Raw genomic sequence first — 55574 nt, forward strand, 5'->3', positions numbered from 1 at the left:
TGCTCGGACTTCGCCCCAAGGATCCTGCTCCGGTCCCGGATGGATTCATCGTGGTCACGGAGATCGGCCGCCAGCGCTTCGGCCTGCTGGTCGATACGGTTTTCCAGACTGAAGAGATCGTGGTGAAGCCGCTCAACAAGAAGCTGCGACACCTGCGCTGCTTCTCCGGCAGTACGATCCTCGGCGATGGCAGTGTCATTCTCATCGTCGAGCCGGGTGGATTGGCCCGGATGCTCGATGCTTTTGCCGAAACCACCGTTCCGATTGTCGATGTTCATCCCGAACCCAAGCCCGAAACGGATGCGGAAGACGAGGAGGAGCCGGTGCCGCTCCTCGTCTTCCGTGCCGGAGGGGATGTGCCGAAAGCCGTGCCGCTGTCGCTGGTGACGCGGCTCGAGGAAATCGACATCGGTCGGATCGAGCAGTCCAGCGGCCGCCTTCTTCTGCAGTATCGCGGCCATCTCATGCCGCTCGTCCTCGCGCACGAAACGATGTCGCTGCAGGGTGAGGGGCGCCAGGCGATGGTGGTCTTTTCCGACGGCGAACGCTGGATGGGACTGTTGGTCGACGAGATTCTCGACATCGTCGAGGAGCCGCTTGCGATCGAACTCGCGGCGGACCACCCCGAACTCATCGGCTCGGCCGTCGTCAACGGCCGTGCGACCGAGATACTCAACGTGGCCCATTTCCTGCCGCTCGGTCACGGGGACTGGTTGAACCGGCAATCGTCGACGCAATCGGTCACGCGGACGGTTTTGCTCGTCGACGATTCCGAGTTCTTCCGCAGCATGCTCGCTCCGCTCCTGCGCGCATCGGGCTACCGGGTGCTCGTCGCAGAAAGCGCCGAACAGGCGCTCGCGATGCTCGCCTCGCCACGCCTCATCGACGTGGTGGTCACCGACATCGAGATGCCGGGCAAGAGCGGGTTCGACCTGGTGGAAAACTTGCGTAGCGACAGCCGCACCGCATCCATGCCGGTGATCGCCCTGTCCTCCTATGCGAGCCCGCCGGTGGTCGAACGCGCGAGGAAGCTCGGCATCGTCAATTTCGTGGCGAAGTTCGACCGTAGCGGCCTGGTGGAGGCGCTGACCGCCGTCTTGAACGCGCGCGATCGTGGGGTTGCCGCATGACGCCCGCCGTGGGACAGCATTACGGCGACAGGCGCGCTGTGCCGCCGGCCGCCGAGGATGCGGCCGCCGAGGGCCGTCTGCAATATGTCACGGCCTGGATCGGGGACCAGCTGTTCGGCATTCCGATCGAGGACGTGCGCGACGTCTTTGTCATTCAATCGCTGACGCCCGTTCCACTGGCGCCGCCCGAAATCCTGGGCCTTGCCAATCTGCGCGGCCGGGTTGTGACTGCGGTCAGCCTGCGCCAGCAGCTCGGGCTGCCCGCCTTGCCGGATCCCGGCCGCATGATCGCGATCGGCATCGGGGCGGGCTCCGAGTCCTTTGGCGTCATCGTCGACCGCATCGGGGAGGTGCTCGATCTCGCGCCTGAGACCGCCGCAGCCACGCCTTTCCATCTCGATCCGCGCTGGACGAGCCTTTCCAAGGGCGTTCATCGCCTCGACGATCGTTTGCTGATTGTTCTGAATGTGGATTCCGTTCTTTCCTTCTCGAATGATATCACTGTTTTTTGACGCGAATCGCCGCTTCGGAGCGCCCCTAACATGAAGCACTGCCTCATCGTCGACGACTCGGCGGTCATCCGGAAGGTGGCGCGACGCATTCTGGAGGCGCTGTCGTTCCGCATTTCCGAGGCCGAGAACGGAGCCAGGGCCCTTGTCATCTGCGAAGAAGACATGCCCGAAGCCATATTGCTCGACTGGAACATGCCGGTCATGGACGGCTACGAATTTCTGCGCCGGTTGCGCCAGATGCCGGGCGGCACAGCGCCAAAGGTCGTCTTCTGCACCACCGAGAACGACGTCGCCCATATCGCGCGGGCATTGCGCGCGGGGGCCGATGAATACATCATGAAGCCCTTCGACAAGGATATCGTCACGGCCAAGTTCCAGGAGGTTGGCTTGGTCTAGGCCTGGGGATGGCCGTGGCCCCCGAATGCGCTGCGGAGAGAGCGATGCCGGCGAGTCGTATCTCGTTGCAGCCGGGCGGCAGACGCCGTGTCCGGGTAATGATCGTCGAGGGGCGAGCCGAGCTCGACGCGGCATCCATTGTGGCGCGCGATTGCATCGGCGCCGTGGTCGTCGCGGAGGTGGCGACGGCGCAGGGCGCACTCGATCAACTGGACGAGGCCGATCCCGATCTGGTGCTCCTCGATCTGACCAAGCCCAGTTCCGCGGGCTTTGCCGTTCTGCCCCTCATTCTGGCCCGTAAACCCGCACTTGCCATCATCGTCATCGTGACCGCCGATGCGGCGGGCGCGGATCTCGCCTTGCGGTGCCTCTCGCTCGGTGCGGCCGACTACATCGCCTGGTCGGGCTCGGAAGGGGCCAATCAGGGCGGGAGCTGCGTAGATGACGGCTTCGCGGATGAACTCGCCCGAAAGATCGGAACCGTCGGGACCGAGCGCCGACGTCGCACGCGGGCGCTGGCTGAAGGGCGCCGGCCGGTTTCGGCTGTAGCACCGCCGCGCTGCATCCTGATCGGGGCCTCGACCGGGGGCCCCCAGGCGCTTGCGACGCTCTTGCAGGCGCTTGGACGCGACGTCATAGAGCGCATGCCTATCGTCGTGGTCCAGCACATGCCGCCGGCCTTCACGGTCGTTCTGGCGGAGCATCTCGCCTTGAGTTCCGGCTGCCCGGCGCATGAGCTGTCCGAGGGCGAGGCTATTCGATCCGGGATGATCCATGTGGCGCCGGGCGGGCGGCATTTGCGTCTCGGCTCGTCCGGTTATGAGATCGTCGCCCGGCTCGACGATAGCCCGCCCGTGAATTTCTGCCGGCCATCCGCCGATGTTCTGTTCAAGGACGCGGCGGCCGTGTTCGGTCCTGCCGTGCTCACCATCATTCTGACGGGGATGGGGCGTGATGGTCTTGATGGAGCGCGGGCGCTCGCCGCCGCCGGCGCGTCCATCCTCGTTCAGGACGAGAAAACGAGTACCGTCTGGGGCATGCCCGGCAGCGTGGCGCGCGCTGGCCTTGCCTCGGCGGTGCTGCCGCTTGAAGAAATCGCGACAGCGGTTCGTCATTTATTGCCGGAAAGCACTATTGAATGACCGAGGCCGATTACCAGTTCCTATGCGCTTTCCTGCAGGCTCGCTGCGGGATCGCGCTTCCGCATGATGGCCACTATCTGGCCGACAGCCGGCTTGCCGCCGTCTGTCAGCGCCACGGCCTGCCCGATCTCAGCGCCATCATCGGGGTTCTGCGCCGCGGCGGCGCCCCCGAGGTGGAGAGGGGCGTGCTCGAAGCCATGGCGACGCACGAGACCTTCTTCTTCCGCGACAAGCCGGCCTTCGAGCAGATCCGCACGACGGTTTTGCCGCAACTCATCGCATCACGCGCTGCGAGCCGGCGCCTGCGTATCTGGTGCGCTGCCGCCTCCACCGGGCAGGAGGCGTTCTCGCTGGCCATGCTGCTCGACGGCATGGCGCCGCGCCTTTCGGGCTGGGACATCAGAATCCTGGCGACCGACATGTCGCTATCGGCTCTTGAGCGCGCCCGGGGCGGGCTCTACACGCATTTCGAGGTCCAGCGTGGCCTGCCCATTCACCTGCTACTCAAATATTTCGAGCAGGCGGGCGACCTGTGGCAGATCGACAGCGAGCTTCGGGCGATGGTCGCCTTCGAGCCCGTCAATCTGATCGACGATTTCGCTTCACTCGGCATCTTCGACCTGATCCTGTGCCGCAATGTGCTCATCTATTTCGACGAGGTGACAAAGCGCGACGTTCTGGAGCGCATCGCCGACCGTCTCGCCCATGACGGCCGATTGATCCTCGGCGGCGTCGAGACGCCGGTTGGGCTCACGGAGGAGATCGTCGCAGACGAAGCCTTGCGCGGCGTCTATCGCCGCAACGCCCATCGCCATCTCGCGGTCGAGCCGCTCGGGGCCATGCTGTAGCCGCATGTGCATACGAAAAAGCCCCGCCGAAGCGGGGCCTTTCGAATTCTTGGGCTTTAGGCGGACGCGTCAGACGGCGACGCGTTCCTCGGCCTCGATCGGCTCGCGCAACACATAGCCGCGGCCCCAGACGGTCTCGATATAGTTCTTACCGCTCGATGCATTGGCGAGTTTCTTGCGAAGCTTGCAGATGAAGACGTCGATAATCTTCAGCTCCGGCTCGTCCATGCCGCCATAGAGATGGTTGAGGAACATCTCCTTGGTAAGCGTCGTGCCTTTGCGCAGGGAAAGGAGCTCCAGCATCTGGTACTCCTTGCCGGTCAAATGCACGCGGTTCGAGCCGACCTCCACCGTCTTGGTGTCGAGATTGACGACGAGGTCGCCGGTATTGATGACCGACTGCGCATGACCTTTCGAGCGGCGCACGATGGCGTGGATCCGCGCGACGAGCTCATCCTTGTGGAACGGCTTCGTCAGGTAATCGTCGGCGCCGAAGCCGAGGCCCTTGACCTTGTCCTCTATGCCGGCAAGGCCGGAAAGAATAAGGATCGGCGTCTTGACCTTCGCGACCCGCAGACTGCGAAGAACCTCATACCCGGACATGTCGGGCAGGTTGAGGTCCAGCAGAATGATGTCGTAGTCATACAGCTTTCCGAGATCGACGCCTTCTTCGCCGAGGTCGGTCGTGTAGACGTTGAAATTCTCAGACTTGAGCATCAATTCGATGCTCTGCGCCGTGGCGCTGTCATCTTCGATAAGCAGTACGCGCATTGTCAGATCCCCAACCTCGCTCCACCGCCCGCGCAGGCCACGCTCCGGTGCATGGACGCAGCTCTCGGAACAGGGCGGAGTGCACGCCCATTCTCCCACTTTAATCCGACTCGCGACGCTACCGGTAAATGGATAACAAAACCTGTTTCCATTGCGCAAGCACCATAAGCCGAAACTTCTATTAACCGACGCAAAACACTGATGTTCAGCTCGTTTCGGGCTTGCATCATCCTGGCGCCTTGGTTGAAGGATATCGGGCTAAGTGACTAAAGCTGCTGGCCCATCCAGCGCGCCGAATAGCGTCTGGAACGCCGGGATACTGTTAACGATCCAGGTAAATGAAACGTTGACGCGATCGGCCAAAACGCGAAATGGGCCCGATTGCGGCAAAAAAGGACGGGACAGCACGGAACATAGCCCACCAGGATCGCCTCCAGGAAGGGAGCGAGAAGATCTGGCTGCTGGCTGTGGCTCTTCTGCAACGCTTTTGAGCGCTGAGGTAACCATCGATCAACTTCCTTGGGGGATGCTGATGGTGGCCGTTTTGCGGCGCGCCTCTCTTTCCGGTGATGCCGCGTGCGCTAGTAAGGAGTTTTTCGGGCGATGAAACCGCGGGAAAGCCTAGTCCGTCTGAAGCGCTTCCAGCTCGACGAAAAGCGTCGGCGTGTTGCGCAGATCGAGACGATGATCGCCGAATTCATGCGCGTGGCCGCCGATCTGGAGCGGGAAATCGCCAACGAGGAGAAGCGCAGCGGCATCACCGACCAGAACCACTTCGCCTATCCGACCTATGCCAAGGCGGCGGCCCAGCGGCGCGACAATCTTCTGCGCTCCGCCGACGAGCTCCAGGGGCAGCTGGACGAAGCCAAGGCCGAGATGGACGAGGCGACCGCCGATCTCGCCAAGGCCGAGCACCTGGAGGATCGGGAGCAGATCCGGTTTCGCCCGGCCGAAGCGGCGCGTGATCAGGCGATCTTCGAAGCGAAACCCTTCGCGGTGAGCACGCGCCCGGCCTATTGAGGCCGCAACCGGCGTAGACCCCGTCGCACCGCCTGCGCGACGATCTGGCGCCTCGAGCGGCGGCAGCTCGGTTCGGCTCAAGACGGAATCCCTCCGATCAAAGGGTTTGCGCGCGTCCCAGGGCGCTGTCCCGCCGCGCGTTCTGATATGTAACGGCAGCCATTCCAGTCCCTCGCGCGCAAGAACAACTTGCGACGCCGCATCGGCTCGGGCAGAGATGCCGGGCCGCACGAACGAATACGGCCGTATCGAGAGAAGCGGGACGGGGAAGAAGGCTGCGCCTCATAATTCAATGAAGAAAGCGCTCGAGTATGTCTGGCCTGTCATTGGCCTCGCGGCGGTAGGCTTTTCGTTCTGGCTTCTCTACCGGGAGCTCAAGGGCATTTCGGCGAGCGAGGTGCTCGATAGCGTTGCGGCGATTTCGCTTCATCGCTGGCTTCTGGCGGTGGCTGCGACGATTGTCGCCTATGGCGCGCTCGCCTGGTACGACCGCATCGCGCTGCTGCATCTCGGCCGCAAGCTGTCCTGGCCGGTGATCTCGCTGGTGTCTTTCACGACCTATGCCCTGTCGCACAACATCGGCGCCTCCGTGCTGTCGGGCGCCATGGTGCGCTTCCGTGCCTACGGCACCATGGGCCTGTCTATCGCCGAGATCGGCGTGCTGATTGCCTTGTGCTCCTTCACCTTCGTGCTCGGCACGGTACTTCTCGGCGGGCTTATTCTGATCGGTGAGCCGGAGATCGTCCTGCGCCTCGTCGATGTGCCGATTTGGGGGACGCGGCTCGTCGGCGCCGGCATGCTTTTCCTCGTCGCCCTTTATGTGCTCGGTTCGTGGCGCGAGTTCAGACCTCTCAAGATCGGCCAGTTCTCGATTTATTATCCGCGCCTGCGGATCACCGCCCGTCAGCTCCTGGCCGCACCCTGCGAGATCATCGGCGCGGCCGGCATCATCTATTTCGCATTGCCGGAGGCGGGCAATCCCGGCTTCTTCGTGATTCTCGGGGTTTTCCTCGCGTCCTTCTCCGCCGCCCTCATCTCCCACGCGCCCGGCGGGCTCGGCGTGCTGGAATTCGTCTTCATGAGCGCCGTGCCGGAGCTCGACCAGTCGGACGTGCTCGCCGCGCTCCTCGTCTTCAGGCTGCTCTATCTGCTCGTGCCGCTCGCATTTTCGAGCGTCGTGGTCGTGCTGTTCGAACGCTCGCGTCTCGCCAAGACGATTCAGGAGCGGCTGGCACGCAACTCGTCCGATGCCGTCTGACCGGCCGTTGCGGGCGCGGCTTAGGCGGCTGTCCTTCGGCCTTCTGACGCTCACCGGGGTTGCCCGGCGCGGCTATTTCATCCCCAACCGTTATGCCCGGCCGGCGCGCGCCGGTTCCTATCAGGCGCTCGATCCAATCTTTGCCGCGGCCGTTTCGCGCTATGAAGCGCTGCTGGCCGACATCGACGCGCATAGCGAAGACCTCGCCGCCATCCCAGCGGATGGCGACGGGCTCCGCTGGAAGCAGACATGGTTTCCGCGCCTCGATGCAGCGGCTGCCTATGCCGTCGTCCGGCGCTTCCGGCCGCGGCACATCGTCGAGATCGGTTCCGGCCATTCGACCCGTTTTCTCGCGCGGGCCGTCGCCGATGGCGAACTCGCCACCACCATCGTTGCGATCGATCCCAACCCGCGTGCGGCTCTCGGCGGGCTCGAGGTGATCCATCACGCGGCGGTGGTCGAGGAGGTCGATGCAAGCCTGTTCGGCGATCTCGCGGCCGGCGATATCCTGTTCATCGACTCGAGCCATGTGGCGATGCCCGGCGGCGACGTCGACCGGCTCGTGCTCGACATTCTGCCGCGGCTCGCCCCCGGCGTGCTCGTCCACATCCACGACATTCTGCTGCCCGATGCCTATCCGCCCGAATGGGCGTGGCGCGGCTACAACGAGCAGCTCGTCGTGGGCGCCCTCCTGCAGGGCGGCGCCTATGCCGTCCTCTTCGCGAGCCACTATGTGGCGACCCGCATGGCGCAGCGACTGGCCGACGGCGTGTTGGCGCGCCTGCCGCTCGCGCCCGGTGCGCGGGAAACGAGTCTCTGGCTGGTGAAGTGCTGAACCGGCCGCGATCGGGCTTCTTTAGGTGCTCGCCCGCTCCTGACGGCTCACCTGCGGCGCCGGCACGGTGACCCCGGCGGCGCTGTAGCTCGTCAGCTTGTTGCGCAGGGAGCGCAGCGAGATGCCGAGGATCTTGGCGGCGGACGTGCGGTTGCCGTCGCAATGGTCGAGGGTCGAGAGGATGAGCGCCCGTTCCATCTCCGCGACAGTCGCGCCGACGAAGGCTTGCGCCCGCGTGCGGTCATCACACGGGCGAGCCGCGCCGTCCGGCTTGCCACGCGCGATGTCGCGGGAGCGTACTTTATTGTTCGATCGTGCCGACGAGAAAGCCACCGACGCCAACGCCACCCGATCCTCCAGATACAGCTTTGCTGCACGACAGTCGGACGTCATGGTTAGCGTTCGGTTAATACGGCTTATATGGTGAATTCTCGCGCCTGATGTGCGGTTGGCCTTGCGGTGGAATCTGCCATTCGGTATCCATTATGCGAATCAACACTGATTCGCCGGGCCGCATCAGGCGCCAAGCCCCGCGACGGTACAGCCGTCGGGTCGAGTTACTGGCGATAGTGCTGAATCCGGGTCGTGCGTAAGCCGGCAAGTCCGTGACGGTCGATGGACTGTTGCCAGCTCAGGAACTCTTCTACCGTCAGCGTGTAGCGCTGACAGGCCTCATCGAGGCTGAGCAAGCCTCCGCGCACGGCGGCAACGACCTCCGCTTTACGGCGGATGACCCACCGCTTCGTATTCGATGGCGGCAGGTCTGCGATCGTCAATGGACTACCGTCGGGCCCGATGACGTATTTCACCCTCGGGCGGTGGGGTTCGGTCATGATACGCTCACACTAACTGACTAAACCATATCAACCGCAGGCTACCGCGCCGCGCTTAAGATTTGCCTAAAGGCACAGCCTTGGCACGAACTTAGGCCAGATTTCGGCACTAGGCTACCCGATCCCATGTCAATTTGGAATGAGATCCTTTGACTCCATGCTCTGGAGTCGGATCCAACGCCGCCAAGTCGGGCCCAACCAAGCTGGCGTCGGCGGCGGTCGGCGATTATAGAGACGGCACCGGCGCAAGGATCGGCCGCCCGGCGCCACTGACGGGCACCGCCGCCACGGCTCACTCCCTTCGTCGGAACATTTGTCACTGCGCCGGTTTATCCGAACGGACGGAATGCAAGGGCTGTCGGGACCGTCGGCGCAAGGTGTGATAGGAGGTGATGCCGCAAGGAGTGCTCCTGCGGCCTCGCCTGAAGGCATGATATGGTGAATAGTCTCGACCTGTCCAAGAAGCCCGCCGACACCCGCGTCGTGGTGGCGATGTCGGGCGGGGTCGACTCCTCCGTCGTCGCCGCTCTGTTGAAGAGCGAAGGCTACGACGTCGTCGGCATCACGCTGCAGCTCTACGACCATGGCGAGGCCACCCATCGCCGCGGCGCCTGCTGCGCGGGCCAGGACATCCATGATGCCCGCCGCGTCGCCGAACGGCTCGATATTCCCCATTACGTGCTCGATTATGAGAGTCGTTTTCGTGACGAGGTGATGACGCGTTTCGCCGAAAGCTATCTCGCCGGCGAGACGCCGATCCCTTGCGTCGAATGCAATCGCTCCATCAAATTCGCCGAGCTCCTGGACACGGCGCGCGATCTCGGGGCGGATGTGCTCGCCACCGGCCATTACGTCGTTTCGAAGCCATTGCCGGGCGGGGGCAGGGGCCTCTATCGCGCTGCCGATCCGGACCGCGACCAGAGCTACTTCCTTTATGCGACCACCCAGGCGCAGCTCGATTTCCTGCGCTTCCCCCTCGGCCATATGCTGAAGCCCGACGTGCGGGCGCTGGCGCGGCGTTTCGGACTGGCGGTGGCGGAGAAGTCGGACAGCCAAGACATCTGCTTCGTCCCGAGTGGCCGCTATACCGAAGTCATCGAGCGGTTGAAGCCCGGCGCCGTGACGCCCGGTGACATCGTCGATCACAAGGGCCACGTGCTCGGACGCCACGACGGCATCATTCATTTCACGGTGGGCCAGCGGCGCGGCCTAGGCCTCGCGGTCGGTGAGCCGCTCTTTGTGGTGCGCCTCGATGCCGAGCGCGCCGAGGTCGTCGTCGGTCCGCGCGAGCTGCTGGCGACCCGCACCATCCAGCTCACCGACGTCAATTGGCTGGGCGACGGCCCGCTGGCGAGCGAGCCGCCGCGCGAAGTAGCGGCCCGCGTTCGCTCGACGCGCAAGCCGCGGCCGGCTCTTCTCACAGGGAGCGACGGCGGCGCCGAAGTCACTCTTCTCGATCCGGAAGAGGGCGTGGCGCCCGGCCAGGCCTGCGTTCTCTACGATGGGGCAGGTGAGGGCGCGCGCGTTCTCGGCGGCGGCACGATCCGTACGGCAGCCCGATCGGCCACGGGCGATCGGGGCCGGTCGGAGTTGGAGCCGCAGCGGGCAGCGACACCGGCGCGCTCCCTGTCATAAGAAAGACCAAGGGAAGAAAACGACCATGGCCGAGGTGCGCTACGTTCAGCCTGACATGACCGTCATGCGCAAGGCTTACGCGCGCTGGGCCCCGGTCTATGACCTCGTCTATGACGGCATCACCGCCCCGGCCCGCCGGGATGCGGTGACGGCCGCGCTCGCCTGCGGCCGCGAGATCCTGGAGGTCGGCGTCGGCACGGGGCTCTCGCTCGGCGACTATCCCGTCAATGCGCGGGTGACCGGTGTCGATCTTTCCGAGCATATGCTGCAGCGGGCGGTGGAAAAGGTCGAGCGCCACCACTGGAGCCAGGTGAAGCTGCTCGCCGTCATGGACGCCTGCCGCCTCGGTTTCGCCGATGCGACCTTTGACGCGGTGGTGGCGCAGTTTCTGATCACGCTGGTGCCGCATCCGGAAGCGGCGCTGGATGAAATGCTCCGGGTGCTGCGGCCGGGCGGCGAGATCGTGCTCGCCAATCACTTCGGCGCGGCGGAAGGGCCGATCGCCCGCGTCGAGGAGACGGTGGCGCCGCTCGCGAGCCGCCTCGGCTGGAGCTCGGATTTCAAGGCAAGCCGTGTCGAGAACTGGGCCAAGGACCGCGGCGACGTGGAGGTGCTGTCGCTCAGGCCGGCCTTCCCGCTCGGCTTCTTCAAGGTCCTGCGCCTGCGCAAGGCGCGCTGATCCTCAGGACGTCGGCGCGGTGGCGAAGCGACGCGCCAGAAATTCGAGAAGCTGCGGGTCGGCCAAATCGGGGGCGGTGAGAACCGCGCCATTGGCCGTCAGGACGGCGGGCGTGAGCGCCGTCGTCAGCCCGATGACATCGATACCGGCGGCCCTGGCCGCGGCGATCCCGGAGAGAGAATCCTCGATCACGATGGCATCGCCAGCCTCGATCCCGAGACCGTCAAGGGCAGCAAGATAGGGATCGGGATAGGGTTTGCCGCGCGGCAGCTCGTCGCCGATCACGACGATGTCGAGTCGGTCGGCAAGGCCGAGGACCTCGATCATCATCTCGGCATTGGTGCGCGGCGCATTCGTCACAAGGCCGACGGAAAGGCCCTGGGCGTGCGCCCAGGCGATGAGCTCGGCTGCGCCGCGGGTGGCGGGCACGCCGGCCTTGGCGAGCCGCCGGAAGGCGGTCTCCTTCTCATCCGCCAGGCGGCGGTGGTCGTCGAGGCCAAGTTCGGGAAAGAGAAAGCCCATGATCGCCGGATTGGCCTGACCCGAGATATGCAGCGTGAAAAGCTCCTCATCGATGCTGCGCCCGAAGGGCTCGAGCAGCACGTTGAAGGCCGCGAAATGCAGCGGCTCCGTCTGGACGAGGGTGCCGTCGAGGTCGAAGAGCAGGGCGGCGCGCCGCGCGCGCGGCGTGATGGATGACATCGCGATGGTCTCCGGGTCGTTTCGGTCGATGCTGGCGGGCATGTGAGCCGCACCAGCGCCCCCTTCGGCTGCACCCGCAGGACGGGCGCGAGAGGCTCTGTAGCGTGGGATGGCCGCGGAGGCGAGCCCTCTATGAAACGCCGCGCAGGCTCGCTCAGCGCGCCGCCATCGCCGGCTGCGGCGCTGCGGTGGGGGAGGCGATGCGCTGCCGAAAATGGCCGAGCAGTCGCAACGCGTTGAGCGTCACCAGCACCGTGCCGCCGGTATCGGCGACGATCGCCATCCAGAGCCCGGTCGCTCCGGTCACAGTGGTGACCAGGAAGATCGCTTTTAGGGCGAGCGCAATGCCGATGTTCTGGTGAATATTGGCCATGGTGGCCCGGGCAAGGCGGACGAGCGCCGCGACATCGCCGACATCGTTCTTGAGCAGCGCCGCATCGGCCGCTTCGAGCGCGACGTCCGTGCCCGAGCCCATGGCGATGCCGACATGGGCGGAGGCGAGCGCCGGCGCGTCGTTGATGCCGTCGCCGACCATGGCGATGGTCTTGATCGCCGCCATCTCCTTGACGGCCACCGCCTTATCGGCCGGCAGCATCTCGGCGCGAACCTCGATGCCGAGTAGGCGGGCAATGGCGCTGCCGGTGCGGGCATTGTCACCGGTCAGCATGACCGCACCGACGCCGAGCCCCTTCAGGGCGCCGATCCCTGCGGCGGCGTCGCGGCGGGGTTCGTCGCGCAGCGCAATCAGGCCGGCGGCTGCCCCATCCGCGACAACGACGGTAACCGTCTTGCCGTCGTCCTCGAGGCGGGCGATGGCCTCGATCGTCGCCGCGTCCAGGCTCGCCCGCTCGGCCGCAAAACGCGGGGCGCCGATGAAGATGCGCGTCTCGCCGATGAGGCCTTCCATGCCCTTGCCGGCCACCGCGCGGACCGCCGTTGCGGCGGTGCCGGCAGCACCGTCCCTGTCGGCACGCGCGACGATCGCCTTGGCCAGAGGATGGTTGGAATGCCGCTCGACGGCCGCCGCCATCGCGACGAGATCCGTCGCCCGTCCATCGGTGGCGATGACATCGGTCACCGCAGGCCTGCCCTCGGTCAGCGTCCCCGTCTTGTCGAAGGCGACCGCCTGGATGCGGGCGAGCGTCTCCAGGATCGCGCCGCCTTTCACGAGGAGACCGTGCCGTGCACCCGCTGCAAGGCCCGAGGCGATGGCCGCCGGCACGGAGATGACGAGCGCGCAGGGGCAGCCGATGAGGAGCAGCGTCAGCCCGCGATAGAGCCATTCGTTCCAGGCACCGCCGAATGCAAGCGGCGGAACGGCGGCAACGAGGATCGCGAGGCCTACGATGAAGGGCATGTAGAGCCGCGCGAAGCGGTCGATGAAGCGTTCCGTCGGGGCCTTAGCCTCCTGCGCTTCCTCGACGAGCGCGACGATGCGCGCGATCATATTGTCTTTGGCCGCGCGGGTGACGCGCAGCTTGAGCGCCGCATCCTGGTTGATCGAGCCGGCGAAGACCTCCGCACCCGGCGCCTTGCTCTTCGGCACGGATTCGCCGGTGATCGGCGACTCGTCGACGCTGGATGTGCCCTCTTCGACGGTGCCGTCAGCCGGCACGCGATCGCCTGGGCGCACGACGACGATGTCGCCGGGCGCGAGGCTGGCGGCCGGCACCTCTTTTAGGCCGCCGGCGTTCTCGACGAGCGCCGTCTGCGGAATAAGCGCGCCGAGCGCCTTGATGCCGGCGCGGGCACGATTGGCGGCGACGCCTTCGAGCACCTCGCCGATGCTGAACAGGAAAACGACGACCGCCGCCTCTTCCGCCGCGCCGATGACGAGCGCGCCGACGACGGCGATCGTCATGAGCATCTCGATGGTGAAGGGCGCGCCGGCGATGGCCGCCATGATTGCGCGGCGAGCAATCGGCACAGCGGCGATCAGCGAGGCTGCGACGAACACGCCATAGGCAGCCTGCGGCAGGAGGAGGCTCGCCGCATAGGCGACCGCGAGCAGAAGCCCGGCCGTGAGCGCGACCTGCATCTTGCGCTCGGACCACCAGCGGCGTGGCTTGTCCTGCGCGATCGGCTGCGCGACGGCCTTTGCCGCAACCCGCTCGGCTGTATAGCCGAGCTTGCCGATCTGCTGCTCGACGGTGGCCGCGGTCGTCCGGCTTTCGTCGAGGGCGAGGGTGAGCGTCTCGTTGGTGATGGAGATGTGGATGTCGCTGATGCCGGGCATGCGGCCGAGCGCGGTCGTGATCGTCGTGGCACAGCTGGCGCAGTCCATCCCGCCCACTTTCCAGACGGTCGCGCCGGGGGGCGGCGCGGCAATCTGCACCCGCCCGCCGTCCTCGCCATGGCAGGATGCGCCGTGGGCATGGGGGTGATCGTGCCCATGGGCATGATCATGTCCATCAGCATGCGCGCCGCAGCAATCGGCGGCGTGGCTGTGGCCGTCATCGGCCCGAAGGGTCTGCTGCGTCATGGCGACACCGAGCTTTGCATTTCGATCCGGCCATCACCATAATTCCTCTAGCAACTAGAGCTTCAAGCCCCTTTCGATCCGCGGAGCCTATGATGCCGAAGGCGCAATTGGAACGGAGCTATTCCATCGGCCGTGTCTCCGAGGCGACGGGCTGCAAGGTCGAGACGATTCGCTTCTATGAGCAGATCGGGCTCTTGCCGGAGCCGGAGCGCACGGAGGGTAACCAGCGCCGCTATCTCGCGCGCCATGTGGACCGACTGCGCTTCATCCTGCATGCGCGCGATCTCGGCTTCTCGGTGGAGGCGGTGCGCGAGCTCCTGAAACTCTCCGCCGATCCGAATGCGCCCTGCGCCGAGGCCGACCGCATCGCGCGCGAGCAATTGGAGGCGGTACGCGCCAAGATCGCGCGCCTCACCGATCTCGCCCAGGAACTCGAGCGCATTACCCAGGGTTGCCATGGTGTCATCGCCGATTGCCGGGTGATCGAGGTGCTTGCCGAGCATGGCGCTTGCAGCCACGGCCCGACGCGCACGAGCGGCGAGGTTTGAACGCCTATGGCCATTCGCACCGCGATCATGGTGCGTGGCACCTCTCCGCGCATGCGGGGGCAGGGAACGGTCGCACATGCTCGGATTGGCCCCTTGACCTTCCCATAGTGGGAAGCCTTATTGAAGAGCCATCGCATTTGAGAGGAACTCACGATGGCAAAAGACTCCACGAACAGCGCAGCTGCGCGGCGGATCGTCGTGCCGGTGAGCGGAATGACCTGCGCCTCCTGTGTCGGCCGGGTCGAGCGGGCCATCCGCGGGGTCGCGGGTGTCGAGGCGGCCGCCGTCAATCTGGCGACCGGCCGCGCCACCGTCGATCTCGACGCCACGGCCCAGGTTGAACCCGTCCTCGCCGCCATCCGCGACGCCGGCTATGAGCCCGGCGGGGACGAGGCCGAGCTTGCGGTCGAGGGCATGCACTGCGCCTCCTGCGTCGGGCGCGTCGAGCAGGCCCTGAAGGGCGTGCCCGGCGTCGCCGCCGCCTCCGTCAATCTCGCCACCGGGCGCGCCCATCTCGACTATATCGGCGGCGCCGAGACGCTGGAGTCTGCGCGCGCCGCGGTCGCCGCAGCCGGCTACAAGGCAGAGAGCGTCGCTTCCTCTGCCGAACAGGCCGATCGCGACGAAGAGGCGCGGGCCGCCGAGATTGCGCGCCTCAAGCGCAACCTGATCATCGCCGCTGTCGCCACCCTGCCGCTCGTCGTCATCGAAATGGGCGGCGAGCTCATTCCGAGCCTGCAGGCCGGCCTTGCCGCCGCCTTTGGCGGGCAGGCGGTCGCGCTGGCCGCATTCCTTCTGGCGACGCTCGTGCAGTTCGGGCCGGGGCGGCAGTTTTACGTCAAGGGCTTTCCGGCGCTGCTGCGCGGTGCGCCTGACATGAACTCGCTCGTCATGCTCGGCACGACCATGGCATACGCTTATTCGGTGGTGGCGAGCTTTCTGCCGGAGCTTCTGCCGCACGGATTGGCCCATACCTATTTCGAGGCGGGCGCCGTCATCGTCACATTGATCCTCGCCGGCCGCTATTTCGAGGCGGGCGCCAGGGGCCGGGCGGGCAGCGCCATTCGCCGCCTCGTGAACCTCAATGCGAAAACCGCGCGCGTCCGCCGCGGAGACAGCGAGGAGGACGTGCCCGTGGAGACCGTGCGCCCCGGCGACATCGTCGTGGTGCGCCCGGGTGAGCGTTTGGCTGTAGACGGCGAGGTGACGGCGGGCTCCTCCTATGTGGACGAATCCATGGTCACCGGCGAGCCTGTGCCGGTCGTCAAGGATGTGGGCGATGCGGTCATCGGCGGCACCGTGAACAAGACCGGCAGCTTCGCTTTCCGCGCCACCCGCGTCGGCAGCGAGACGCTGCTCGCCGAGATCGTCCGCACGGTCGAGGCCGCGCAGGCCGGCAAGCTGCCCATCCAGGCGCTCGTCGACAAGGTGACGCTGTGGTTCGTGCCGGCGGTGATCGCCGCGGCGCTCGTCACCTTCGGCCTGTGGCTTGTCTTCGGGCCGGAGCCGGCGCTCACCTTCGCCATCGTCAATGCGGTCGCGGTCCTCATCATCGCCTGCCCCTGCGCCATGGGGCTCGCGACGCCCACCTCGATCATGGTCGGCACGGGCAGGGCAGCGGAGATGGGCATTCTCTTCCGCCGCGGCGAGGCCTTGGAGGCCCTGCGCGATACCGCCGTCGTCGCCCTCGACAAGACGGGAACGCTGACTAAAGGCCGGCCGGAGCTCACGGATATCGTGACCGCGGACGGCTTCGCGGAGGACGATGTGCTCGCTCTCGTGGCGGCGGTCGAGGCGCGCTCCGAACATCCAATCGGCGCCGCGATCGTCGCTGAGGCCGAACGACGTGGCCTGGCACGCGCCGAGCCCAGCGCCTTTTCCGGCGAACCCGGCTTCGGCGTTACCGCCAAGGTCGCCGGCCGCGCGGTCGCCATCGGTGCCGACCGGCTGATGCGCAAGCACGGCCTCGATATCGAGAGCCTGGCCGCAACCGCCGAGCGCCTGACCGGCCAGGGCAAGACCCCGGTCTATGCGGCGATCGACGGCCGCCTTGCGGCGATCCTCGCCGTCGCCGATCCGCTGAAGGAGACGACGCCGGCAGCCCTTGCGGCGCTCAAGGCCGAAGGGCTACGCATCGTCATGGTGACCGGCGACAGCCGCCGCACGGCCGAGGCGATCGCTGCGGGTCTGCCCATTGACGAGATCGTCGCCGAGGTGCTGCCGACCGCCAAAGCGGATGTGGTGAAGCGCCTGCAGGCGGGGGGCGCCAAGGTCGCCTTCGTCGGTGACGGCATCAATGACGCGCCGGCCCTCGCGCAGGCGGATGTCGGGCTCGCCATCGGCACCGGCACGGATATTGCCATCGAAAGCGCCGATGTCGTATTGATGTCGGGTGATCTCGCCAATGTGCCGAATGCGGTGGCCGTCTCGCGCGCGACCATGCGCAACATCGCGCAGAACCTGTTCTGGGCCTTCGGCTACAATGTCGTCCTGATCCCGGTCGCGGCGGGTGCGCTCTATCCAGCTTTCGGCATTCTCCTGTCGCCCATGCTCGCGGGCCTCGCGATGGCGATGTCGAGCGTCAGCGTCGTCACAAATGCCCTGAGACTACGAAACTTGCAGCCGGAGATTGCACCCGCGACGCCGGTTCCGGCGCACCGGTTGCAACCGGCTGAATAACGGAGTGCTCCATGAATATCGGTGAAGCGGCCGCCGCCTCCGGCATCTCGGCCAAGATGCTGCGCTACTATGAGCGCATCGGCCTCGTCGGCCCCGCCAAGCGCACGGAGAGCGGCTACCGCGTCTATGACGAGGATGATGTGCATGTGCTGCGCTTCGTGCGCCGCGCGCGCAATCTCGGCTTCTCGATCGAGGAAACAGCCGGGCTCCTCACGCTCTGGCGCGACAAGAGCCGCGCCAGCGCCGACGTCAAGGCGTTGGCCTTGAAGCATGTTCGTGATCTCGAGGCGAAAATCGCCGAGCTCGAAGGCATGCGCCGGACGCTGCAGCATCTGGCGAGCCATTGCCATGGCGATGCCCGGCCCGACTGCCCCATTCTCGACGATATCGCGGGAGCGGGACCGGCGCGCCAACTGACGCCGGCACCGCATCGGCCTGCACTGGGCGAAGTGGGCGGCGGCGCAGGATGAGCGACCGCTTCTTCGTGATCACCGGCGGGCCGGGGTCGGGCAAGACGACCTTGATCGAGGCCCTCGCTGCTGCAGGTTTTGCGTCGGCGCCGGAGGCGGGCCGCGCCATCATCCAGGATCAGGTGATGATCGGCGGCCGCGCGCTGCCCTGGGCCGACCCCGGCCTCTTTGCGGAACTGATGCTCGCCGCCGACCTCAGGACCTACCGCGCCCAGCCGGCTGACGGCGTCGTTGTCTTCGATCGCGGCATTCCGGATGTAGCCGGCTATCTGACGCTGACCGGCCTGCCGGTGCCGGAGCATGTGGCGAAGGCGGCGCGGGTCTGCCGCTATAACCGCCGCGTCTTCATCTGCCCGCCCTGGCCCGAGATCTACACGGGCGACAGCGAGCGCAAGCAGTCACTGGAAGAGGCCGAGCGGACCTATGCCGCGATGGCCGCAATTTACAGGGATTATGATTACGAGTTGGTCGAGGCGCCGCGCCGGCCCGTGGTGGAGCGCGTTGCCTTTGTGAGGGCGGTGATCGAGGCCTAAAGGTTCTCGGTCATTCCGGGCGCGCGCGGGAGGCGCGAGCCCGGAATCCAGAGCCGATGGCGTTTCGAGAGCCCGCTGCACCGTAACTGCTTCTGGTCAGCTCACATCGATTCTGGATCCCGGGCTCCACGCTGCGCGTGGCCCCGGGATGACTGGGCGAGCAAGCCCGCGGGCCGTGCCAGCCAGCTTTGGTGAGCTAGCTCACCAAAGCCGCGTCGAGGGTGATATTGGCCTTGAACAGCTTCGACACCGGGCAGCCGAGCTTCGCCTTGTCGGCGAGTTCCCGGAATGTCGCCTCGTCGGTGCCGGGAATGCGGGCGCGCAGCGTCAGATGCACCTCTGTGATGGCGTAGCCGTCGCCGTCCTTGTCCAGCGTCACCTCGGCCTTGGTCTCCATATGCTCAGCCGTCAGATGGGCCTGGCCGAGGATGAGCGACAGCGCCATGGTGAAGCAACCCGCATGGGCCGCGCCGATCAATTCTTCGGGATTGGTGCCGGGTTTTCCCTCGAAACGGCTGCCGAAGCCATAAGGGTAGTCTTTCAGCGCGCCGCTTTGGGTCGAGATGGCACCTTTGCCGTCCTTGATGCCGCCTTGCCAAACGGCTGATCCGGTCGTTTTCATCGGGTCTACTCCTGAGAGAACTTACGGTCACGAGTTTACGACGGTTCCACCGTTCGGATGCAACACCTGTCCGGTCATATAGGAGGCTTCTTCGCTTGCCAGGAACACATGGCAGGAGGCGACCTCGTTGGGCTGGCCGGCGCGTTGCATCGGCGCGCTCGCCCCATGTTTGGCGACATGCTCCGGGTCGAAAGAGGCCGGGATGAGCGGCGTCCAGATGGGGCCCGGGGCGACTGCATTGACGCGGATCTTCTTGTCCACCAGCGCCTGCGACAGCGAGCGCGTGAAGGCGACGATCGCCCCGCGCGTCGAGGCATAATCGATCAGCATCTTGTTGCCCTTATAGGCGGTGATCGACGTCGTGTTGACGATCGCAGCCCCCTCCTTCATGTGCCGCAGGGCCATCTTCGTCAGGAAGAAATAGCCGAAGACATTGGTGCGGAAGGTGCGCTCCAGCTGCTCCTGCGAGATTTCGAGCGGCTCCTCCACCACATGCTGCTCGGCGGCGTTGTTGACGAGAATGTCGAGCCGGCCGAATTCGGCCATGACCTTCTCGACCGCCTCGCCGCAGAAGGCTTCCGAGCCGATGTCGCCCGCTATGCTTATGGCGCGCCGGCCCTCCTCTTCGACCAGTTTCACCGTCTTCTCGGCGTCCTTATGCTCGTTGAGATAGAGGATGGCGATATCAGCGCCCTCGCGCGCCATGCCGACCGCGACCGCACGGCCGATGCCGCTATCGCCGCCGGAAATGATCGCAACCTTGTCCTTGAGGCGCGAGGTGCCGGCAAAGCGGGGCATGAAATCGGGCTCGGGATGCATGGCATGCTCGTGGCCCGGCTGTTGGTCTTGGCGCTGCTCTGGCATCGTCTCGCTCATGGCATGCTCCTGCTCGCGAGAGAAAAAATTGGGGTGGGATAGGCTCGGAACCGCGGCGGGCCGCTTTCGTTCCTGCTGGTTGGAAGGCCCATGAAAAAAGCGCCCGCGGGGCGGGCGCTTTCTCGTCGATGCCTCACGCGGCCCTCACGCCACCTGGCGTCGCTCGTGGCGGCCTTCGCCGACCTCCTCGATGATCTTCGAGACGAAAGCCGGAAGATCGTCCGGCGAGCGGCTGGTGATGATGCCCTGGTCCACCACCACCTCATGGTCGACCCACTGCGCGCCGGCATTCTCGACATCCGTGCGGATCGACTTGTAGGAGGTGAGCTTGCGGCCCTTGACCGCCTTGGCTTCGACGAGAAGCCACGGCCCATGGCAGATAGCGGCAACCGGCTTGCCGCTCTCGACGAAGGTCTTCACGATCTTCATGGCGTCAGGATTGATCCTGAGAAGATCCGGATTGATCTGCCCGCCCGGCAGGACGAGCGCGTCATAGTCGTCGGGCTTGGCATCGGGGATCGCCTTGTCGGCCTCGACGGTGTCGCCCCAATCCTTCAACTTCCACGCGCGGATCGGCTTGCCGTCCGGTGTTGCGACATCAACTTTGGCGCCGGCCTTGCGCAGTTCGTCGCGCGGCACCGTCAATTCGTCCTGTTCGACGCCATTGGCGGAGAGAATGAGAATTCGCGCTTCGTGAATATTCGGCATGGCTTTCTCCTTCGAGATTGCTCGAGCGTTCTCTGGTTGGAAATGCCCGCCCATCAAATGCACCCCGCATGGTGAACGTGCGCCGCATGGGCCTGTTCCGCCCCGGCGGCGGCCTGTCGCATCGATTGCGGCCAAGTTCTTCGCGCGGCGGATCGCCGCCTCAACCAGCATATTTCGCGATGATGCGCGCGAGGATTTCGGCGCGGGTCGCCGGCGAGCGACGGTTTGACATATGGTCGGCGAAGCGCGTCAGCGCGCCGCTCTCGAAGGCGGAGAGCACGGCGCCATGCACATAGCTTTTGCGCGCCACTGCCGGTGTATTGGCGAGATCCTCGGCAACCGTTCGCAGCGCGGCGAGCACCTGCGAGCGGCGCGCGCGCTGGGTCGTCGCGGGCTCGGCGCCGGCGAGCGTCTCCAACGCGCCGATGGAGGCGACCAGCGTGCGGAAGTCCTTGAGCGATATGGGCCGGCCGGCGATCTCGCGCAGATAGGCATTGACGTCGCCCGCGCGGATGTAATGAACCTCACCCTCCTCGTCGCGATACTGGAAAAGGCGTCGTCCCGGCACCGCGAGAAGTCGCTCGATCGCGGCGGCAAGGCGAGGATGCGCCACCTCCTTGGTCACCTTCTTGCCGCCCTTGGCTTTGAAATTCAGCACCAGACGGCCTTCCGACACCTTCACATGCGATTTGAGCAGGGTCGTCGCGCCGCGCGTGCCGTTGTCGCGGGCATATTCCTCGCTGCCAGCGCGGATGGCGGTGACGGCGACGAGCTCGATCACCGTCGCAACGACGAAGCTGCGGTCGAGGACCCGGGCCGCCAGCACCCGTCCGATGCGTCGGCGGATGGCGGGCAGCGATTTGGCGAGATTGGCGAGCCGGCGCGCCTTGAGCATCTCGCGCACCCGCTCCCAGTCCGGATGGTAGCGATATTGCAGCCGCCCGGCGGCATCTTCGCCCACCGCCTGCAGATGCGCCCGCGGGTCGGCGGCATAGCGGACGTTGCGGTAGGCGGGCGGGACCGCAAGCGATTTGAACCGCGCGATCGTTTCCAGATCGCGGATCAGATTGCCCTCGGCATCGCGGAAGAAATAGCCGCGGCCTGCCTGATAGCGCTTGATGGTGAGATCTTCCGGCCCGACGAGATTGAGATCGACGTTTCGGGCCAACCGCTGAAGGCTTTGACGCTGCCGCTTGTTCACTGACCGACCGTATTGTTGGGGGCAACACCCCGAGGAAGCACCCCTGCGAAAACCGCTGTCGCGACGAGATGCCGGCAGGGAGAACGGGCAAGAGGGCCATCCCGTTCCAAGCCGCGACGCAGCGACCTCGATGCGAAAGCGGAACCATGGCGCGCCTGCGCGATTGCCCTGAGGGAACGGGCGCCCGTCGCCCGCAGCGTGAGCGCGCGCCATGGCAGCAAGACAGCCCAGGAAACCGGCACAGTCCAAGCGGTCGGCCAAGGATACGACCCAGGGGTCCGCGAAAGGGGCATCCAAGGAGCCGGCGAAGAGAACGGCAAAGCCGTCGCGGCAGGCATCGGCACGGTCGGCGCGATCCAGCCGGCCGACCAAGGCCGCGAGCAAGCAGGCTGCGCAGCCGGCCGCACGGTCCGAGGAGAAGTCCGGCGCTTCCCGGCCGTCCGGGCCGCGCGCCTTCTGGAAGGGCTATCTCAAGCTTTCGCTCGTCACCTGCCCGGTCGGCATGATGCCGGCGACCACCGAGTCGCAGCGCGTTCGCTTCCATACGCTGAACCGCAATACCGGCAACCGCGTGCAGTCCCGCTATGTCGACGCCGAGACGGGCAAACCCGTCGACGAGGACGACGAGGTGAAGGGCTACGAGAGCGGCACGGACGAATACGTCATCCTCGAAGACGAGGAACTCGATTCCGTCGCGCTGGAGAGCACGCGCACCATTGATATCGATATGTTCGTGCCGCGCGATTCCATCGAATGGGTCTGGTACGACCGCCCGCATTATCTCATGCCCGACGATCCCGTCGGCGAGGAGGCCTTCTGCGTCATCCGCGATGCCATGGAGGCAACGGGGATGGTCGGCATCGCCCGGCTCGTGCTCTATCGCCGGGAGCGCGCGGTGATGCTCGAGCCGCGCGATCGCGGCATCGTGCTGTGGACGCTCCGCTATGGCGACGAGATTCGCGATCCCGAGGACTACTTCGGCGAGATCGAGCCGGAGAAGCCCGATCCCGAGCTGCTATCGATGGTCGGCAAGCTCATCGAGGAGCGCGCCCGGCACTGGTCCGGCGACATGATCGTCGATCCGGTGCAGGAGAATCTAAAGGAGATCATCGCCTCCAAGGGTAAGGCCAAACGCCCGGCCAAAGCGCAGGAGCCGGAGCGGCCGAGCAATGTGGTGAATATCATGGAGGCTCTTCGCCGCAGCGTCTCGGCCGAGGGCGGACAGAAGAAATAGCCGGCTAAAGGTACGCGAAGGGCTTTGTCCCGCGATGCCTGGCAGCCTATAGCCGGCACGCTCGTTAGCACTGCGCCCGCTACTTTCCCCGCTTCTTCGCCGTCGGCAGCGGCACGGCCGCCTTGCGGAAGTCGGCCCAGGGATCGCGCGCCAGATTCGCGAGCCGGTTCGGTGCATTGTCGATGGTGAAATAAGCCGGCCCGATCGTCTCGCCCAAGCCTTCGCCGAGCTCGCTCCAGTCTATCGGCATGGACACGGCCGCGCCGGGGCGGGCACGCGTCGAATAGGGTGCGATGGCGGTCGCGCCGCGGCCGTTGCGGAGATAATCGACGAAGATCTTGCCGCCGCGCTTCGCCTTGGTGGCGGTCGCGATGAAGCGCTCGGGGCTGTCCGCGGTCATGGCGTCGGCCACGGCCTTGGCGAAGCCCTTCACCTCGTCCCAGCCAGCTTTCGGCGTGAGCGGCACGACCACATGCAGGCCCTTGCCGCCCGAGGTTTTCACGAAGCTCGGCAGGCCGACCGCATCGAGACGCTGGCGGACCTCGAAGGCGCCGGCGATGATATCCGTCCAGCCGAGGCCAGGTCCCGGATCGAGGTCGAAGATCATGGTGTCCGGCTTTTCCAGCGCGGCCAGCGTCGATCCCCAGGGATGAATTTCGAGCGTGCCGGCCTGAACCAGCGCGATCAGCCCGTCGAGATCCCCAACGGTCAGAAGATCCTCGCCATCCTTCGGGTCGGGCGTGACCTTGATGGCCCGGTTCATGCCGCGCCAGGCATGCTTCTGGAAGAAGCAGGATTGCACGATGCCGTCCGGACAGCGCACCAGGGCGAGGGGCCGCGCGGCGAGATGGGGCGCGATCTGCGGCCAGACCTCCGCATAGTAGTTGGCGAGACCTTCCTTGGTGACGCCGTCCTCCGGCCAATAGACGCGGTCGGGATGAGTGAGCTTGACGCCGATGCGCGGCCGTGACGCCTTGGCCGTGGGCTCGGCCTCCTGCACGACCTCATCGGCCGGCTTGTCCTCCCGCAGCCCGCGGAACGCGGCATGGCGGATGTTGCGGTCGCCCGTCCAGGCGCGGAACTCGACTTCCGCCACCAGCTTCGGCTCCACGAAACGGGCATCGCGCGCCGCCTCCGCCGGCAGCCGCTCGGCGAAGGGGCTTTTAGGGACGCGGATTTCTTCTAGGCGCCCGTAGAGATCTTCCGCCACGCGCATGGAGAAGCCCGTGCCGACCCGGCCGACATGGCGCAGCTTGCCGTCCTCGTAGACCCCGAGCACGAGCGAGCCGATCGCCTTGCGCGAGGTCGTCGAGGGCACATAGCCGGCGACGACGAATTCCTGCCGCTTGCTGCATTTCGACTTCAGCCAGTCCTTGCGCCGGCCGGAGCGGTAGGGCGCATCGCGCAGCTTCGAGACGAGGCCTTCGAGGCTGAGGCGGCAGGCATGGCGCAGCATGGTGCTGCCGTCCTCCTCGAAATGCTCGCTGTAGCGCAGGATGTCGGGCGCGCCTGCGAGCACGTCCTTGAGCGCCTCCTTGCGCGCGATCAGCGGCGCGCCGGTGAGGTCCATGCCGTCGCGATAGAGAAGATCGAAAGCGTAATAGATGAAGCGGTCGCTGCGCCCCTCGCTCAGATCGGACTGCAGCGACGAGAAATCGGACGCGCCGACGCTGTTCTCAACCACGAGCTCGCCGTCGATCATTGCGGTCTCCACGGGAAGAGCCGCCAAGGCCTCGTAGATCGCCTTGCCGAAACGTTCCGTCCAGTCGAGGCCCGTACGCGTCAGGAGCTTCACCTTGCCCTTCTCGATGCGCGCCTGCAAACGATAGCCGTCGAACTTGATCTCATGCACCCAGCGATCGCCGGACGGCGTCTTGGGCACGAGCGTGGCGAGCAGTGGCTCGACGAAATCGGGCATGGGTTTGCGCTTCGTGCCCGTGACCGCCGCGTCTTTGGCCTTGCCGTCCGGCTTGGCCGCGGCCTCGGCTTTCGCCGCGTTGGAGGCTCGCTTTCGCGACGCTGGCGCCGCCTTTGCCGCGGCGCGTCGCTCGATCTTGCCGGTCTTCGACGACCAGCCCGGCGCTTCGCCCGCGATCTCCTCGACGACCCGCCCGGTCTTCACCGATTCCGGCCGCTCCTCCAGGATGTCGGGCGCGTCCTCCGCGCGGGCCACCTCGTCGTCGCCCTTGATGAGCAACCAGTTCTCGCGCTTCTCCCGCGGCCTGCCGTGCATCCGCACCAGATGCCAGCGGCCTTTGAGCTTCTCGCCACGGAGCTCGAATTCAAGATGTCCTTTTTTCAGGGCCTTGTGCGGATCGCCGATCGGGCTCCAGCTGCCGCGATCCCAGAGCAGCACCGTACCGCCGCCATATTCGCCTTTGGGGATCGTTCCTTCGAAATCGCCATAGGCGAGGGGATGGTCCTCCACATGAACGGCGAGCCGCTTCTCGCCGGGCACGAGGCTCGGGCCCCGCGTCACCGCCCAGCTTTTCAGCACGCCGTCGAGCTCAAGCCGCAGATCGTAATGGAGACGCCGGGCGTCGTGCTTCTGAATGAGATAGGAATAGCCCTGGCTCGCGGCTTCCTCGCCGGCCGGCTCGCTTGTCTTGGTGAAGTCGCGCTTGGCGCGATAGACCTCGAGCGCCATGGCTCAGCTCGCCTTGCGCCGCGGCGCCGCGCCGGCGCTCTTGCGTGATCCTTTGCCGCTTGCCGCTGCCGTCTTGCGGCCCTCGGGCGCCGGCTTGCCGGCGTCACCCGCGCTTTGGCGCAGCGCCTCCATGAGGTCGATGACCTTGCCGCGTTGCGGCTGCTTCACCGGCTTGATTTCCCGGCCTTCCATCTTGGCGCGCACGAGCTCGGTGAGCGCCGCCTCGTAGCGGTCGTCGAAGGCGCTCGGGTCGAAGCGCCCTTCCTTGGTGCCGATGATATGCTTGGCGAGATCGAGCATTTCGCCGGTGATCTTCATGTCGGGAATGTCGCTGAAGGCTTCGGCCGCCGAGCGCACTTCGTAGTCGAAATTGAGCGTCGTCGCGACGAGCCCGGAATCATAGGCGCGGATGAGGACGGTGCGCACGCGGCGGAAGAGGACGGTGGAGGCCAGACCCGCGACCTTGTTCTGCCGCATGCCCTCGCGCAGCACGGTAAAGGCTTTCTCGGCGATTTCGCCATCGGGCCTCAAGTAATACGGCCGATCGAAATAGACGTCGTCGATCTCGTGGCAGGGGATGAAAGCCGAGACGGCGAGCGTCTTGTCGCTTTGCGGCACCGCGGAGGCGACTTCGTCCGGCTCCAGCACGATATATTGGCCAGAGCCCGCATCGAACCCTTTCACCTGGTCGTCCCGCTCCACCTCCTCGCCCGTCTCCTGATCGACGAACTGGCGATGCACGCGGTGGCCGGTTTTGCGGTTGAGCGTGTGGAAGGCGATGCGCTCGGAGGTCGAGGCGGCGGTATAGAGCGCCACCGGGCAGACGAGCTCCGCGACCTTCAGGCTCCCCTTCCAGTTCGCGCGCGGTGCCAATGGCCTGCTCCAGAGCTGTCGGACAAGAATGCGCCCGGCGGGCATCGTGCCCACCGGACCTGCATCTTTGTCAACGCCCTTGCCCGGTAAGGGTTCCGGAGCATCGCGTGGCCCTTGTCTGGCTATGCTGCGGGCGGCCAGGTCAGTCCGAAGCGCTGGGCAAAGCCCGCAAAAGCCACGTCGCTCGCCGGATCGATCGGGATGCCCTCGACCGCGCGGCGCTCTGCCTCCGCCCATTCGCGGTCGCCTGGCGCCATCACCGTGCCGTTCGCTGCCGGCCGCGAACCGCGCAGCGTCGCGAGATAGCGGCGCATGCCCGCCTCATAGACGGCCTTGTCGACGAAGGCATCGGGCCGGATCGCCAGAGCGCAGGCGCCGAGGCCGCGTGGCGTCGTCATGTCCGGCCCGTTCATGGGCAGGAGATCGAAGCTCAGCTTCATTCCGGTGACGACGGCGCTCAAGATCTCGACGAGGCCGGCGACGGCCGCCCCCTTGAAGCCGAAGGCCCCGCCGAGCGGCGCGAGCATGGCGACGAGATCGGCATCCTCGGTGTCCGTGCCGTCCTCGGTGGAAGCGACCCCGGGCGGCAGGGCGCGGCCGAGGCTGCGGTAGAGCAGCACGCGATTGAAGGGCACTGCGCTCGTCGCCATGTCGAGGAGCCACGGCCGTTCGCTGCCATTGGGCGCCGCGACTGCGATCGGATTGGTGCCGTGGAAGCGCTCGGCGCCCTCGTGCAGGCGCACGAAGCTATCCGAATTGCACACGGCAAGACCGATGCAGCCAGCCTCGGCGGCTGCGAGCGCATAGGCGCCCGCCGGCCCGAAATGCGAGCTGTTCTGGATGGCGACCGCGCCGATGCCCATCTTGCCTGCGAGCTCGACCGCCCGCTCCATGGCCGTATAGGTCGCGAGCGCGCCATGGGCATGATCGGCGTCCAGCGTCGCAACCGCGCCGAACGCGCCGAGGAAGCGCAGATTGGGATGCTTGTTGAGCCGCCCTGTCTCGAACACCGACATGTAGTGGGTCAGAAGGCGTATGCCGTGGCTGTCCACACCGAGGCGCGAGCCGTGCATCATCGCCCGCGTCGCGGCATCGGCCGTGGCCTGGTCGGCACCGACGGCCGTCAGCACGGCGCGGCAGAAGCCTTCCAGCGCTGCAGCGTCGACCCTGAGGCTCGGCCGTGCCTGTACGTCCTCGTCCTTACTCACCTCGATCAATCTCCATCCGCGCGTCGCTTACTCATGAAACCGCCGTTGCCGATAGGACAACAGGCGCTAATTGCGCCTTCGCCGTGCAGGGATCAATCGGCTTTGACGCATGACCCGCGCTCATGACTGAGAGGCAGGCCGAACCTGTACCGTTTGCCCCGCCTATGGTGGGCGGCCCTTCGTTTGTATATCTCGGGAGTGTCCCGCGTCAGCCGAGGAGCGTCCGTGATCACCTTGAATGCCGATGAGGCGCGCGCTGCGCTCGATCTGCCCTCCGTGATCGAGGCGCTGCGCGCCATGTTCCGTGATGGCTGCGAAGCACCGGTGCGCCACCACCACGCGATTGCCGCCGAGGGTCAGCCGACGGCGACCATGCTGCTGATGCCGGCCTGGCTTGCTGGCCGCTATCTCGGCGTCAAGCTGGTCAATGTCTTTCCCGGCAACGGCGCGCGCGGATTGCCGGCAGTGCAAGGCGTTTATCTGCTCTTTTCGGGCGAAACGGGCGAGCTTATCGCCAGCATCGAGGGCAACGAGCTGACCGCCCGCCGCACGGTCGCCGCCTCGGCGCTCGCCGCGTCCTATCTCGCGCGCGAGGACGCCGCGACGCTCCTCGTCGTCGGCACCGGCCGGCTCGCCCATCTCATGCCGCATGCGCATGCGGCCGTCCGGCCCGTCCGCAAGGTGCTGGTGTGGGGGCGCGACCAGGCGAAGGCCGCTGCCTTGGCGCGGGATCTCGCAGGCCAAGGCTTCGCCGCTTCGGCTGCCGCTGATCTGCCGGCCGCCGTGGCCGAAGCCGACATCGTGAGCTCGGTCACCTTGAGCCGCGAGCCGCTGGTTCGCGGTGCCTGGCTGAAGCCCGGCGCCCATCTCGATCTCGTCGGCGGCTTCACGCCGGAGATGCGCGAGGCCGATGACGATGCCCTGCGCCGCGCGAGCGTCTTCATCGACACGCCCGGTGCCCTGCAGGAGGCGGGCGACATCGTCGTGCCGCTCACAACAGGCGTGTTGCGCAAGGAAGAGATCCGCGCCGATCTCGCCGCGCTCACGCGCGGCGAGCACCCCGGCCGCACGCGCCCCGACGAGATCACCTTCTTCAAATCCGTCGGGGCGGCGGCGGAGGACCTTGCCGCCGCCATGCTCGCCTATCAGCGGGCCAGAGCGGCGACGGCTCGGCCGACCCCATGACGACACGAGACGTGAAGGCGCGGGCTCGCTTGCATTCCGCCCCGCGCTCGCTATAGAAGCGCTTCGCGCTGCGCGGGATGGCTTCAGGCCGCTGCGGGGCCTGCGACGGCGATGACCCCGGCCACACTCCGGGATGCACTGCCGGCGCTCGTCCTGAGTTCTGCAGAGCGTTGGAGAGGTGGCCGAGTGGTTGAAGGCGCACGCCTGGAACGCGTGTATACGGGCAACCGTATCGAGGGTTCGAATCCCTCTCTCTCCGCCAATGCGCCTAACATATGATTTTCTTAACGTTATTTCTTGTGGGGGTGTTGACGTCCTAGTTCCGAGCCTAGTCGGCGAGCGGTACTTTGGCGGACGTCGGCGGCACCGGTCGCCTTTGAGGCCGAATGCGTTTCCGTGCCCATCGCGAAGCTCCTGCCCGTCCCATCGAGAGATACATCAAGATGGGCGCTCGTTTCATCCTCTCGGGAAGCGACTTCGGGTTCCTGTATGCCGGCGCCAAGAGCAGGGCCGACTTTCTGTCCGGAATTGGCCTCGACGAGCGAAAATTCACCCTGGACGATCCTCAGAGATTCGGCCGCGCGGCAACGTCAGCCGCTGCCCTGAGCCATCTGTTGCCAGCCCCAACGCAGAAGCGAGGGATCATCGCTGTCGATGCCATGGGTTTGCAGCACGCGATGCACATCCCCGAGGTGCTTCATCGTCTCCGGACCGCGTTTTAGGCCGATCACCACCGTCAGCATTTCGATCACGAGAAGCTGGACGATTGTGGCATCCGTGCCGACGTGCATCGTCGCGTCTTTGGGAACATCGGTGCTGAGCAGAATATCCGCGAGCTCGGCAAGCGGAGTATTGCTTCGCGTAACGGCGACAATGGTGGCCCCTCTTGCTTTGCCCAGCTTGACGGACTGGAGCAAGGTCGGCATTCGCCCGACGAAAGAGATCGCGACCAGCGCATCCCGGGATGTGAGGGTGGCGGCGGCCACGAGCTGAAGATGCGCATCGGAAAATGCATTCGCAGTGAGACCGAGGCGGAAAAGCCGCGCCTGGAGCTCCTGAGCGAGGAAATGGGAGGTGACACCGGTGCCGTAACAGTCCGTTCGCCGGGCACGATGGGCCGCCTCGGCCGCACGTTCAAGCGCGTGGGGATCGAGCTGCCGCTGCCATTCGGCGGCGACGGAAGTGACGCTGCCGACAATGTTGCGCACGATATCGGCCGCTGCGTCATCTGGACGGACGCTGCGGTGCAGATAGGGCGTGCCGAGGGCCAGCGCGCCGGCGAGCTTGATCTTGAAATCCTTGAGGCCAGCGCAGCCCGTTGCGCGCGCGAAGCGCACGATGGTCGGCGCACTCACGCGAGCCCGGCTCGCGAGTTCTTCCACATTGGCCTGCACCGCCCAGGCGGGATCATCAAGGATGATGTTGGCGATCGTCCGTTGCCCCGGCGAGAAGCTGTCCATCTGCGCGTGAATAGTGCGGAGAATGTCGGGCGGAGACGCCGAGCTGTCCACAGCCGGCGAGATGGAAAGTGCCTTGCGAGCCATCAAGAATTCCCTGCGTCCTCACGGCACGTCAATACATCGCCATTCCGCCGTTCACGTCGAGCGTGGCGCCTGTCATGTAGGATGCGTCGTCAGAAGCCACGAAGGCGACGACGCGCGCCACTTCCTCGGGCAGCCCGGCTCGTTGCATGGGCACGAGCGTCTTGAGCCACTCCTGGCGTTGAGCCGGCGCCGTGTGCCGATCGTGAAAAGGCGTGGCAATGATGCCGGGCGCGACCGTGTTGACAGTGGCGGAATAGGGAGCGAGCTCCTTGGCCAAGCCCTTCGTGAGCGCCATGAGGGCGGCTTTTGCAGCGTGGTAGGGAATAGAGCCGGGTCCGCCACCGGTGCGACCACCGACCGACGAAATATTGATCACCCGCCCCCATCGCTGCGCGATCATCGGCGCGATAGCCCGCTGGCAGCAGAAGAAGGCGCTCGACAGGTTGAGATCGATCGCCTCCCGCCAGATCTCTTCCGGCGTATCCGCGGTCGGGATGCGCTTGACCATGTCGCCTGCATTGTTGACGAGGATGTCGAGCTGTCCGAACCGGTTGAGGTGATCTGCGAACAGGCGGTCGATATCGGCGGGCGAACGCACGTCCGCCTGAACGGCGAGGGCCTCGCCGCCACCTTTCTCAATGATCTCGCGCAGCTCCGCCGCTCCGGCTTCGTTGCGGAAATAGTTGATGGTCACGCTCGCACCTTGGCACGCGAGTTCCCGCGCGATCGCAGCACCGATACCGCTGCTCGCGCCAGTCACGAGCGCGGTCCGTCCCTTGAGCCTCATAGATCTAGCGCTCCTTTTCACGCGCGCTCCGCCCAGCCGATAATCGTGTCCGCCAGAGCCTGATGGGTGTCTGCGAAATAATGGTCGGCGCCGTCGAGGAACACGACCTCGATCGCAGCCTCGCGCGCGGCGTCGACCAGTTCGGCGGCCCGAGGCTCACCCTCGATCAGTGGGTCGACCGCTCCCTGCACGACGAGCGCCTTGCCGCGCAGAGCCGGTGCGCAAGCGAGCACCTTGTCCCAGATATCCGGACGATAGGCTTTGACCGAACCGAGGGTGGTTAGAATGTAATGCTCGACACGATGGTCGCCGGACAGGGCGGGATAGCAGACCGCTTTGTTACAGCCGTAGCCATGCGCAAGCAGAATGATCGTTTCGCCGCCCTCGGCTGCCAAAAAGTCGATGCCCGCCTTGATATCGTGATGCGACTGTTCGAATTCGACCGGCTCCGCCAGGTCGTGATCGCGCATGTTGAGCGACAGGCAGAGATGGCCGGCCATTGTCAACAGCGGCGGCAGCCAACGGCTCGGCCCGCGGTAGAAATTCCAGGTGAGGCCGTGAACCACGAGGACACCGACCTTCGGCCTTTCGCCCTCGGGTCGGTAAAGGGCGCCGTCCAGCTCCTTGTGGTCGGCGGTCGTGACCGTAATCAGCTCCAATGGCATTGTATTCTCCGCTCCCGAGAAGAAACCATCTCCGGTCACCCCTTGACGGCGCCGGACAACATTCCGCGCATGACTGCACCTCGGAAGACGAAGGCGAGGATCGCCGGCACGAGCGCCGCCACGAGCCCTGCACTGTTGAGCAGGCCCCAGCTCGGCTCGGTGATGGGATTGAGAGCTTGCGCCAATGCAACCGAAAGAGGCCAAGCCTCGCCCGAGGTCGTCAGCGTAAGGCCGACGATAAAGTCGGACCATACCGAAATGAAGACGAAGGCACCGGCCGCAAAGAGCCCGTTCTTCGACAGCGGCAGGACCACGCGAAAGAAAGTGCCGACCGGACTGCACCCATCGAGCGCTGCCGCTTCCTCCAATTCCCGCGGGAAATCGCGATAGTATCCCTCAAGAATCCAGATAACGAAGGGAAGCAGAAGCCCCGTATAGACGATGACGAGTCCCGTCAGCGTGTTGAGCAGCCCGATCACCTGCAGCGCGAAGTAGATCGGGATGATAATCGCGGCGACCGGCACCATGCGCGAGGCCAGCAGCCCGAGAAGCACCCATTTGCGGATGCGCGGCCGCACGAAACGGGCGAGCGAATAGGCCGAGACCGCGCCGAAGATGGTCGCGATCAGCACCGTGCTCGTCGCAATGACGAGGCTGTTGAGGAATGAACGCGGAAAGGCCGTGATCTGCGGATTGCTCGCGAGCTCGGCCGGATCGGCGCCGGGCAGCTGCAGAAGCGTGGCATAATGGCCGAGCGTCGGGGCGGTCGGGACCCAGTGCGGCGGGCGGGCGTGCAGCTCGAGATCCGGCGAGAGGCTCGAAATAAGCATCCAGACGGGCGGCGCGAGCAGGTAGAACAGGCTGAGGGTGAGAAGCACCAGGAGTGCTGCCGCCTTGCCCCGCGGCATTTCGCGCCGTGACTCGCGCGACATCCGGCTCATTGATCCTCGCTCCCCTTGGGAAGCACCCGGATGTAGAGGCAGGTGAGCGCGAAGGTCAGCAACGCGAGAAGGCACGCAACCGCGGTGGCGGCACCGAGATCGCCGAAATCGAAGGCCTTCGAAAACACGAGATAGCTGAGAACGGTGGTGGCTTCCCCTGGGCCGCCCTTCGTCAGTAGATAAACGATATCGAAGGCGCGCATGGACCAGACGACGCAGAAGAGCACGGCCACGACCAGGGACGGCGCGAGCAGCGGCAGCGTGACGAAACGAAATTGCGCCATCGCTCCCGCGCCGTCGATCTCCGCCGATTCATAGAGCTCGGCCGGGATGGACCTGAGGCCGGCGTAAAGGATGATGATCACGAAGGGCACGAGCTTCCACGAATAGGCGAAGACGACGGCGTGCATCGCGGATAGTGGTGTGCTGAGCCACGCTTGGTAATCCTTGATAAAGCCGAATTCTGTGAGCAAGCCGTTGAGCGCGCCATAGCTTGGATTGTAGATCCACTGCCACATCAGCGCGTTGACGATCTCCGGAATGGCCCATGGCAAGACGGTTGCGATGACGAGCCAGCCCGCGCCCTTGACATCGCTGTCGAGCAGGAGCGCGATGCCCAGCCCGACAAAGGCGGCGATGGCGACCGACAGAACCGAGAAGTAAAGCGTATTCCAAAAGGCGGTGATGACAGACGGGTCGCCCAGAACAAAGCGATAGTTGTCGAGCCCGGCGAAAGCACCCGCGCCCGCGCCGAAGCGCAGATCCTGCAGGCTGAGATAAGCGACATAGGCGAGCGGCAGAACGCTGAAGGCGATCACGAAAGCGATCGTGGGCAGATTGAGAATCCGCAGGACCCCGCCTGCGCGGCCGGGGCCTGACGGAAAAAGGTGCTGAGCGCCCATCAAGGCTTGCAAACTCCAGCGAGGGGCTTGAGATCGGTGGCTGTCCGGGGGAGACGGGGCCGCCCGTCCGTCCCGTGGACGACGAGACGGCCGCGGAACAGTTACGAGGCGGCCAGAACAGCCCCGGATCGCGCTTCGTCATTTGTAACGGGCGGCCAGAGCTTTCGCCCGGGTCGACCAGAGCTGCGCTCCCTGGTCCGGTGCGGTGCGGCCGCTCAAAACATCCTGCAGCACACCATTGGCGTATTGCTCCCATTCCGCATACCACACCGACTGGAAGGGCACGACGCCGCTCATATGGATGGCATTGGCGAGACTGGTCGCGACTGAATTCGGATCCGCCCGCCAGGACTGCAGGGAAGCGGCAATCACCTCGTCCTTTTCGAGCCCCTTGTAGCCCCAGGTCAAAGTGCCGCTTTCCACCCATTGCTTGGGCGTTACATAGTCGCCGTTCTCGCCGGCGCCGCCAAGGAACTTCAAAAGGCGCCAGGCCTCGGCCTTGTGCGTGCTCGCGGCGTTCATCGCATACATGCGGGCGAAGCCTACGGTGGCGCCCGTCTGCGGCATGGGGCCGAGTTCCGCCTCGCCCGCAATCTTGGAATCGCCGGCTTTGTTGGCCCATTGCGGGCCAGCGAAGAAGTTGCCGGTGAGCAGCGTATAATAGTCGCCGCTCATGAAGGCTCGGGCGGAATCGTTCGGGTCGAGCTCGATACTCTTGGGATCGGAGAGGCCGTCGCGATAAGTCGAGGCCCACCATTTCAGGGCATCGAGCGCGACCGGCGTGACATTGAGGTCGTCGTCCAGGAGTTTGCCGCCACGGGATGCGATCATGGCGTTCAGCACCCACATGCCCCCCCAGCCGGTATATTTCACCGGCCAAAGCAGCGGCGTCTTGCTGAGACCCTTATCCTTGATCGTCTTCGCCTGCTGCAGCCACTCGTCATAGGTTTGCGGCGGACCGGAAAAACCGGCCTTCTTCATCATGGCTTCGTTGTAAATGACGCCGAAATAGCTGGTGTAGTAGGGCAAGCCGTAGAGCTTGCCCTCGTAAGTCATCGACTGCTCGGCAAGGGGCAGCATGGCGGCTTTGAGCTGCTCGGCTCCCGGGTAGCCGTCGAGCGGCTCGAGCCAGGACGACCACTGCGACAAGACGTGATCGAAGACGTAGAGAACATCGAACGGCGTGTTCGCGTTCTTCATGAGCATCACTTTGGCGACATACTGTGCCGAAGGAATGAACTCGACGTCGACTTTGACATCCGGATTCTGAGCCTCAAAGTTCTCGATGAACTGCTTGACGGTATCGACCTGGTAATTCCAGGCGATCATTTTGAGACGGGTCTCCGCTTTCGCCTCGCTCCAAGGCAGCGTTCCGCTCGCCGACACGAGGAGGGCCGTTGCGAAAGCGCCCAATAGGCGCCGCCGTAGGTTTCCGTGGCGTTTCATGAGAGTTCTCCTCTGAGGCTCTGGACATCGGCGGTGCCTGTTTGCATCGGGCCGCTCGCTTTTGAATTATGTAATTTTATTATTATCAAGCCGACGCCTGTCAAGTGAAAATGGTCCGATGTTGCTGCAGTGGGGAGGCTATGGCCTCATCTTATGTAACTTTATTGCGATCCATCGCCTCTACGACACGCCCGGCGTTCAGGTTCAGCCGTCCCATAGGTGGCGGCGGCCATGGCCGCCCGTCCAAATCGATCAGCTTCGCACCGCAAGGCATATCGCGGTGTCGGCGGCGCTTGCTCGGAACGGCTGGGTCCCGTACCGGGCGATCCCACGAGAGATACTCCACCAACTGCCTGGACAGTGTTATCGCCGGACAGGCCAGTATCGGCGACGATCGGGGCGCTTGCGCCGTCGAAACGGTCGATCAAAAGCCCATCGAAAATATACTTCCTCCGGAGGGACTCGGATCTTTTGTCCACGACAGAATCGCTCAAAAAAGACGGCCAGTTCGCAAAGTAACGACGAAGTCTCCGCGAGCTTCCTCGGCATGGTCCGACTCGCCTCAGCGCGCCGGTGACTCCGCGCTTACGAGTCTAAGGCCTGGCATTGCTCAGACGAGCGGCGAATGCCGTGATCCCGCTCGCAAAGCATTGGCGGAGGAGGTTCTGTCTGTCCTCAGCGCGCAGTGACGCTCTCGCCGTGGATCTTCGCCTGAGCTTCGATGAGCGAGGGGATGAAGCGCTCGCCGAAACCGAGGGCTGATGCCTGCGCGAAGAGCTGATGCACGACCTCACCCATGAAGCTAGCCACGCCTGCGGTCTCGGTCAGGTGAGTGTAATAGCGCAGATCCTTCTGTCCGTTTGACAGTTGGAATTTAACGCCGTCGAATTCCCCCGCTCGGGCCTTGGGCAGGATGTTTTGCAGCAAGGGACTAGCCAGCGCGCCGGCGCTGACGACCTCGTAGAGCTTGTCGAGGTCGACCCCCGTGCGCAGCGCAGTGACAATGGCTTCGGCTATCAGGGCAACATTGCCCATCACCAGGAAATTATTGATCAGCTTGAGCCGATGACCGCTCCCGAGGCCGCCGGCGTGGAAGATGTTCTCGCAATAGGCCGAGAAGATCGGCTCGAGCTGAGCGAAGACCTCCGGCTCCGCACCGACGATGGTGTTGAGCCGCCCGGCTTCGGCCTCGGCGGGGGTGCGGGTGAGCGGAGCATCGACCAGGACGCCGCCGCGCGCAGCGAGTTCCTCTGCGAGACGCAGCGTCGATGCCGGCTCGCTCGTCGAGCAATCGACCACGACGAGACCTTTGCGGGCCGCTGCCAGGATGCCGTTCGGCCCATCGAAAAGCGCCTCGACCTGCGGCGAACCCGTGACACAGACGAGCACCACGTCCGAACGCCGGGCGAGATCGGCCGCATCCTGCGCCTCGGTCGCGCCACGCGCCACCAGGTCGTCTACCGGGGGGCGGTTGCGATGGCCGAGAACGGTGAGATGAAAACCCTTTTCGATGAGGTTCTTGCCGATTCCGTGTCCCATCAGGCCAACGCCGACGAGACCCACTTTCATTTGACTGAGCGACATGAGCTGATCCTTTGGGCTCCGTCCTTCGAGGCGGTCCATGTCTATTGCTTTGCACAACTTCGCGGCAAAGTTTTCGTTGACAGGCCCGACGCGAATGCCCAATCTACGCGCTACAATACAAGCATGCAAGCATGTCAGCGATGCCGCCGCACGAGGAAACCCCGCTTGAACTGACGATCGACCGACGCCAGCCGCGCGCGGCGCAGCTCTATGACGGCTTGCGCTCCGCCATCCTCGATTTGCGGCTCAAGCCCGGCACCCCGATCAGCGAAAATCGGATCTGCCAGCTGACCAACGTATCCCGCACCCCGGCTCGGGAGGCCATTATTCGCCTTGCGCAGGAAGGGCTGATCGATGTCTTCCCACAGCACGGCAGCTTCGTGGCGCCGATCCGGCTGAAGAAGGTGATCGAAGGTCATTTCGTTCGCGAAGCTCTGGAAATTGCGCTGCTCAAACGCGCGGCCGAGCGTTGGCAGGCGCGCGATGCTGCCGCGGTCGAGGCCATCATCGCGGCGCAGCGCGCCCTAGCCGCCGCCGGCGACCACCGCGCCTTCTACGCCGAGGATGAGCGATTCCATCGCAGCTTTGCAAAGATCGCCGACATGGAAGGCGTTTCGAGCATCATCAATGACGCCAATACCCATCTCGCACGCGTGCGCCAGCTCGCGAATCCGCTGAGCGGGCATATGGAGGCTGCGATCGCAGATCACGAAGCGGTCCTCGATGCATTGAAGGCGAATGACGTCGAAGGCGCCGCCAGGGCGATGTGCCGCCACCTCGATCAGGTGTTCGACACTGTCAAGCGGCTCGTGCGCCACCACCGCGACTTCTTTGACGACGCCCTTCAGTCGGAAATGGTGCGCTTTGCCGCGCACCCGTGATGAAATCGAGCATTGCCATGGAGCGCGATTGGTGAAATCGGCTTTGCTGAAATGCCGCAGTCACCTGAAGATCGAAACAACTCGAGAACGGCATCTACAGCCGGCAATAACGATGGATAGGAGAGGAACATGTTCAAGCGTAGCCTCATTGCCCTTACTCTGATGATCTCCCCTATGCTGACCGCGGCCCACGCCGCGGATATGGCAATCTGCTACAGTTGCCCCGAGGAATGGGCGGACTGGGGCAGCGAGCTGCGCGCGGTGAAGAAGGAACTCGGCATCACCGTGCCCTTCGATGCGAAGAATTCCGGTCAGGCTCTGTCGCAGATCGTGGCCGAGAAGAACAATCCTGTCGCCGACATGGCCAATCTCGGCATCACCTTCGCAATCCAGGCCCAAAAGCTCGGCGTGACCGAGGCCTACAAGCCCGCGCATTTCGACGACATCCCTGCCGATCTGAAGGATCCGGATGGCCATTGGTTCACGGTCTACAGCGGCGCGGTCGGCTTTTTCATAAATAAGGATGCGCTCGGCGACCGGCCGGTGCCCACCTCATGGAAGGATCTGCTGAAGCCGGAATACCGCGGCCTGATCGGCTATTACGATCCGACCAGCGCATTCATCGGCTATATCGCCGGGATGGCGGCCAATGTCTCGCTCGGCGGGTCGCTCGATAACTTTGATCCGGGCATGAATTTCTACAAAGAGCTCAAGAAGAACGAGCCTATCGTGGTCAATCAGACGTCCTATGCCCGTGTGCTCTCGGGCGAGATCCCAATCCTCGTCGATGCCGACTTCAATGCGCTGCGCGGTAAGTACAAGGATCAGGCGAATGTCGAATTCGTGCTGCCGCAGGAGGGCTCCCTGCCGGTCCCCTATGTGATGGCCCTCGTCAAAGGCGCTCCGCATGCAGAAGCCACCAAGAAAGTCTTCGACTTCCTTCTTTCCGACCAGGGACAGACGATTTGGGCCAAGGCTTATCTGCGGCCGGTCCGCATCGATGCGCTGCCGAAGGACGCAACCGACAAGCTTCTGCCGGCGAGCGAATATGCCCGCGTCAAGACGCTTGATTTCAACAAAGTCGCGGCCGCCCAGAAGTCCTTTCAGGACCGCTATCTGGCTGACGTGCGCTGATCCCGCCGGGGCAAGGCCATCATGTCTGTCCGTCACATGTCCCGCAACGAGAACGGCGCTCTGCTGTTGTTGGTCGCTCCGGCAGCGGCGCTGTTTGCCGCCTTCTGGATCCTGCCCATGGCGCGGCTCGTCTTTGTCTCGGGCAGCGGCGGCGGCTTGGCCACCTATGTGCAGGTGCTCGGCAATGCGCGCTACCTGACGAGCCTCTTCATGACGACGGCGCTTGCCGCCGCCGTCACCCTGGCCACACTGGCTATCTGCGTCGCGAGCGGGCTGTTCCTCGTCCGCAACCGTTTCATCGGGCGCAATCTGCTGGTGGCCATTCTCACGCTGCCGCTCGCCTTCCCCGGTGTAGTGATCGGCTTCATGGTCATCATGCTGGGCGGCCGGCAGGGCCTCGTCGGTACCGTCACACAAGAACTAATAGGGTCGAAGACCGTTTTTGCTTACAGCGTCACCGGACTTTTCATCGGCTATATCTATTTCTCCATCCCGCGGGTCATCCTGACGGTGATGGCGGCCGCGGAGAAGCTCGATCCGCAGCTCGAGGAGGCAGCGCGTTCGCTCGGCGCCGGCCGCTGGCTGGTGGTGCGGGACGTCATCCTGCCGGGTCTGCTGCCGGCGCTGATTTCCTCGGGAGCGATCTGCTTCGCCACCTCCATGGGCGCCTTCGGCACGGCTTTCACGCTCAACGCCGGCATCGATGTCTTGCCTATGCTGATCTACAACGAGTTCACGCTCGATGCGAACATCCCGGTGGCGGCGGCCCTCAGCGTCGTGCTCGGAATAATCACCTGGGCCGTTCTCGTCCTGGCCCGCACCGCCGCCGGATCTGGCGTCGCAGCAGCCGGGTGAAGCCATGCGCAGGGATCTCGCCTTCGGCCTTCAGCTCGCTTTCACTCTCCTGGTCTCGGCCTTTCTCATCCTGCCGATCGGCCTTTCCATCCTCACCGGCTTCACCGCCAATTTCATCCGCGGTCCCCTCGACGGTCTGACGCTCAGGTGGGTGCTGGAGGTTTGGTCGCGTTATGGCGACACCATTCTCCTCTCACTCGGCCTCGCCGTTGCCTGCCTGGTTGTCGACCTTCTCGTCGGCGTGCCCGCCGCCTATGTGCTTGCAAAACGCCGCAACTGGCTGACGCGGATTTTCGAGGAGATGATCGTGCTGCCGGTGGCCGTTCCGGGTCTTGCGACGGCGCTCGCGCTGGTGCTGCTCTACGGCCGATTTGGCGAATTCCGCACGAGCTGGCTGTTCTTGCTCATCGGGCACGTGCTCTATACGCTGCCCTTCATGGTGCGCGCAGTGCTCGCGGTCCTTTCTTCGATCGACCTGAAGTTGCTCGAGGAGGGTGCGGCGAGCCTCGGCGCCGGCTGCTGGACGCGGCTTCGCACGGTCGTGCTGCCGAACATCACCTCCGGCGTGCTCGCCGGCGCCTTGACGGTGCTGACGCTCTCCATCGGTGAGTTCAACGTGACGCTGCTGCTCAGTACGCCGACGACCCAGACGATGCCGGTCGGGCTTGCCGTTGCCTATACGAACGCACGCATCGAACTCGGCAGCGCCTATACGATCCTGTTCTTCGTGATGATCGTTCCACTTCTCATCGCGATGCAAGCCTGGGGCGATCCGACGCGCGTCGCCGCCCGCCGAAAGCCCACTCTCAAGGACACGGAAGAGGCATGATCGGCAAACTTGCACCGAGCTCCATTCGCCTGCGCCGCTGCAGCAAGACCTTCGGGAAAGGGCCGACGAGCGTCGGCCCGATCGATATCGAGATCGCAGCCGGGGAGACCGTGGTCATCCTGGGGCCGTCCGGCTGCGGCAAGACGACGACGCTCCGCATGATCGCGGGGCTCGAGGCACCGGATGTCGGCGGCACGATCCTGTTCGGCAACGATGACGTGACGCCGCTGCCGATCGAGCGCCGCAATATCGGCATGGTCTTTCAGAGCTATGCCCTGTTCCCCAATCTCGACGTCATCGGCAACATCAGCTACGGCCTCCGAGTACGTGGCGTGCCGCGGGAAGCGCGCGAGGGCCGGGCGCGGGAGCTCATCGCAATGATGCGGCTCGAGCCTTTCGCCGAGCGGCGCATCGACCAGCTCTCAGGTGGCCAGAAACAACGGGTGGCGCTTGCCCGCGCGCTCGCCGTCGAACCGCGGGCGATGCTGCTCGACGAAGCGTTGACCGCGCTCGACGCGAAGCTGCGGGAGACCTTGCGCGTGGAGATCGACACGCTGCTGCGGCGGCTCGGGATCACTACGGTCTATGTCACGCACGACCAGGCCGAGGCCATGTCGGTGGGCGACCGCATCGTCGTCATGGACCACGGGCGCATCGCCCAGGTCGGGACACCGCGGGAGATCTACCATCGACCGGCGACCCGCTTCGTCGCGGAATTCATTGGCACCACGAATCGCGTGCCGGGCGAGATGAAGGACGGAGTCTTCCTTTGCCGCGCGGGCCGAATTCCCGCCCCGGCGCTTCCGCTGGATTGCCGCGAGATCCTCTTCCGTCCAGAACATGTGGTGCTCGTCGAAGATGGCAGCGAGGGACTGCCCGGTCGGATCGCCACGAGCTTCTTCCTAGGTGACCGGACGAGGCTCCTGGTCGACGGCTTCGGACCTGAGCCGATTACCGTCGAAACGGCCAGCCGGCGCGAATTCGCGTCGGGTGAGAGCGTCCTTGTCCGCATCCGAACCGACGCGCTGATGGCGCTCTGAGCCCCGATAGACCGGACAAACAGCCGGCCCTCGTGGCCGATGAGGAAGGAGATGCCCATGGCGGCCGAAGGCTTATCCCGACGAGGCGAGACGGACGTGGCCGGCGTGTCGCTCTTCAATCTCGGCACGCTTCTCAACGACCGCTCGATGATGGTCTACCGGCGCGATCCCGGCGAGATTGTTGAGGTGCCGGTCACAGGCGGCTTCATCGAGATGTGCGATGGCGAGCACATCCTCTTCGATACGGGGATGCTACCGCTCGATCTCGACGACGGGCGGACTGTCACTCAGGCCCGTTTTCGCGGGCTGATCGCGCGCTACGCGCCCGAGGACGACATACGCGCACGGCTCGCCGCGATCGGGCGCACGCCCGAGGATGTGCGCATCGTCATCAACAGCCACCTGCATTGGGACCATGCGGGCGGCAACCGCCTCTTTTCCCACGCCCGCTTCCTCGTGCAGGAGAACGAGCATCGTTTCGCCTGTTGCCCCGACCCCTTCATCGCCCGGCCCTACGCCAGGCCCTATTTCGAATGCGGCGTCGCTTACGAACTCCTGCGCGGCGACACGGTGATAAAGCCCGGCGTCGCGACACTCGCAACGCCCGGCCACACACCTGGGCATCAATCGCTCATGGTTCGGCTGCCCTCGGGCCGCAGCCTGATCTTCACGGGGGATGCCATGCTCTGTCCCGCCAATCTCGATCCGGCCCTGCCGCCCGGCAATGCGCATCGCACCGAGGATGCGGTCGCCTCGATCGCGCGGCTCAAGATGCTCGCCGAATTTTTGGACGGCGAGCTTGTGATCTGCCACGATCCGGACTTCTGGAAGACATGGGAGCCCGCCCCCCATCGCTACCGCTGATGGCGAGCCTCAGCCGGCAGCGCGAGACACCGTGAATATCTCGGCGACGAGCGCCATCGCTCGCCCACAACGACATCAGCTTTTGTGAACCTCGCCAGACGCGCACGAGGGCATCGTCGGGTCGGCCGAGAGCCTCGGCCCCAGCAGCCCGATCTATGGACGCGCTGCTGCACTCATGAGGTTTCACGCTGCCAACTGACCTTCTGCCAGCGCGCCGTCTTGAGCATGGCCTTGGCGGTGATCGACCTGGTGTCGGGGATATGGAGTTGGCGTGGACGTCCATGCCCTGCGACAGGGAAGATCATGGCGACGTCGCTGGGATAAACCTTCTGCTCGTAGGGGATGCCGACCGTCCAGGAGAGGCGTCGATCGCTCACGCCCTGACGTAATGGCGCAGAAAGTCCGTAGCCGGCATCGGCCAGCACGCAGCCAAAACGCACGCCTGCTGCGCGAACCCGGTCGATCTCCTCAAGCGCGATCTCGGGCTTGGCGCGATAGGCGCGGCGTCCGTCCGGGACGCGGCGCGGTCAAGCCGCTGCGGATCACCCGTCCAGCTCTCGGACAGGAACAACCGCAAGCCGGCCATCACAGGCACTTCTTTCGAGGCCAGCGTCACCGACACCATCGTCTGGCAGTTGGCGTTCTTGCCCAGCGCCGAGGCATATTGCGGGGCAACGCCCCCCGAATGCGAAGCCTTCTTGGGTGGGACGTGTCATCGATGATCAGCCAGGCATCGTCTTCGGGTGATTAGCAGGTGCGCCTCCGGGATCCGCATCACGGCTGAATAATGCTGCAATGGGGGATGAGCTTAAGGTCCGCGAGAAAGGGCGTCAGGCGGCCCGCTCCTCGATCGCGTCCACGCGGTCGGGGTAAAAGGCGAGGTGGTCCTTGAGGACCGCGACGGCCTCGTAAGGCGCCTCGTAGCTCCAAACGGAATTCACCGAGCGCTCGCCACCGACCGGAATGCTGAAATAGGAGCACTCGCCTTTGTAGGGGCAGTATGTGGTGTGCTCCGTCCGCGTGAGCAACGCCATGTCGACATCCTTGCGCGGAATGTACTGAACCTCCGGATAATCGGCCTCTTTCAATGTGAGCGCGTCGCGTGTGTCGGCGATCACCTTGCCAGCGAGGATCACCACCACGCGATCGGGGTGGTGGTCGATGCTAATGGGATGATCCGGCCCCGGGATCTTCACGGGCTTCTCGATAGCAGGCTTACGGGTCATAAGCTTTGCCTCGCTGTGTCGCGCGTCACTCGGGCGCCCGGCGGGTAATGCTGTCGTCGCCACTATGTGGGCGCGGCTCGATGAACCGTCGGTTATCGCTGCCGCTTCGTCCGGGGTCCGTCGGCTTGCCCAGTCAGTGCGGCTCCATCTCCGTCCATTGGGCGTCAGTCAACACGAATCGTTCCATCCAAAGCTTGAATCATAAACAAGCCTCGGCGGGTATCCCAAATCTCAACAGGCCTAATTCGCCGGGACTGTAACTGCCGCAAGTTCGATTCTGAAGGTCGGCTCTGAAGAGGACAAGTGCCCATCAGAGCCGAAAAGGTCTTTGAGTTGCCTACTGTCTCCAAGGATCTCCTCTAATCGAGAACAGCCGCTGCTTCGATTTCAACGAGCCAATCCACATTGGCAAGTCCTGACACCACAACTGCGGTGGCGGCGGGGAACGGATCCTTGAAATGCTTGCTCCGAACCTCCATCACCGTCGGCAGATATTCGCGGGCGGTGAGATAGATGGTGAGGCGGCAGACGTCCGCGAGGGAGCCGCCCTCGGCCTCGACGATGGCCTTGATGTTCTGGATCACCTGCTCAGCCTGAGCCCGCACGTCCCCGAGCCCGACATTCGCGCCCGCCGCGTCCTGGGGGACCTGCCCGGAAATATGGAGGAGGACGCCGCCCTCGGAACGGGTGGCGAGCGAGAACGGTGCGGTAGGGGACTTGAACACGCCCTGGGGCCGGATTTCCTTGAATGCCATGGTCTCACTCCTTCTTGGTTTCGGGAAAACGCGATCGACGGACGGTCCGAGCGCGCCGCTCACGGCAGTAGGCGGCGCGCGGACAGGTTCTGCATGAGCTTTCGGGTGCCGAAATTGCAGCGCGGACACGCGTCCGAGGGGCGAACCGTGTTCCTGAGTTCACCCAGCAGCGGATCGGAGATCGTGACCACGTCACCCCAGTGGTGCGTGAGGCCCTGTCCGGCCTCGCCCCTGTCCTGGACCGGCGTGAAAAGGGTGCCGAGGAAGACCATGAAGCCGTCGGACGGAAGAGACAGTGTAAAGCTCAAGGCAAGCCTCCATTGCCACCAGCAGTGTCTCGGTCAACGCTCGCACTCCGGGAGACGGCCTCATCGGTCCGTGTAGGCGACGAACCGATTTTGTTGGACATTAGTTCTGGTTTAGGGGTTAAGGGTATTTGGCGCAGTGTCAATCTGAAATGTTGGACAAATGGATCGAGCTGGAGCGAAAGCCGTGAGCGGCGGAAGCAAGGGGAAGCTGGCCGGTCAGGCCGAGAGCGAGGTGGCTTCCGGCTCCGCCGTGGATCAGATCATCGACGCGATCCAGCGGCTCATTGATGGGCGGGGCCTGACGGTTGGAGACGCGCTGCCCGGTGAAATCGAACTTGCCAGGCTGTTCGGCTCCAGCCGCAACACGGTACGCGAGGCCATGCGGACCTTGCGCGCTTATGGCATTGTTGAAGCGCGCCAAAAGAGCGGCGCGATCCTGATCGACGACCGCCACGCGGCCGCCATGCGGCTTTTCTCTTTCGGCTTCCGGCTGTCGGCCGACATCTTCACCGACATTCAGGAGTTCCGGCGGCTGGTGGAGGAGGGGATCCGCGAACGCGTCTTCTCCAATGTGACCCCGCAGGATCTCGAAACCCTGGAGGCGCTCACCTGGAAGATGGAAGAGGCCGCTTCCGTGACTGAGGCGGCGGAGTTCGACTATGCCTTCCACAGCCATATCGTGAGAATGTCCAACAATAAAACGACCGAAGACGTCTATCTCATCATGCGCGCGGTCATCCAGAAGCTCATGGAGAGCGGCAAGCGAGAGCGCACGCAGCGGCGGGACATCGCCGCCGAGCACCGCGCCATCATCGACTCCATCCGGCAGAAGGACGGCGCGGCCTATACCTATTGGGTGGGCTTCCACTTGAAGTCGGGCCTGAAATTCATCCCCGAGGCCGGCGCCAAGGCAAAGGAGGCGCAGCCCGGAGGATGAAGGCGGCATGCCGCCGCCCTAGGGCATGAACTGCCCGCCGTTCACATCGATGATCTGGCCGGTGATGTAGCCCGACATCTCCTGCGAGGCGAGGAAGGCGAAGATCCAGGCGCAATCCTCGGCGGTGCCGAGGCGGCCCATGGGGATGGTCTTGCGCACCGCCTCCTGCATGTCCGCGGGGGTCGCGGCGTGAAAGGGCGTGGTGATGAAGCCGGGGGCCACGGCGTTCACGCGGATCCCGTCCTTTGCGAACTCCTTGGCCATGGAGCGCGTCAGGCTGTGAACCGCAGCCTTCGCGGCGGCATAGAGGCCAGAGCCGGGAGCACCGCCGTTGCGGCCTGCGATTGATCCCACATTGACGATGGCCGCATGTGTGCTGCGGCTCAGCGTGGGGTGGGCCGCCCGGGCCGTCTCGAGCACCGCGCGGACGTTGACCGCTGTCACCTTCTCCCAGATGTTGTCGTCGAAGGCGTCCAGCGGGGTGCGTCCCACCAGGGAGCCGGCATTGTTGACGAGCACGTCGAGGCCGCCCAGCTTTTCCACCGCGCTGGAGATAATGCCGGGGATCGCACCCGGCACCGCGAGGTCTCCGCCCACGATCTCCACCGCGCCGCCGGCACGGGCGATGTCCTCGGCAAGCGTCTCCGCACCCTGCCGGTTGGCGTTGTAGTGCAGGCAGACGCGGGCGCCACAGGACGTGAGAACGCGGGCAGCCGCCGCGCCGATGCCCGAGCTCGAGCCGAGGAGCAGGACGCGGTAATCGGTCAAATCGATTTGCGAGGTCATTCGGATCTCCTCTTGCGTCCGGCGGCGCAGGCGGACGCCCGCGCTGCCATCTCGGATGGGCCTCAGACGGGGGGAAGGGCAGGGTCCTCGTGGGCGAGGGTGATCATGACGCCGCGCAGCTCTGCGAGACCCTTCAGGCGCCCGATGCAGCTGTAGCCGGGGTTCACTTTCTTCCCCATGTCGTCCACCAGCACATGGCCGTGGTCGGGGCGCATGGCGATCTGCCAGTCCGCGCGCCCCGTGGCCTTCCGCTTTGCTTCCTCCTCCAGGAGGGCGCGGATGGCGGCCACCATGTCCACACTGCCGTCGAGATGGTCGGACTCGTGGAACGACCCATCCCCCTCCCGGCGAACGTTGCGCAGATGGACGAAATTGATGCGCGGCCCGAACTCGCGGACCATGGCGACGATGTCGTTGTCGGCCCGCACGCCATAGGAGCCGGTGCAGATGACGATGCCGTTGGCGGGGCTGTCCACGGCGCCGAGGATGTGCCGCAGATTCTCCGCAGTTGAAACGACGCGGGGAAGGCCGAAAAGGGAGAAGGGCGGGTCGTCCGGGTGGATGACCAGCTTGACGCCGACCTCTTCGGCAACAGGCACTACCTCCTTGAGGAAGTGCACGAGGTTCGTCCGCAGCTTCTCCGGCGTCACGTCCCGGTAGAGGTCCAGTTCGCGCAGGATGCCCGCGCGGTCGTATCGCCCCTCACCGCCGGGCAAGCCGCAGATGATGTTGTCCTCCACCCGCCGGATGTCCTCCGGGCTCCAGGCCGCATGGCGCTGCCGGGCCTTCGAGACGATGCCCGGATCGTAGAAGCCGGCGGCGGCGTCGCCGCGCAGCACGCAGACGTCGTAGGCGACGAAGTCGATCATGTCGAAGCGGAGCGCGAGGCCCGTGCTCGGCATCTCATATTCGAGGTCGGTGCGGGTCCAGTCCACCACGGGCATGAAGTTGAAGCAGACCACCGGGATGCCGCCCGCGGCGAGGCTGCGCAGGCTGGTCTTCCAGTTCTCGATGGCGCGCTGGGCACCCGGGGCGCCGATCTTCACCTCTGTCAACACCGGGATGCTCTCGCAGACAGCCCAGACGAGGCCCTCCTCCTCGATGAGCGCCTTGTGCGCGAGCACGTCGTCCAGGGACCACGGCTCGCCATTGTACTTGTGGTGCAGCGCCGTCACGACGCCCTTGGCGCCCGCCTGGCGGATATGTCGGAGCGTGACCGGGTCTTTCGGGCCGTACCAGCGCCAAGCCTGCAGCATCGCCATTGCCTCATGTTGGACATTTAAATCACTTTTGAGGGTAACTAGGCAGACAAGTTCCTCTCGTCAATTAAAATGTTGGACAAAAGAAATGCCGTCGGATAATTGACATAGGCCGATCGTGGGAAAGTCACAAATTATCGATTTTCGATTGACGATTTGTGAGGCCAAATCCTAGGATCGAGAAAAGTGAGGAAACGCCAATGAGCACACCGCTGACGGACACTGGTCTGCGCTTTCCCTCACGGGAGCAGATGGCGCGTGGCCTGAATGCCGGTGATGTCAAGGACCTCATGGTCGGCGGCATCGACGTGCACATTCACACCAATCCGCACGTCTTCCCGATGAGCCATTCCCAGGACGTGATCGCCTTGGCGCAGGATGCCCATGCCGCCGGCATGCGCGCACTGGTCATCAAGGACATCGGCCCGTCGACCACCGGAACCGCCTATGTGGCGAGCCGCCTCGGGCCGGGCATCCCGATCTATGGGGCGCATGTGATGAATCTGGCCAGCGGCGGCGTGAACCCGCGCGCCGTCTGGGTGGCGCTAACCCATGGCGACGGGGCGAGGGTGGTGCATTTCCCCACCGGCGACAGCCGCAATCACTACGAATACCGCCAGCGCTACTATGCGGGCGTGAATCTGCCGCTCGGCGAGGAGGAGGCGATCACCGTCCTGCGTGACGGAAAGCTCATCCCCGAAGTCCGCGAGGTGATCAGCCTCGTCAAGGAATACGACGCCTGCCTCGCCACCTGTCATCTCTCGGCGGAGGAGAGCCACCACGTGGTGCGCGAGGCCAAGGACCAGGGCCTCAAGCGGATCATCGTCAGCCACTCGCAATGGGCGATGACGCGCCTCACGCACACGGACCTGAAGGAATTCGCGGCCCTGGGCTGCCTGATTGAGTTCGATTTCGGCCTGATGATGCCATTCATGCACTTCGTCCACGGCGAGCCCACCAAGAACCCGCAGGACGTCGCCGCCGCCATGAAGGACATCGGCATCGAGCATTGCTTCATGAGCTCAGATCTCGGACAGCTCTATTCGCCCGTTCCGGTGGAAGGCATGCGCTCCTATATCGCCATCCTTCTGAAAGTCGGGATTTCCCCGGACGAGATCCGCACGATGTTCCACCACAACCCCGCCCGCATCATCGGGCTGGAAGCGTGGTGATGGCGCGGCGGCCGATTGAAATCCACTGGCAGAGGACGTCCGCGAAGCCATGACTTCTTCGACATCGCCCCTGGGCCAGCAACTGACCCTTCAAGGCGGCGCCCCTAGAGGGCGCAGGCGCATCTTCCGCAATGAGAATTACAAGGGCTATCTGTTCGTCGCCCCGGCGGTGCTTCTGCTTCTTCTCTTCGCGGCATATCCGCTGGTCTCATCTCTGTGGCTGAGCCTCAACAGCGTCGAGGTCCTGAGCACCGAGCGTGAGTTCGTCGGGCTGGAGAATTACCGAGAGCTGTTCTCCACCCCGGATTTCTGGAACGGGCTCTGGAACGGCCTCGTCTTCAGCTTCTTCACCGTGATGCTGCAGCTTTTCGCCGGCATCGCCACGGCCCTGCTGCTGAACAACGCCTTCTGCGGCCGGGCTTTGGTGCGGGGCCTCATCCTGTTTCCCTTCGTGGCGCCGACCATCGTGGCGGTGCTGGTGTGGAAATGGATCCTCAATGACCTTTACGGCGTCGCCAACCTGGCGCTGATGGATCTCGGCATCATCAGCGAGGGCATCGCCTGGCTCGGCTCGCCAGAATTCGCCATGCCGAGCGTCATTCTTATCAATGTCTGGATGTTTTTCCCCTTCATCACCATCCAGGTGCTGGCGCGCCTCCAGGTCATTCCGGGCGAGCTCTACGAGGCGGCGCGGGTGGACGGGGCAGGGCCCCTGCAGCGCTTCTGGTACGTCACGCTTCCCGAGCTTCGCTCCACCATCCTGCTGGTGGTCTTCATCCGCGGCCTTTGGATGTTCAACAAGTTCGACACGGTCTGGCTGCTGACCCAGGGCGGACCTATCGGCAAGACCGAGACCCTGCCGATCCTGGCCTATATCCAGGCGTTCCAGGAATACCAGCTCGGCGCGGGGGCCACGACTTCGGCCTGCATCTTCATGCTGCTGGCGCTGTTCGGCTTCTGGTACGCGCGCAAGCTCAAGCCGGAGACCGGACGATGATCACGGCATCCCGCGTCCTGCTCTGGGCGCTCATCATCCTCACTGTCTGCATCGTGGGCTTCCCGCTCTACTGGATGATCATCTCCTCGGTGAAGCCGTTCTCGGACCTCTTCAGCCGCAGCCTGTCGCTGCTGCCGAGCGAGCACTTCACGCTGGCGAACTATGGCCGGCTGCTGCGCGAGACGATGTTCCCGCAATATTTCCTCAACAGCCTGATCGTCTCCACGCTGGCCACCGGCGGCTGCATGGTGGTGGCGGTGTTCGCGGCCTACGGCATCACGCGCTTCAAGTTCTTCGGCCGCGATCTGATCGCCAGCAGCGTCCTGTTCACCTACATGTTCCCGCCGATCCTGCTGTCGATCCCGCTGTTCGTCATGTTGAAGAATATCGGGCTCATCAACAGCCTCATCGGCCTCTCCTTGGCGCACGTCGCCTTCACGCTGCCCCTGGTGATGTGGCTCGCCATCATCTTCTTCGAGGCCATCCCGCTGGACCTCGACGAGGCGGCCATGATCGACGGCGCGAGCCGCCTGCGTACGCTCTGGCTGGTGGTGCTACCGGTCGCCCTTCCGGGCCTCATCGCCATGGGCGTGTTCGCCTTCATCATCTCCTGGAACGACTACCTCTTCGCCCTGGTCCTCATCGTCGACGAGAGCAAGAAGACGCTCCCCGTGGGGGTCGCGGGCTTCGTCGAGGCGACCAGTGTCGAATGGGGGCTGCTGATGGCGGGCGGCGTGCTCATCACCCTGCCCGTGCTGGTGGGATTCGCCTTCGTCCAGAAATGGCTCATCCAAGGCCTCGCGGCCGGCGCCGTGAAGGGCTGAAAGACTTCGAGAGGGAGGACAACATGAAGAAATCACTGAACGTCCTTTACGCCGCGGCCATCTCGCTATCGACGCTGGCCCTAGGCTCCACGGCCTGGGCCGGCACCGTGCGGGTGATGACCACGGAGACCAATCCGGACACCAAGCAGGTGCTGGAATCGGTCATTGCCGATTACGAGAAGGCCAATCCCGACACCAAGATCGAAGTCCAGTATGTGGGCTTCCAGGACCTGACGCAGAAGCTCATGGCCGCGGTCGCGGCCGGCGATCCGCCCGAAGTGTTCAACGTACAGAACCAGTATGAGACGTTTGAGCTGGCCCGGAAGGGCATCATCCGCCCGGTGGATTCCATCATCGATCACGTCGGCCGCAGCGATTATTTCGAGCGCGTGCTGAACGCCATGACGCTGGACGGCAAGGTCTGGGCCGTGCCCTTCAGCATCGGCGTCAACGTGCTGTGGTATCGCAAGGACCTCTACGACAAGTACGGCCTCAAGGAGGCCAAGACCTGGGACGAGTACCTCAACAATCTGGAGGTGCTCACCAAGTCCGAGGGGCAGGGCGGCGGCGGTAAGTTCTACGGCACCGCCATGTCGGTCGGCGACACCTGGCTCACCAACGACATTGTCCAGAACTGGATGTGGTCCAACGGCGCAACGGTGTTCGACAAGGACGGCGCGGTGACGCTCACCAAGCCCAACGCAGTGGACACCTTCACCTTCCTGGCAAAGGTCACCGCCTTTGCGCCGCCCGGCGTGAACAACTATTCCAATAACGAGATGATGAACGCATTCGCGACGGGCGCGGTGGGGCACACGGACTATCCCTTCCGCCTGCTGAGCTATCTCCAGCAGTTCAATCCCAAGCTGCTCGACGTCGCCGTGCCCATGCTCCATCCCGCAGGAACCGGGCCGGGCGCCCATCCCTCAGCGCTGCTCTACATCAAGAGCTGGGCTTTCTCGAAGGGCGCGAAGAACCAGAAGGAAGCGGAGGGCTTCATCTCCTATCTGGAGACCGGTGACCGGAAGATCCGGATGATGAAGACGGTGCCGGTCCATTACTGGCCGCCGCTGAAGAGCGTCTCCGAGAACCCCGCCTTCCTCGACCAGGCGCTGTTCAAGACCCCCGCCGGCGAGAAGTCGCTCGCGGTGCTGAAGCAGGCCATCGATGTCGGCCAGTTCCCGCTGAACGAATCCGGCGCGCCGCAGCTCAAGCTCGGCCCCGTGCTCCAGAACCACTCGCTGGCGAAGATCCTGGAGCAGGTGGTGATCCGCAAGACGCCGGCGAACACCGCCGTGGACGCCGTGGCGAGCAAGCTGAAGTAAGCCGCAAGATTCGGCGCCGCTCCGGATGCGGGGCGGCGCCGGCACGCTTCCCGAGGCGCCCAGGCTGCGCCCGTGCCTTCCGACGAAGAGATGTCTGCGATGCGCGTGATCGATTTCCGTTCCCGGCCCAACACCAAAGAGTATCTGGTCGCGTTGGGCTCGCCGGTTGCCCAGGAGGTGATCCGCAAGCTCGGCTCGCCGCAGCCGCAGCCGGTGACGCTGGAACAGTGGGTCGAGAATCTGGCGATGGACGGTGTCGAGCGTGTCGTGTTCACCGGCCGCCAGTCCGAGGGCACGACGGGGCACGACGTCACGAACGAATACGTGGCGGAGGTGGCGAAGCGCTTCCCCGGCAAGGTGGTCGGCTTTGCCGGCATCAACCCTCTCCAGGGCATGCGATCGGTGCGCGCCGTGGAGCACGCCATCAGGGAGCTGGGCCTGAAGGGCGTCGCGATCGATCCCTATGGTGGGCTCGTGGCGGCGAACGACCGCCGGCTCTATCCGGTCTATGCCAAGTGCGCGGAGCTCGGCGTGCCGGTGGTGATCACGTGTGGGCCGCTGCCTTTCCCCGGCCCGCGCCTGGCGCACGGGGATGTCCGCGCCATCGACGACGTGGCCTGCGACTTCCCCGAGTTGACCATCATCATCGATCATTCGGGATGGCCCTGGGTGACGGAAACCATCGCCATCGCGTTCCGGCACGAGAATGTCTTCATCGACACCTCGCTCTATATCCACCTTCCCGGCGCGAACCTGTTCGCCGAGGCCGCCAACACCATCATCCCCGATCGCATCCTGTTCGCGAGCTGCTTCCCGATCGTGCCGGTGAAGACCGCCATCGAGCGCGTGTCGTCCCTGCCGTTCACGCCGGAGGCATTGGAACGGGTGCTGCACACGAACTCGGAAAACCTCCTACGCAAGTGCGGCTGCATCTGAGCCAGCCGGACCCGCGAAAGGGCCAGGACATTCCAATGACCACCATCGACAAGATCGTCACCCACCACGTCTCGATCCCGTTCGAGCGGCCCCTGCAGACGGGCAACCATGTCTATCGGGACCTGGAGAACGTGCTGATCGAGATCCATGCCGACGGGCTCGTCGGTATCGGCTATGCGTTCAATTTCGCGTTCCGCCAGGCGGCGGCCATCCGGCTCATCGTCGAGGACCTGGCGCAGCATCTCATGGGCAAGCAGGTCGCGGACGTGCGCGCCCATGCGCTCGCCATGTGGCGGCAGCTCAACTTCATCGGCCAGACCGGCCCCTCCGCCATGGCCATGAGCGTCGTGGACACCGCCTTGTGGGACCTGTTCGCCCAGTCCCAGGCAACCCCGCTCCACCGCCTGCTCGGCAGCGTGCGCTCGGAGATCGAGCTTTATCCCACCGGCGGCTTCCTGGCCGATCCCATCGAGGCGGTCATCGAGGAGGTGGCGCGGCATCGCGAGGCCGGGTTCAAGCGATGCAAGATCAAGGTCGGCCGCCCCGACTGGCAGGTGGACGTGGCCCGCGTCGGAAAACTCCGTGCCGCCGTGGGCGACGATTTCGGCATAATGATCGACGCCAACCAGGCCTGGAGCGTGGTGGACGCCATCGCCGCCGGACGCCGCTTCCAGGATCTCGGCGTGTGCTGGTACGAGGAGCCGGTCTCGGTCTACGACGTTCCGGGCACCGCGCGGGTGGCGGACGCGCTGGACATGCCGGTCGCTGCGGGAGAGTCCGTCTTCACGCGATACGGCCACCTGGAGCTGCTCGACGGCAAGGCGTGCGACGTGCTGATGCCGAACCTGATGCGGTGCGGCGGGCCGACCGAGTTCATGGAAGTGGGAGCCCTCGCTGCCGGCCGGCACGTGCCCGTCTCCTCCCACACCTTCACGGAGATCTCCGCGCACCTCGTCGCGGCGCTGCCCAACGCCACCTTCTCGGAATATCTGCCTGGCTGGTGGGAGAAGCTCTTCAACGAGGAGCAGAAGATTGCCGGCAGCATGTTCACCCTGCCGGACCGGCCGGGTCTCGGCCTCTCCTTCTCCCGCGAGATCATCGAAAGGTATGGGCGCGATGGATGACGCTGCGTCACGCGCCGCACCGGCTCCATCGGGGAATGGAATGGACATCTCGGGCGCAAGTTTTTGGGACGCGCTCATCGCGGCGGCGGCTGAGGATGCGGACCTGCGCATCAAATCCGCTCACGCCCGCGCCTGCGCCTTCGCCGTCAGGATCGACGATGCGCAGCACCTCCTGGAATTCCATCGGGGCGTCCTGGCGCGCTTGGAGGGAAGGGACCTGACCGGGGTTGGCTTCTCCATCAGCGGGCCGAAAGGCGAGTGGGAGAAGGTGATTACTGGCTCCATCCCCTATGCCAGGGCCATCAACGTCTTCCACGGGCGGCTGCGGGTCGAAGGCGATGCGCTCTCCGCCATGTGGATGACGCCGGCGCTCTGGCAGCTCTGGCGCGTGTCGGCCCGGCTCACCGGAGGCATCGCACATGACTGAGATCGTCGGGCGCTATGTCGAGGTGCGCGGGCGCCAGGCCTATTACGAGGCATGCGGCGAGGGGCCGGCCATCGTCGCCATCCACACGGCGGGACGGGAGGGCCGCCAGTGGCACGGCGTCATGCAGGCTCTCGCCGGCCGCTACCGCGTGATCGTCCCCGACCTTCCCGGACATGGCAAAAGCTGGCCGCTCACGGGCAATGCCTGCCTCCAGGATGCCCACGACATCGCGCAATGGCTGCGGGACTTCGCGGCGTGCGCGGTCGGGGACAGATTCATCATCACGGGATGCTCCCTCGGCGGGAACCTGTCGCTGCTTCTGGCGGCCGTTGCGCCCGAGGTGCGCGGAGTGGTTTCCCTGCAAGGGTGCGACCACACGCCGACCTTCACCGAGACCGCGCTCGATCTGATGACCCATCCCCAGGTGAGCCTGATGCACGGGAACATGGATTTCTCCATGAGCCTTGTGGGCTTCGGTTCGACGCCCGAGGGCCGGGCTTTCTCGGAATGGGGCGTCCTGTCCATCATCCCCGTGGCCCAGCAGGGCGACCTGCGCGCCTATGGCCGCTGCGACATCCGCTCGCTGATGGACAAGGTGAAGGTGCCGGTGCTCCTCGCCCACGGGTCGGAAGACTGGCTGGCCTCGCGCGAGATGGTGGAGGCGACCCAGAGCCGCCTCGTCAACGCGCCCCTGCTGCGCATGATGCCGCTGCCCAGGCTCGGCCATTTCCCGCACCTCGAAGATCCGGGCCGCGTGGCCAACATGATGCTCACTTTCTTCGACGAGGCGGGGCTGTGATGCCGCAGGGCGCCGAAATCCTTCCCGTCGCATAACGAACAGGTCTCTCCATGGCACCCGTGCTGATCGATCAAGTGAAGAAGGCGTACGGCTCCACCGCTGTGCTTCACGGCGTCTCCATCGACATCGCCGATGGCGAGTTCGTCGTGCTTGTCGGTCCCTCCGGCTGCGGCAAGTCCACGCTTCTGCGCACGATCGCG

Annotated in this window: 55 protein-coding genes, 1 tRNA gene and 2 pseudogenes (2 of these 58 cut by a window edge); 33 read left to right on the forward strand and 25 right to left on the reverse strand. The window is 64.9% G+C overall.

Features of this window, described 5'->3' with window-relative positions; genetic code table 11:
- The 5 genes in view from ACFQU1_RS03840 to ACFQU1_RS03860 are tightly spaced (at most 44 nt apart) and all read left to right on the forward strand, a layout consistent with a single transcriptional unit that may run on beyond the window.
- On the forward strand, positions 1-1130 hold the end of the coding sequence (locus ACFQU1_RS03840) for a chemotaxis protein CheW (RefSeq protein WP_378129385.1). The gene continues 1396 nt to the left of window position 1, outside the view; only the last 1130 of its 2526 coding nucleotides appear in the window; the start codon falls outside the window, past its left edge; its stop codon occupies positions 1128-1130.
- A complete protein-coding gene (locus tag ACFQU1_RS03845; RefSeq protein ID WP_378129387.1) occupies positions 1127-1642 on the forward strand; it encodes a chemotaxis protein CheW in 516 nt (171 codons plus the stop codon). Before ACFQU1_RS03840 ends, ACFQU1_RS03845 begins: the two co-directional genes overlap by 4 nt.
- A 30-nt stretch (positions 1643-1672) precedes the next feature.
- Positions 1673-2038: a PleD family two-component system response regulator gene (locus ACFQU1_RS03850; RefSeq protein ID WP_378129390.1), complete on the forward strand. Its 366-nt coding sequence runs from the start codon at positions 1673-1675 to the stop codon at positions 2036-2038.
- A 44-nt stretch (positions 2039-2082) separates the two neighbouring features.
- Positions 2083-3180, forward strand: coding sequence for a chemotaxis protein CheB (locus tag ACFQU1_RS03855; protein WP_378129392.1), 1098 nt, complete (start codon positions 2083-2085; stop codon positions 3178-3180).
- Positions 3177-4028 carry a CheR family methyltransferase gene (locus ACFQU1_RS03860; RefSeq protein WP_378129394.1) on the forward strand — a complete coding sequence of 284 codons (852 nt, stop codon included), beginning with the start codon at positions 3177-3179 and terminating at the stop codon, positions 4026-4028. Before ACFQU1_RS03855 ends, ACFQU1_RS03860 begins: the two co-directional genes overlap by 4 nt.
- Positions 4029-4097: 69 nt before the next feature.
- On the opposite strand, the gene ctrA is transcribed toward ACFQU1_RS03860, so the two are convergent.
- Positions 4098-4799, reverse strand: coding sequence for a response regulator transcription factor CtrA (ctrA, locus tag ACFQU1_RS03865; RefSeq protein WP_378129396.1), 702 nt, complete (start codon positions 4797-4799; stop codon positions 4098-4100).
- 603 nt (positions 4800-5402) lie between these two features.
- On the opposite strand from ctrA, the gene ACFQU1_RS03870 reads away from it, so the two are divergent.
- The 3 genes from ACFQU1_RS03870 (at position 5403) to ACFQU1_RS03880 (ending at position 7912) form a co-directional block, all read left to right on the forward strand.
- A complete protein-coding gene (locus ACFQU1_RS03870; RefSeq protein ID WP_378129398.1) occupies positions 5403-5819 on the forward strand; it encodes a flagellar export protein FliJ in 417 nt (138 codons plus the stop codon).
- 292 nt (positions 5820-6111) lie between these two features.
- On the forward strand, positions 6112-7077 hold the full coding sequence (locus ACFQU1_RS03875) for a lysylphosphatidylglycerol synthase domain-containing protein (RefSeq protein WP_378129400.1): 966 nt from the start codon (positions 6112-6114) through the stop codon (positions 7075-7077).
- Positions 7067-7912, forward strand: a complete 846-nt coding sequence (locus ACFQU1_RS03880; RefSeq protein ID WP_378129402.1) for a class I SAM-dependent methyltransferase — start codon at positions 7067-7069, stop codon at positions 7910-7912. The genes ACFQU1_RS03875 and ACFQU1_RS03880 overlap by 11 nt, the downstream gene beginning before the upstream one ends.
- 21 nt (positions 7913-7933) lie before the next feature.
- Here ACFQU1_RS03880 and ACFQU1_RS03885 read toward each other — a convergent pair whose 3' ends face one another.
- On the reverse strand, positions 7934-8260 hold the full coding sequence (locus tag ACFQU1_RS03885; RefSeq protein ID WP_378129404.1) for a helix-turn-helix domain-containing protein: 327 nt from the start codon (positions 8258-8260) through the stop codon (positions 7934-7936).
- A gap of 209 nt (positions 8261-8469) precedes the next feature.
- Positions 8470-8745 carry a DUF1153 domain-containing protein gene (locus ACFQU1_RS03890; protein ID WP_378129406.1) on the reverse strand — a complete coding sequence of 92 codons (276 nt, stop codon included), beginning with the start codon at positions 8743-8745 and terminating at the stop codon, positions 8470-8472.
- A 435-nt stretch (positions 8746-9180) separates the two neighbouring features.
- On the opposite strand from ACFQU1_RS03890, the gene mnmA reads away from it, so the two are divergent.
- Together mnmA and ACFQU1_RS03900 are read left to right on the forward strand one after the other, a co-directional pair.
- Entirely contained in the window at positions 9181-10380 is a 1200-nt protein-coding gene (mnmA, locus tag ACFQU1_RS03895; protein WP_378129408.1) for a tRNA 2-thiouridine(34) synthase MnmA, read from the forward strand.
- Between the two features lie 25 nt (positions 10381-10405).
- On the forward strand, positions 10406-11059 hold the full coding sequence (locus ACFQU1_RS03900; protein WP_378129410.1) for a methyltransferase domain-containing protein: 654 nt from the start codon (positions 10406-10408) through the stop codon (positions 11057-11059).
- A 3-nt stretch (positions 11060-11062) separates the two neighbouring features.
- Here ACFQU1_RS03900 and ACFQU1_RS03905 read toward each other — a convergent pair whose 3' ends face one another.
- Both ACFQU1_RS03905 and ACFQU1_RS03910 read right to left on the reverse strand, forming a co-directional pair.
- Positions 11063-11761 carry an HAD family hydrolase gene (locus tag ACFQU1_RS03905; protein ID WP_378129413.1) on the reverse strand — a complete coding sequence of 233 codons (699 nt, stop codon included), beginning with the start codon at positions 11759-11761 and terminating at the stop codon, positions 11063-11065.
- Positions 11762-11915: 154 nt separating this feature from the next.
- Positions 11916-14243: a heavy metal translocating P-type ATPase gene (locus ACFQU1_RS03910; protein ID WP_378129415.1), complete on the reverse strand. Its 2328-nt coding sequence runs from the start codon at positions 14241-14243 to the stop codon at positions 11916-11918.
- Between the two features lie 92 nt (positions 14244-14335).
- On the opposite strand from ACFQU1_RS03910, the gene ACFQU1_RS03915 reads away from it, so the two are divergent.
- The 4 genes from ACFQU1_RS03915 (at position 14336) to ACFQU1_RS03930 (ending at position 18473) form a co-directional block, all read left to right on the forward strand.
- Positions 14336-14791, forward strand: a complete 456-nt coding sequence (locus tag ACFQU1_RS03915) for a helix-turn-helix domain-containing protein (RefSeq protein ID WP_378129417.1) — start codon at positions 14336-14338, stop codon at positions 14789-14791.
- A gap of 153 nt (positions 14792-14944) precedes the next feature.
- Positions 14945-17470 (forward strand): heavy metal translocating P-type ATPase, encoded by a 2526-nt coding sequence (locus ACFQU1_RS03920; protein WP_378129419.1) that lies wholly within the window; start codon positions 14945-14947, stop codon positions 17468-17470.
- A gap of 11 nt (positions 17471-17481) precedes the next feature.
- Positions 17482-17940: a Cu(I)-responsive transcriptional regulator gene (gene cueR / locus ACFQU1_RS03925; RefSeq protein WP_378129421.1), complete on the forward strand. Its 459-nt coding sequence runs from the start codon at positions 17482-17484 to the stop codon at positions 17938-17940.
- Positions 17937-18473: an AAA family ATPase gene (locus ACFQU1_RS03930; RefSeq protein ID WP_378129423.1), complete on the forward strand. Its 537-nt coding sequence runs from the start codon at positions 17937-17939 to the stop codon at positions 18471-18473. The genes cueR and ACFQU1_RS03930 overlap by 4 nt, the downstream gene beginning before the upstream one ends.
- A 196-nt stretch (positions 18474-18669) precedes the next feature.
- On the opposite strand, the gene ACFQU1_RS03935 is transcribed toward ACFQU1_RS03930, so the two are convergent.
- The 4 genes from ACFQU1_RS03935 to ACFQU1_RS03950 all read right to left on the reverse strand — a co-directional run bounded on the left by ACFQU1_RS03935 (position 18670) and on the right by ACFQU1_RS03950 (position 21847).
- Complete coding sequence (locus tag ACFQU1_RS03935; RefSeq protein WP_378129425.1) at positions 18670-19095, reverse strand: OsmC family protein; 426 nt, start codon at positions 19093-19095, stop codon at positions 18670-18672.
- A 27-nt stretch (positions 19096-19122) separates the two neighbouring features.
- Positions 19123-19971 (reverse strand): SDR family oxidoreductase, encoded by an 849-nt coding sequence (locus ACFQU1_RS03940; protein ID WP_378129426.1) that lies wholly within the window; start codon positions 19969-19971, stop codon positions 19123-19125.
- Between the two features lie 144 nt (positions 19972-20115).
- Entirely contained in the window at positions 20116-20679 is a 564-nt protein-coding gene (locus ACFQU1_RS03945; protein WP_378129428.1) for a type 1 glutamine amidotransferase domain-containing protein, read from the reverse strand.
- Between the two features lie 160 nt (positions 20680-20839).
- Positions 20840-21847 (reverse strand): DNA topoisomerase IB, encoded by a 1008-nt coding sequence (locus tag ACFQU1_RS03950; RefSeq protein ID WP_378129430.1) that lies wholly within the window; start codon positions 21845-21847, stop codon positions 20840-20842.
- 478 nt (positions 21848-22325) lie between these two features.
- On the opposite strand from ACFQU1_RS03950, the pseudogene ACFQU1_RS03955 reads away from it, so the two are divergent.
- Positions 22326-23114 (forward strand): annotated as a pseudogene (locus tag ACFQU1_RS03955) (Ku protein); the annotation flags it as partial.
- A gap of 79 nt (positions 23115-23193) precedes the next feature.
- Here the strand turns inward: ACFQU1_RS03955 and ligD are convergent.
- From ligD to ACFQU1_RS03970, 3 genes are all read right to left on the reverse strand, one after another.
- On the reverse strand, positions 23194-25761 hold the full coding sequence (ligD, locus tag ACFQU1_RS03960) for a DNA ligase D (protein ID WP_378129432.1): 2568 nt from the start codon (positions 25759-25761) through the stop codon (positions 23194-23196).
- A gap of 3 nt (positions 25762-25764) precedes the next feature.
- Positions 25765-26634: a Ku protein gene (locus ACFQU1_RS03965; RefSeq protein WP_378129435.1), complete on the reverse strand. Its 870-nt coding sequence runs from the start codon at positions 26632-26634 to the stop codon at positions 25765-25767.
- A 122-nt stretch (positions 26635-26756) separates the two neighbouring features.
- Positions 26757-27842: an Ldh family oxidoreductase gene (locus tag ACFQU1_RS03970; RefSeq protein ID WP_378129437.1), complete on the reverse strand. Its 1086-nt coding sequence runs from the start codon at positions 27840-27842 to the stop codon at positions 26757-26759.
- Positions 27843-28067: 225 nt separating this feature from the next.
- Here ACFQU1_RS03970 and ACFQU1_RS03975 point away from each other — a divergent pair, with 225 nt between their 5' ends.
- Both ACFQU1_RS03975 and ACFQU1_RS03980 read left to right on the forward strand, forming a co-directional pair.
- Entirely contained in the window at positions 28068-29027 is a 960-nt protein-coding gene (locus ACFQU1_RS03975; RefSeq protein ID WP_378129439.1) for an ornithine cyclodeaminase family protein, read from the forward strand.
- A gap of 172 nt (positions 29028-29199) precedes the next feature.
- Positions 29200-29289 (forward strand) — tRNA-Ser (locus tag ACFQU1_RS03980).
- 328 nt (positions 29290-29617) lie between these two features.
- On the opposite strand, the gene ACFQU1_RS03985 is transcribed toward ACFQU1_RS03980, so the two are convergent.
- From ACFQU1_RS03985 to ACFQU1_RS04015, 7 genes are all read right to left on the reverse strand, one after another.
- Positions 29618-30571, reverse strand: coding sequence for a MurR/RpiR family transcriptional regulator (locus ACFQU1_RS03985; protein WP_378129441.1), 954 nt, complete (start codon positions 30569-30571; stop codon positions 29618-29620).
- A 28-nt stretch (positions 30572-30599) separates the two neighbouring features.
- On the reverse strand, positions 30600-31358 hold the full coding sequence (locus tag ACFQU1_RS03990; protein WP_378129443.1) for an SDR family NAD(P)-dependent oxidoreductase: 759 nt from the start codon (positions 31356-31358) through the stop codon (positions 30600-30602).
- A 17-nt stretch (positions 31359-31375) separates the two neighbouring features.
- The gene (locus ACFQU1_RS03995) at positions 31376-32023 is read right to left on the reverse strand and encodes an alpha/beta hydrolase (RefSeq protein ID WP_378129445.1); all 648 of its coding nucleotides are present in this window, start codon (positions 32021-32023) and stop codon (positions 31376-31378) included.
- 35 nt (positions 32024-32058) lie between these two features.
- A complete protein-coding gene (locus ACFQU1_RS04000) occupies positions 32059-32955 on the reverse strand; it encodes a carbohydrate ABC transporter permease (RefSeq protein WP_378129447.1) in 897 nt (298 codons plus the stop codon).
- Positions 32956-32960: 5 nt separating this feature from the next.
- Positions 32961-33866 carry a carbohydrate ABC transporter permease gene (locus ACFQU1_RS04005; protein WP_378129449.1) on the reverse strand — a complete coding sequence of 302 codons (906 nt, stop codon included), beginning with the start codon at positions 33864-33866 and terminating at the stop codon, positions 32961-32963.
- Positions 33867-34004: 138 nt separating this feature from the next.
- Entirely contained in the window at positions 34005-35312 is a 1308-nt protein-coding gene (locus tag ACFQU1_RS04010; protein WP_378129452.1) for an ABC transporter substrate-binding protein, read from the reverse strand.
- A 675-nt stretch (positions 35313-35987) separates the two neighbouring features.
- A complete protein-coding gene (locus tag ACFQU1_RS04015) occupies positions 35988-36935 on the reverse strand; it encodes an NAD(P)-dependent oxidoreductase (RefSeq protein WP_378129454.1) in 948 nt (315 codons plus the stop codon).
- A gap of 92 nt (positions 36936-37027) precedes the next feature.
- Here ACFQU1_RS04015 and ACFQU1_RS04020 point away from each other — a divergent pair, with 92 nt between their 5' ends.
- The 6 genes from ACFQU1_RS04020 to ACFQU1_RS04045 all read left to right on the forward strand — a co-directional run bounded on the left by ACFQU1_RS04020 (position 37028) and on the right by ACFQU1_RS04045 (position 42499).
- Positions 37028-37777, forward strand: a complete 750-nt coding sequence (locus ACFQU1_RS04020; RefSeq protein ID WP_378129456.1) for a GntR family transcriptional regulator — start codon at positions 37028-37030, stop codon at positions 37775-37777.
- Positions 37778-37906: 129 nt separating this feature from the next.
- Entirely contained in the window at positions 37907-38911 is a 1005-nt protein-coding gene (locus ACFQU1_RS04025) for an extracellular solute-binding protein (RefSeq protein ID WP_378129458.1), read from the forward strand.
- Between the two features lie 21 nt (positions 38912-38932).
- A complete protein-coding gene (locus ACFQU1_RS04030) occupies positions 38933-39766 on the forward strand; it encodes an ABC transporter permease (RefSeq protein ID WP_378129460.1) in 834 nt (277 codons plus the stop codon).
- A 4-nt stretch (positions 39767-39770) separates the two neighbouring features.
- Positions 39771-40595: an ABC transporter permease gene (locus ACFQU1_RS04035; protein ID WP_378129462.1), complete on the forward strand. Its 825-nt coding sequence runs from the start codon at positions 39771-39773 to the stop codon at positions 40593-40595.
- A complete protein-coding gene (locus tag ACFQU1_RS04040) occupies positions 40592-41635 on the forward strand; it encodes an ABC transporter ATP-binding protein (RefSeq protein WP_378129464.1) in 1044 nt (347 codons plus the stop codon). Before ACFQU1_RS04035 ends, ACFQU1_RS04040 begins: the two co-directional genes overlap by 4 nt.
- A gap of 57 nt (positions 41636-41692) precedes the next feature.
- Positions 41693-42499 (forward strand): N-acyl homoserine lactonase family protein, encoded by an 807-nt coding sequence (locus ACFQU1_RS04045; protein WP_378129466.1) that lies wholly within the window; start codon positions 41693-41695, stop codon positions 42497-42499.
- Between the two features lie 179 nt (positions 42500-42678).
- Here the strand turns inward: ACFQU1_RS04045 and ACFQU1_RS04050 are convergent.
- The 4 genes and pseudogenes from ACFQU1_RS04050 to ACFQU1_RS04065 all read right to left on the reverse strand — a co-directional run.
- Positions 42679-43234: pseudogene (locus tag ACFQU1_RS04050) on the reverse strand (transposase); the annotation flags it as partial.
- Positions 43235-43329: 95 nt separating this feature from the next.
- A complete protein-coding gene (locus ACFQU1_RS04055) occupies positions 43330-43725 on the reverse strand; it encodes a DUF427 domain-containing protein (RefSeq protein ID WP_378129468.1) in 396 nt (131 codons plus the stop codon).
- A gap of 359 nt (positions 43726-44084) precedes the next feature.
- A complete protein-coding gene (locus ACFQU1_RS04060) occupies positions 44085-44480 on the reverse strand; it encodes a RidA family protein (RefSeq protein ID WP_378129470.1) in 396 nt (131 codons plus the stop codon).
- Between the two features lie 59 nt (positions 44481-44539).
- Positions 44540-44788 (reverse strand): hypothetical protein, encoded by a 249-nt coding sequence (locus ACFQU1_RS04065; RefSeq protein ID WP_378129472.1) that lies wholly within the window; start codon positions 44786-44788, stop codon positions 44540-44542.
- Between the two features lie 184 nt (positions 44789-44972).
- Between ACFQU1_RS04065 and ACFQU1_RS04070 the strand changes: the two genes are divergently transcribed.
- On the forward strand, positions 44973-45725 hold the full coding sequence (locus ACFQU1_RS04070; RefSeq protein WP_378129474.1) for a FadR/GntR family transcriptional regulator: 753 nt from the start codon (positions 44973-44975) through the stop codon (positions 45723-45725).
- 18 nt (positions 45726-45743) lie between these two features.
- On the opposite strand, the gene ACFQU1_RS04075 is transcribed toward ACFQU1_RS04070, so the two are convergent.
- Both ACFQU1_RS04075 and uxuA read right to left on the reverse strand, forming a co-directional pair.
- Complete coding sequence (locus ACFQU1_RS04075) at positions 45744-46511, reverse strand: SDR family NAD(P)-dependent oxidoreductase (protein WP_378129476.1); 768 nt, start codon at positions 46509-46511, stop codon at positions 45744-45746.
- Positions 46512-46573: 62 nt separating this feature from the next.
- Entirely contained in the window at positions 46574-47767 is a 1194-nt protein-coding gene (gene uxuA / locus ACFQU1_RS04080; protein ID WP_378129478.1) for a mannonate dehydratase, read from the reverse strand.
- A gap of 203 nt (positions 47768-47970) precedes the next feature.
- Between uxuA and ACFQU1_RS04085 the strand changes: the two genes are divergently transcribed.
- The 9 genes from ACFQU1_RS04085 to ACFQU1_RS04125 form a co-directional block, all read left to right on the forward strand.
- Complete coding sequence (locus ACFQU1_RS04085) at positions 47971-48942, forward strand: DUF6282 family protein (RefSeq protein WP_378129480.1); 972 nt, start codon at positions 47971-47973, stop codon at positions 48940-48942.
- A gap of 49 nt (positions 48943-48991) precedes the next feature.
- Positions 48992-49939 carry a carbohydrate ABC transporter permease gene (locus ACFQU1_RS04090; protein WP_378129482.1) on the forward strand — a complete coding sequence of 316 codons (948 nt, stop codon included), beginning with the start codon at positions 48992-48994 and terminating at the stop codon, positions 49937-49939.
- A complete protein-coding gene (locus ACFQU1_RS04095) occupies positions 49936-50763 on the forward strand; it encodes a carbohydrate ABC transporter permease (RefSeq protein ID WP_378129484.1) in 828 nt (275 codons plus the stop codon). Before ACFQU1_RS04090 ends, ACFQU1_RS04095 begins: the two co-directional genes overlap by 4 nt.
- Positions 50764-50786: 23 nt before the next feature.
- Positions 50787-52088, forward strand: a complete 1302-nt coding sequence (locus ACFQU1_RS04100; protein ID WP_378129486.1) for an ABC transporter substrate-binding protein — start codon at positions 50787-50789, stop codon at positions 52086-52088.
- Positions 52089-52187: 99 nt separating this feature from the next.
- The gene (locus ACFQU1_RS04105) at positions 52188-53024 is read left to right on the forward strand and encodes an amidohydrolase family protein (RefSeq protein WP_378129488.1); all 837 of its coding nucleotides are present in this window, start codon (positions 52188-52190) and stop codon (positions 53022-53024) included.
- Positions 53025-53059: 35 nt separating this feature from the next.
- Positions 53060-54148: a mandelate racemase/muconate lactonizing enzyme family protein gene (locus ACFQU1_RS04110; protein WP_378129490.1), complete on the forward strand. Its 1089-nt coding sequence runs from the start codon at positions 53060-53062 to the stop codon at positions 54146-54148.
- Between the two features lie 40 nt (positions 54149-54188).
- Complete coding sequence (locus tag ACFQU1_RS04115; RefSeq protein WP_378129492.1) at positions 54189-54575, forward strand: hypothetical protein; 387 nt, start codon at positions 54189-54191, stop codon at positions 54573-54575.
- The gene (locus tag ACFQU1_RS04120) at positions 54568-55374 is read left to right on the forward strand and encodes an alpha/beta fold hydrolase (RefSeq protein WP_378129494.1); all 807 of its coding nucleotides are present in this window, start codon (positions 54568-54570) and stop codon (positions 55372-55374) included. Before ACFQU1_RS04115 ends, ACFQU1_RS04120 begins: the two co-directional genes overlap by 8 nt.
- Positions 55375-55424: 50 nt before the next feature.
- Positions 55425-55574: the beginning of an ABC transporter ATP-binding protein gene (locus ACFQU1_RS04125; RefSeq protein ID WP_378129496.1), read on the forward strand. Its footprint extends 912 nt past the window's final position; only the first 150 of its 1062 coding nucleotides appear in the window; its start codon is at positions 55425-55427; the stop codon falls past the right edge of the window.

Origin of the sequence: Chelatococcus sp. GCM10030263, from assembly GCF_042666455.1 — a bacterium.
Taxonomy (GTDB): domain Bacteria; phylum Pseudomonadota; class Alphaproteobacteria; order Rhizobiales; family Beijerinckiaceae; genus Chelatococcus.

What these genes read in the sequence shown, in the direction of transcription:
- ACFQU1_RS04020 (WP_378129456.1), top strand. Translation starts at nt 37,028, where the DNA reads ATGTCAGCGATGCCGCCGCACGAGGAAACCCCGCTTGAACTGACGATC.
- ACFQU1_RS04095 (WP_378129484.1), top strand. Translation starts at nt 49,936, where the DNA reads ATGATCACGGCATCCCGCGTCCTGCTCTGGGCGCTCATCATCCTCACT.
- ACFQU1_RS03850 (WP_378129390.1), top strand. Translation starts at nt 1,673, where the DNA reads ATGAAGCACTGCCTCATCGTCGACGACTCGGCGGTCATCCGGAAGGTG.
- ACFQU1_RS04030 (WP_378129460.1), top strand. Translation starts at nt 38,933, where the DNA reads ATGTCTGTCCGTCACATGTCCCGCAACGAGAACGGCGCTCTGCTGTTG.
- ACFQU1_RS03870 (WP_378129398.1), top strand. Translation starts at nt 5,403, where the DNA reads ATGAAACCGCGGGAAAGCCTAGTCCGTCTGAAGCGCTTCCAGCTCGAC.
- ACFQU1_RS03940 (WP_378129426.1), bottom strand. Translation starts at nt 19,971, where the DNA reads ATGAGCGAGACGATGCCAGAGCAGCGCCAAGACCAACAGCCGGGCCAC.
- ACFQU1_RS03880 (WP_378129402.1), top strand. Translation starts at nt 7,067, where the DNA reads ATGCCGTCTGACCGGCCGTTGCGGGCGCGGCTTAGGCGGCTGTCCTTC.
- ACFQU1_RS03985 (WP_378129441.1), bottom strand. Translation starts at nt 30,571, where the DNA reads ATGGCTCGCAAGGCACTTTCCATCTCGCCGGCTGTGGACAGCTCGGCG.
- ACFQU1_RS04040 (WP_378129464.1), top strand. Translation starts at nt 40,592, where the DNA reads ATGATCGGCAAACTTGCACCGAGCTCCATTCGCCTGCGCCGCTGCAGC.
- uxuA (WP_378129478.1), bottom strand. Translation starts at nt 47,767, where the DNA reads ATGCTGCAGGCTTGGCGCTGGTACGGCCCGAAAGACCCGGTCACGCTC.
- ACFQU1_RS03890 (WP_378129406.1), bottom strand. Translation starts at nt 8,745, where the DNA reads ATGACCGAACCCCACCGCCCGAGGGTGAAATACGTCATCGGGCCCGAC.
- ACFQU1_RS04010 (WP_378129452.1), bottom strand. Translation starts at nt 35,312, where the DNA reads ATGAAACGCCACGGAAACCTACGGCGGCGCCTATTGGGCGCTTTCGCA.
- ACFQU1_RS03930 (WP_378129423.1), top strand. Translation starts at nt 17,937, where the DNA reads ATGAGCGACCGCTTCTTCGTGATCACCGGCGGGCCGGGGTCGGGCAAG.
- mnmA (WP_378129408.1), top strand. Translation starts at nt 9,181, where the DNA reads ATGGTGAATAGTCTCGACCTGTCCAAGAAGCCCGCCGACACCCGCGTC.
- ACFQU1_RS03875 (WP_378129400.1), top strand. Translation starts at nt 6,112, where the DNA reads ATGAAGAAAGCGCTCGAGTATGTCTGGCCTGTCATTGGCCTCGCGGCG.
- ACFQU1_RS04085 (WP_378129480.1), top strand. Translation starts at nt 47,971, where the DNA reads ATGAGCACACCGCTGACGGACACTGGTCTGCGCTTTCCCTCACGGGAG.
- ACFQU1_RS03935 (WP_378129425.1), bottom strand. Translation starts at nt 19,095, where the DNA reads ATGAAAACGACCGGATCAGCCGTTTGGCAAGGCGGCATCAAGGACGGC.
- ACFQU1_RS04025 (WP_378129458.1), top strand. Translation starts at nt 37,907, where the DNA reads ATGTTCAAGCGTAGCCTCATTGCCCTTACTCTGATGATCTCCCCTATG.
- ACFQU1_RS04075 (WP_378129476.1), bottom strand. Translation starts at nt 46,511, where the DNA reads ATGACCTCGCAAATCGATTTGACCGATTACCGCGTCCTGCTCCTCGGC.
- cueR (WP_378129421.1), top strand. Translation starts at nt 17,482, where the DNA reads ATGAATATCGGTGAAGCGGCCGCCGCCTCCGGCATCTCGGCCAAGATG.
- ACFQU1_RS04035 (WP_378129462.1), top strand. Translation starts at nt 39,771, where the DNA reads ATGCGCAGGGATCTCGCCTTCGGCCTTCAGCTCGCTTTCACTCTCCTG.
- ACFQU1_RS04110 (WP_378129490.1), top strand. Translation starts at nt 53,060, where the DNA reads ATGACCACCATCGACAAGATCGTCACCCACCACGTCTCGATCCCGTTC.
- ACFQU1_RS04100 (WP_378129486.1), top strand. Translation starts at nt 50,787, where the DNA reads ATGAAGAAATCACTGAACGTCCTTTACGCCGCGGCCATCTCGCTATCG.
- ACFQU1_RS04120 (WP_378129494.1), top strand. Translation starts at nt 54,568, where the DNA reads ATGACTGAGATCGTCGGGCGCTATGTCGAGGTGCGCGGGCGCCAGGCC.
- ACFQU1_RS03945 (WP_378129428.1), bottom strand. Translation starts at nt 20,679, where the DNA reads ATGCCGAATATTCACGAAGCGCGAATTCTCATTCTCTCCGCCAATGGC.
- ligD (WP_378129432.1), bottom strand. Translation starts at nt 25,761, where the DNA reads ATGGCGCTCGAGGTCTATCGCGCCAAGCGCGACTTCACCAAGACAAGC.
- ACFQU1_RS03995 (WP_378129445.1), bottom strand. Translation starts at nt 32,023, where the DNA reads ATGCCATTGGAGCTGATTACGGTCACGACCGCCGACCACAAGGAGCTG.
- ACFQU1_RS04000 (WP_378129447.1), bottom strand. Translation starts at nt 32,955, where the DNA reads ATGTCGCGCGAGTCACGGCGCGAAATGCCGCGGGGCAAGGCGGCAGCA.
- ACFQU1_RS03910 (WP_378129415.1), bottom strand. Translation starts at nt 14,243, where the DNA reads ATGACGCAGCAGACCCTTCGGGCCGATGACGGCCACAGCCACGCCGCC.
- ctrA (WP_378129396.1), bottom strand. Translation starts at nt 4,799, where the DNA reads ATGCGCGTACTGCTTATCGAAGATGACAGCGCCACGGCGCAGAGCATC.
- ACFQU1_RS04055 (WP_378129468.1), bottom strand. Translation starts at nt 43,725, where the DNA reads ATGACCCGTAAGCCTGCTATCGAGAAGCCCGTGAAGATCCCGGGGCCG.
- ACFQU1_RS04105 (WP_378129488.1), top strand. Translation starts at nt 52,188, where the DNA reads ATGCGCGTGATCGATTTCCGTTCCCGGCCCAACACCAAAGAGTATCTG.
- ACFQU1_RS03900 (WP_378129410.1), top strand. Translation starts at nt 10,406, where the DNA reads ATGGCCGAGGTGCGCTACGTTCAGCCTGACATGACCGTCATGCGCAAG.
- ACFQU1_RS03845 (WP_378129387.1), top strand. Translation starts at nt 1,127, where the DNA reads ATGACGCCCGCCGTGGGACAGCATTACGGCGACAGGCGCGCTGTGCCG.
- ACFQU1_RS03990 (WP_378129443.1), bottom strand. Translation starts at nt 31,358, where the DNA reads ATGAGGCTCAAGGGACGGACCGCGCTCGTGACTGGCGCGAGCAGCGGT.
- ACFQU1_RS04060 (WP_378129470.1), bottom strand. Translation starts at nt 44,480, where the DNA reads ATGGCATTCAAGGAAATCCGGCCCCAGGGCGTGTTCAAGTCCCCTACC.
- ACFQU1_RS03905 (WP_378129413.1), bottom strand. Translation starts at nt 11,761, where the DNA reads ATGTCATCCATCACGCCGCGCGCGCGGCGCGCCGCCCTGCTCTTCGAC.
- ACFQU1_RS03855 (WP_378129392.1), top strand. Translation starts at nt 2,083, where the DNA reads ATGCCGGCGAGTCGTATCTCGTTGCAGCCGGGCGGCAGACGCCGTGTC.
- ACFQU1_RS04045 (WP_378129466.1), top strand. Translation starts at nt 41,693, where the DNA reads ATGGCGGCCGAAGGCTTATCCCGACGAGGCGAGACGGACGTGGCCGGC.
- ACFQU1_RS04090 (WP_378129482.1), top strand. Translation starts at nt 48,992, where the DNA reads ATGACTTCTTCGACATCGCCCCTGGGCCAGCAACTGACCCTTCAAGGC.
- ACFQU1_RS04115 (WP_378129492.1), top strand. Translation starts at nt 54,189, where the DNA reads ATGGACATCTCGGGCGCAAGTTTTTGGGACGCGCTCATCGCGGCGGCG.
- ACFQU1_RS04015 (WP_378129454.1), bottom strand. Translation starts at nt 36,935, where the DNA reads ATGGACCGCCTCGAAGGACGGAGCCCAAAGGATCAGCTCATGTCGCTC.
- ACFQU1_RS03915 (WP_378129417.1), top strand. Translation starts at nt 14,336, where the DNA reads ATGCCGAAGGCGCAATTGGAACGGAGCTATTCCATCGGCCGTGTCTCC.
- ACFQU1_RS03920 (WP_378129419.1), top strand. Translation starts at nt 14,945, where the DNA reads ATGGCAAAAGACTCCACGAACAGCGCAGCTGCGCGGCGGATCGTCGTG.
- ACFQU1_RS03860 (WP_378129394.1), top strand. Translation starts at nt 3,177, where the DNA reads ATGACCGAGGCCGATTACCAGTTCCTATGCGCTTTCCTGCAGGCTCGC.
- ACFQU1_RS04005 (WP_378129449.1), bottom strand. Translation starts at nt 33,866, where the DNA reads ATGGGCGCTCAGCACCTTTTTCCGTCAGGCCCCGGCCGCGCAGGCGGG.